This window comes from Leptospira vanthielii serovar Holland str. Waz Holland = ATCC 700522, assembly GCF_000332455.1.
Classification (GTDB): Bacteria; Spirochaetota; Leptospiria; order Leptospirales; family Leptospiraceae; genus Leptospira_A; species Leptospira_A vanthielii.
Map to the genome: position 1 here is coordinate 1 of NZ_AOGY02000012.1, position 48,454 is coordinate 48,454.

32 protein-coding genes and 2 pseudogenes are annotated in these 48,454 nt (G+C 37.8%); 18 read left to right on the forward strand and 16 right to left on the reverse strand.

Annotation, left to right across the window (positions count from 1 at the left end; all coding sequences use genetic code 11):
* Positions 1–46: 46 nt before the first annotated feature.
* Positions 47–1,219, reverse strand: a pseudogene (locus tag LEP1GSC199_RS22240) (DDE-type integrase/transposase/recombinase).
* Between the two features lie 290 nt (positions 1,220–1,509).
* Here LEP1GSC199_RS22240 and LEP1GSC199_RS01790 point away from each other — a divergent pair.
* The gene (locus tag LEP1GSC199_RS01790) at positions 1,510–2,091 is read left to right on the forward strand and encodes a helix-turn-helix domain-containing protein (RefSeq protein WP_002976511.1); all 582 of its coding nucleotides are present in this window, start codon (positions 1,510–1,512) and stop codon (positions 2,089–2,091) included.
* Positions 2,092–2,154: 63 nt separating this feature from the next.
* On the opposite strand, the gene LEP1GSC199_RS01795 is transcribed toward LEP1GSC199_RS01790, so the two are convergent.
* On the reverse strand, positions 2,155–2,601 hold the full coding sequence (locus LEP1GSC199_RS01795) for a hypothetical protein (protein ID WP_002976547.1): 447 nt from the start codon (positions 2,599–2,601) through the stop codon (positions 2,155–2,157).
* Positions 2,602–2,714: 113 nt separating this feature from the next.
* Between LEP1GSC199_RS01795 and LEP1GSC199_RS01800 the strand changes: the two genes are divergently transcribed.
* Complete coding sequence (locus tag LEP1GSC199_RS01800; protein WP_039925773.1) at positions 2,715–3,680, forward strand: YheT family hydrolase; 966 nt, start codon at positions 2,715–2,717, stop codon at positions 3,678–3,680.
* On the opposite strand, the gene mdoH is transcribed toward LEP1GSC199_RS01800, so the two are convergent.
* Genes mdoH through LEP1GSC199_RS01815 form a run of 3 tightly spaced genes read right to left on the reverse strand, consistent with a single transcriptional unit; the run spans position 3,619 to position 7,644 of the window.
* Positions 3,619–5,700, reverse strand: coding sequence for a glucans biosynthesis glucosyltransferase MdoH (mdoH, locus tag LEP1GSC199_RS01805; protein WP_002976553.1), 2,082 nt, complete (start codon positions 5,698–5,700; stop codon positions 3,619–3,621). The two genes, LEP1GSC199_RS01800 and mdoH, sit on opposite strands and share 62 nt — an antisense overlap.
* Positions 5,697–6,086 carry a hypothetical protein gene (locus LEP1GSC199_RS01810; RefSeq protein ID WP_002976521.1) on the reverse strand — a complete coding sequence of 130 codons (390 nt, stop codon included), beginning with the start codon at positions 6,084–6,086 and terminating at the stop codon, positions 5,697–5,699. Before LEP1GSC199_RS01810 ends, mdoH begins: the two co-directional genes overlap by 4 nt.
* Entirely contained in the window at positions 6,070–7,644 is a 1,575-nt protein-coding gene (locus tag LEP1GSC199_RS01815) for an OpgD/OpgG family glucan biosynthesis protein (RefSeq protein ID WP_002976518.1), read from the reverse strand. The genes LEP1GSC199_RS01810 and LEP1GSC199_RS01815 overlap by 17 nt, the downstream gene beginning before the upstream one ends.
* Before the next feature lie 142 nt (positions 7,645–7,786).
* On the opposite strand from LEP1GSC199_RS01815, the gene LEP1GSC199_RS01820 reads away from it, so the two are divergent.
* The 4 genes from LEP1GSC199_RS01820 to LEP1GSC199_RS01835 are packed head-to-tail and all read left to right on the forward strand — an operon-like array spanning position 7,787 to position 13,020.
* Entirely contained in the window at positions 7,787–9,265 is a 1,479-nt protein-coding gene (locus tag LEP1GSC199_RS01820) for a hypothetical protein (RefSeq protein ID WP_039925774.1), read from the forward strand.
* A gap of 8 nt (positions 9,266–9,273) precedes the next feature.
* A complete protein-coding gene (locus LEP1GSC199_RS01825; protein ID WP_232420549.1) occupies positions 9,274–11,055 on the forward strand; it encodes a hypothetical protein in 1,782 nt (593 codons plus the stop codon).
* Between the two features lie 12 nt (positions 11,056–11,067).
* Positions 11,068–11,964: a diguanylate cyclase DgcR gene (dgcR, locus tag LEP1GSC199_RS01830; protein ID WP_002976529.1), complete on the forward strand. Its 897-nt coding sequence runs from the start codon at positions 11,068–11,070 to the stop codon at positions 11,962–11,964.
* Positions 11,965–11,973: 9 nt separating this feature from the next.
* Positions 11,974–13,020 carry a serine/threonine protein kinase gene (locus tag LEP1GSC199_RS01835; protein ID WP_002976537.1) on the forward strand — a complete coding sequence of 349 codons (1,047 nt, stop codon included), beginning with the start codon at positions 11,974–11,976 and terminating at the stop codon, positions 13,018–13,020.
* 5 nt (positions 13,021–13,025) lie between these two features.
* On the opposite strand, the gene LEP1GSC199_RS01840 is transcribed toward LEP1GSC199_RS01835, so the two are convergent.
* On the reverse strand, positions 13,026–13,814 hold the full coding sequence (locus tag LEP1GSC199_RS01840) for a TrmH family RNA methyltransferase (protein WP_002976534.1): 789 nt from the start codon (positions 13,812–13,814) through the stop codon (positions 13,026–13,028).
* A 145-nt stretch (positions 13,815–13,959) separates the two neighbouring features.
* Positions 13,960–14,493, reverse strand: a complete 534-nt coding sequence (locus tag LEP1GSC199_RS01845) for a dihydrofolate reductase family protein (protein WP_002976542.1) — start codon at positions 14,491–14,493, stop codon at positions 13,960–13,962.
* A gap of 62 nt (positions 14,494–14,555) precedes the next feature.
* Between LEP1GSC199_RS01845 and LEP1GSC199_RS01850 the strand changes: the two genes are divergently transcribed.
* Together LEP1GSC199_RS01850 and LEP1GSC199_RS01855 are read left to right on the forward strand one after the other, a co-directional pair.
* Entirely contained in the window at positions 14,556–15,092 is a 537-nt protein-coding gene (locus LEP1GSC199_RS01850) for a TetR/AcrR family transcriptional regulator (protein WP_002976507.1), read from the forward strand.
* A 260-nt stretch (positions 15,093–15,352) separates the two neighbouring features.
* Complete coding sequence (locus LEP1GSC199_RS01855; protein ID WP_002976549.1) at positions 15,353–17,095, forward strand: PAS domain-containing sensor histidine kinase; 1,743 nt, start codon at positions 15,353–15,355, stop codon at positions 17,093–17,095.
* On the opposite strand, the gene LEP1GSC199_RS01860 is transcribed toward LEP1GSC199_RS01855, so the two are convergent.
* The 4 genes from LEP1GSC199_RS01860 to LEP1GSC199_RS01875 form a co-directional block, all read right to left on the reverse strand.
* Positions 17,082–17,957 (reverse strand): efflux RND transporter periplasmic adaptor subunit, encoded by an 876-nt coding sequence (locus LEP1GSC199_RS01860; RefSeq protein WP_002976509.1) that lies wholly within the window; start codon positions 17,955–17,957, stop codon positions 17,082–17,084. The two genes, LEP1GSC199_RS01855 and LEP1GSC199_RS01860, sit on opposite strands and share 14 nt — an antisense overlap.
* A gap of 1 nt (position 17,958) precedes the next feature.
* The gene (locus LEP1GSC199_RS01865; RefSeq protein ID WP_198288752.1) at positions 17,959–20,259 is read right to left on the reverse strand and encodes an ABC transporter permease; all 2,301 of its coding nucleotides are present in this window, start codon (positions 20,257–20,259) and stop codon (positions 17,959–17,961) included.
* 44 nt (positions 20,260–20,303) lie between these two features.
* Positions 20,304–21,017 (reverse strand): ABC transporter ATP-binding protein, encoded by a 714-nt coding sequence (locus LEP1GSC199_RS01870; protein WP_002976499.1) that lies wholly within the window; start codon positions 21,015–21,017, stop codon positions 20,304–20,306.
* 113 nt (positions 21,018–21,130) lie between these two features.
* Positions 21,131–21,358, reverse strand: a complete 228-nt coding sequence (locus tag LEP1GSC199_RS01875; protein ID WP_002976551.1) for a DUF167 domain-containing protein — start codon at positions 21,356–21,358, stop codon at positions 21,131–21,133.
* Positions 21,359–21,439: 81 nt separating this feature from the next.
* On the opposite strand from LEP1GSC199_RS01875, the gene LEP1GSC199_RS01880 reads away from it, so the two are divergent.
* The 4 genes from LEP1GSC199_RS01880 (at position 21,440) to LEP1GSC199_RS01895 (ending at position 26,472) form a co-directional block, all read left to right on the forward strand.
* A complete protein-coding gene (locus LEP1GSC199_RS01880) occupies positions 21,440–22,108 on the forward strand; it encodes a hypothetical protein (RefSeq protein WP_002976514.1) in 669 nt (222 codons plus the stop codon).
* Between the two features lie 329 nt (positions 22,109–22,437).
* On the forward strand, positions 22,438–24,528 hold the full coding sequence (amt, locus tag LEP1GSC199_RS01885; protein ID WP_002976527.1) for an ammonium transporter: 2,091 nt from the start codon (positions 22,438–22,440) through the stop codon (positions 24,526–24,528).
* A 266-nt stretch (positions 24,529–24,794) separates the two neighbouring features.
* A complete protein-coding gene (locus LEP1GSC199_RS01890; protein WP_269746508.1) occupies positions 24,795–25,154 on the forward strand; it encodes a helix-turn-helix domain-containing protein in 360 nt (119 codons plus the stop codon).
* Positions 25,147–26,472: a type II toxin-antitoxin system HipA family toxin gene (locus tag LEP1GSC199_RS01895; RefSeq protein WP_002976498.1), complete on the forward strand. Its 1,326-nt coding sequence runs from the start codon at positions 25,147–25,149 to the stop codon at positions 26,470–26,472. Before LEP1GSC199_RS01890 ends, LEP1GSC199_RS01895 begins: the two co-directional genes overlap by 8 nt.
* A 205-nt stretch (positions 26,473–26,677) precedes the next feature.
* On the opposite strand, the pseudogene LEP1GSC199_RS22245 reads toward LEP1GSC199_RS01895, so the two are convergent.
* A pseudogene (locus LEP1GSC199_RS22245) lies at positions 26,678–27,853 on the reverse strand (integrase core domain-containing protein).
* Positions 27,854–28,356: 503 nt separating this feature from the next.
* On the opposite strand from LEP1GSC199_RS22245, the gene LEP1GSC199_RS01910 reads away from it, so the two are divergent.
* Together LEP1GSC199_RS01910 and LEP1GSC199_RS01915 are read left to right on the forward strand one after the other, a co-directional pair.
* Positions 28,357–29,325 (forward strand): hypothetical protein, encoded by a 969-nt coding sequence (locus tag LEP1GSC199_RS01910; RefSeq protein ID WP_002976530.1) that lies wholly within the window; start codon positions 28,357–28,359, stop codon positions 29,323–29,325.
* Positions 29,322–32,690 carry a hypothetical protein gene (locus tag LEP1GSC199_RS01915; RefSeq protein WP_002976533.1) on the forward strand — a complete coding sequence of 1,123 codons (3,369 nt, stop codon included), beginning with the start codon at positions 29,322–29,324 and terminating at the stop codon, positions 32,688–32,690. Before LEP1GSC199_RS01910 ends, LEP1GSC199_RS01915 begins: the two co-directional genes overlap by 4 nt.
* Before the next feature lie 57 nt (positions 32,691–32,747).
* Here LEP1GSC199_RS01915 and LEP1GSC199_RS01920 read toward each other — a convergent pair whose 3' ends face one another.
* On the reverse strand, positions 32,748–33,842 hold the full coding sequence (locus LEP1GSC199_RS01920; protein ID WP_002976501.1) for a helix-turn-helix domain-containing protein: 1,095 nt from the start codon (positions 33,840–33,842) through the stop codon (positions 32,748–32,750).
* A gap of 169 nt (positions 33,843–34,011) precedes the next feature.
* On the opposite strand from LEP1GSC199_RS01920, the gene LEP1GSC199_RS01925 reads away from it, so the two are divergent.
* From LEP1GSC199_RS01925 to recD, 4 genes are all read left to right on the forward strand, one after another.
* Positions 34,012–35,733 (forward strand): alpha/beta fold hydrolase, encoded by a 1,722-nt coding sequence (locus LEP1GSC199_RS01925; RefSeq protein ID WP_039925775.1) that lies wholly within the window; start codon positions 34,012–34,014, stop codon positions 35,731–35,733.
* A 257-nt stretch (positions 35,734–35,990) separates the two neighbouring features.
* Entirely contained in the window at positions 35,991–39,296 is a 3,306-nt protein-coding gene (locus LEP1GSC199_RS01930; protein ID WP_002976523.1) for an exodeoxyribonuclease V subunit gamma, read from the forward strand.
* Positions 39,297–42,908: a UvrD-helicase domain-containing protein gene (locus LEP1GSC199_RS01935; protein WP_002976525.1), complete on the forward strand. Its 3,612-nt coding sequence runs from the start codon at positions 39,297–39,299 to the stop codon at positions 42,906–42,908.
* Positions 42,905–44,713, forward strand: coding sequence for an exodeoxyribonuclease V subunit alpha (gene recD / locus LEP1GSC199_RS01940; protein WP_002976539.1), 1,809 nt, complete (start codon positions 42,905–42,907; stop codon positions 44,711–44,713). Before LEP1GSC199_RS01935 ends, recD begins: the two co-directional genes overlap by 4 nt.
* Here the strand turns inward: recD and LEP1GSC199_RS01945 are convergent.
* From LEP1GSC199_RS01945 to LEP1GSC199_RS21600, 3 genes are all read right to left on the reverse strand, one after another.
* Positions 44,696–45,217: a nucleoside 2-deoxyribosyltransferase gene (locus tag LEP1GSC199_RS01945; RefSeq protein ID WP_002976516.1), complete on the reverse strand. Its 522-nt coding sequence runs from the start codon at positions 45,215–45,217 to the stop codon at positions 44,696–44,698. The two genes, recD and LEP1GSC199_RS01945, sit on opposite strands and share 18 nt — an antisense overlap.
* A 42-nt stretch (positions 45,218–45,259) precedes the next feature.
* Positions 45,260–47,746, reverse strand: a complete 2,487-nt coding sequence (locus tag LEP1GSC199_RS01950; RefSeq protein WP_002976513.1) for a TonB-dependent receptor plug domain-containing protein — start codon at positions 47,744–47,746, stop codon at positions 45,260–45,262.
* A gap of 239 nt (positions 47,747–47,985) precedes the next feature.
* Positions 47,986–48,345: an HmuY family protein gene (locus tag LEP1GSC199_RS21600; RefSeq protein WP_232420554.1), complete on the reverse strand. Its 360-nt coding sequence runs from the start codon at positions 48,343–48,345 to the stop codon at positions 47,986–47,988.
* Positions 48,346–48,454 lie beyond the last annotated feature (109 nt).

Here is a 48,454-nt window from a genome sequence, read left to right on the forward strand (position 1 = left end):
GGCACATCGGTAACACTTTAGATCACTCACATGGGTTACACTTTTACTAGTCAATTCTATACAATAGCCTCTGGTATTTCAACACTTTACTCGTATACAAATCCAAAATTCCAAGAATTGCATCCGCAAAGTAAAGACGACAATGCCGATCAGATATCTCTTCAAAGCCAACTACCTCTCCAATGAAAGGATTCCCAAAGAACACTCGATGGGGCCCGTACTGCGCAAAAACCACTTTCATGGACTTTATCGGTAACAATATGTGTGGGATAAGCTACCTCTAGAATCTTTTTTGGGAATGTCCTTTTCGAAGATTTATAAACTTTTGCAGGTGTCAGAAAACCCAAATACGTGGCGTCTTACCTTATTAAATTCTTCACGGAATGAATCAAAGGCGGTCTGTTGTGCATCCAAACTAGATCTTGGGGTAATGCAGTTTCTTCTTTGAGTGTTCTGTGCATTCTCTCATGACGACCGTTCTGAGATGGTTTCCCTGGTTCAATGCGTTCCGGTCGGATCCCTATTTCAACCACCATATAGAAAGACTAGTTAAGCCGCCAATGGCCTTACTTGCAAAAGGTATCCATTATCTGATTTGTTGCCTGTGGTAGTCCATATTCTTTAAAAACCCTTTCAAATACCGCTTTTGTTTGCTCTGCATTCGTTTTATTCAGGATTTCACATGCTAGAAGGTAGCGACTATATGCATCTGTAATTGTTAGTGGATCGCAGCGATTGCCATTTCCTACTGTAAAATGGCCTTTAAAATCAACACACCATACATCATTGGGAGCGACTACATTGGAAAAAGGAAATAGAGACTGTGGAACTCTTGGTCTTTTTTTCTTAGGTTGACTAGGCCTTTTTTGCGAAGAATGTTTCCAATTGTAGTTTCACTTGGAATCTGTTTCATGCGATGAAACTTTGCTTTGAGTATGGGACGGAGTTTTTTGGGACCCCAAGATGGATGGTCTTCACGTAAAGATACAATTAGGTGAACGATTTTCTCAGGAGTTTCATTGGACTGAGTGATTCTTTTTCTAGATTTATCTTTGAGTCCGTCGATACCTTCCGACTCATAATTCTTTAGATATTTATAGCCAGTCTTTCTCGATATATTAAAGTCTCGGCAAAGATCGGCAAAACACCACTGACCACTTTTAACAGCTGCTATGAACTTGATTCTTTCTTCTATCACTTTGGTTTCCTTCCAAGGCATCGGATTGTCCTCCGATACACAATGTAGGTGTTACCCATGTGAGTTGTCTCTTTTGTTACCTATCTGACCTCCTCATACCGGAGGTGTCTCCATACTCGAAAGCGGTCTTCCACAAGTTTTACCGCTTATATACATCACCTGGAATTCAAATGAATTCCAAATAGGACGTTCGTAGGAACTTCCCAGTTTTTAGTCGCAGCACCGAAGGTTTATCTTTCTGTTGTTGCGAATTCAAAGAAAGAAAACTTTTTTTGAAAGCCGAAGGCTTGTGTTGGGCACAAGGGGTCGTTATGAATGAATCAAAAAGAACGGGTGTTTGGGTCGCCCAGTGGATGGAAGATTTGGGTCTTACGCCAAATCAGACTAAGTTGTATGCAGAGATAGTTTCTTTGCATACCAAGGGAGGATGTTTTGCTTCGAATGAATATTTGGCTGCTGTATTACGATTAAAACGAGATACAGTATCGCGTTTGGTTTCACAATTAAAAAAGAAAGGGCTTTTGAAACAAACTGGATTTGATGGAAGGAAACGTTATCTAAAACCGGTGGTACCGGCAGTTGAGTCTGGTTCGGATTCCAGTCCTAAAAAGGATTTTTCTTCTGGCGTGCCAGTGACACGCCGAATTGGAATCACATCCAAGTCTGAGTCTTGTGCGAATCCGAAGCCTTCTCTTAAATACGAATTACATACAAATATACAAAAGAATATATTGGAAAAAGATAAGGATGCAGATTGGAAAGAGTTTTTGGCTTGGAGCGAAAGACGGCTCTCTTTTTCGACAAGTTTTGCTCTTTCGCAAATCCGAGGTCCTGAGGTTTTGACCGGTTCACAACTTTCCTATTGGGAACGTTTTAAGGCGAATCCAAGGTAGAGTAACGTTTGGGATTTATAGATCCTTTGTAACGAGAAAAGAGTCCTTGGATTCTTTGTAGATTCATTTAACATGGGTTAGGTCTTGTTGGAATTGGTTTCTACCACCTGGGTATTCGATAATATAGAGGCATTGGCAGGTTTCCCAAGCGGGGCTTGTGAAAAAATAGCCAATATCTTCAGGCTGGCAGGAGTCTTGTTTTGGTTTGATTTTGTGAGCAGAAATAAGCCGACCTAAGTCCTTGGTCTCTACTTCATCTAGTTGGATGGATTCTTGTTCGAGGAGGATGGAGGTCAGTTTTGGGGAAGTGGAGAGGAGATTTGTTGCATTGACGCAAGTGCTCCTTCGCATTGCTAAACTGCCGGATTCAATGGCTTGTACACTTGCTTTTGCGGAAACGGCAGCATAAAAAACTTCGGTGCCATCCTTTGTTTTCCATTCGGACTTCCATGGCATATAACTTTGGCAGGTGATAAGAAGTAAGAGAAGGAAGGGAATTAGATATTTCATAATTGAATCCTAAGTTCTTTTTTTGCTTTGTCAATTGATGTTGTAATTGATTCGAATCGTCCAGGATAATTTATTGAAAATTATCCCAATTCAGTCAACGTTGGGGATAGCTTATGAGCCTCTTTAAACCTTTACCCATTCTTTCTGGTGCCATGGTTCAGTCATTTATGGCTTCGTTTAAATCTAAATCAGACAAACGATACGGACATTCCGTTGTTGGTGAGTGGAAGTCGGTAAAGGCAAAAGACGGCACAACACTGCTTGCACGTGTTCATGAAGTACCTCAACCGAAAGGACTCGTTGTATTGGTGCATGGATGGGAAGGAAGCATTCATTCCAGTTATATTGTTCGAACCACAAGATTTTTTTTGAAAAAAGGATTTTCTGTTTATAGGCTGAATTTGCGAGACCATGGAGATACTCATCATCTTAACGAAGGAATCTTTAACGGTAGTTTACTTCCTGAGACTTATGAAGCCGTGAGAGAACTCGTAAAAACTTTTGGTTCTAAGGGTCCAGTCTATTTGGCGGGATTTTCGTTGGGTGGGAACTTTGTTTTGCGGATGGCAGCTCGCCATTCCCTATCAAAAGTGGCAGACCAAATCCCTGGATTGAAACATTGTTTTGCATTTAGCCCGGCTTTGGATCCGAAAAGAGCCACTATAAAAATGGATGAACACCCTTTTTTGCGGAAGTATTTTTTGAATTCATGGAAAACATCTCTCGTGAAAAAAGCACATTTATTTCCTCATTTATATTCCTTTCATGATTTGGATGATTACCAATCGGTGATGCATTTAACGGAAAAAATGGTGAGAGAGTTCTCTCATTTTGCATCGGTGGATGAATATTTTGATTCTTATACTTTGAACGATTTATTTTTTAAGTCTGTTCGAATTCCAACAACCATTCTAACTTCCATGGATGATCCAGTCATTCCTTGGAAGGAATTTGCAGAGATCCCACCTTCTTCGTATTTAGAAGTTGTGATTGAGTCAAAAGGTGGACACTGCGGGTTTATTGAGGATTTGAATCGTTCTTCTTATTATTGGAAATTGATGGAAAAAAAGATGGGTTGATTTCTTCCCAAATGGTTGTCCAATACTTTGCCCAATCTGTCTTTTTGGAAGTCCAAAATTTCCAATAGAAGGAATCGAGTGACTCTCTGTTTGATAAGATTTTCAGAAGAGATTTTTTTTCTAAATGTTCGGGCCCTTGTTTTAATAAAATATTAAGATCTTCTTCTATGGATTTAGGAAGTTTGGATTGGTATAGTTTGTTTCCTTGGAGTTGTTTGTGCTTATTGTGAAATATTGGGTGCACTAAGGCAAAAAATAATTCGCGACCTTCGAGATAATTATTTTTGTGTGATGTTAACTCCTCTTCTAAGCGACCGATTAGGGTTGTATTTGGTTTCCAAAAAGAAGGGCTTAGTATTTTGTTTAATGGCTTTTGCTCTTTACCCGTTAGGATCACCAAAGGGATTGAAAAAATCCAACCGATCCAAATTGGCATTGTCAGAACAAATAACATTGGGGAGTGAGTGTAACTTATGTAGGCACAGGCGAACCCGAGAATGGTCACTCCAAAAAAGGAAGAGAGTATGTAGGAGATATTGTATCCTGAGTTGGCATCGCGATTTTGTGGACCCCAAGTAATTCGTTTGTTTAGTAGTATGGAAAAAACAAAGATACTATGGTAGATCATGTAGATGGGAGCGATTAGGATCGAAAATGCGGTTTCCAGAAGAAAGGCAGGGAATTTTTTTAGAATTTGTAATATAGGAAGGCTTACAAAACTAAGTACTCTGGGAAGAAATAACAACAATAAAGATAAATATAGAAGTTTTATATAGAGTGGATCATAAATCTGCGATTTGAAGAATTCATATTCTTCAGGCAACATGGAATAATTCAAATATTTGTTATCTTCTAAGTAGTTCCACAAACTTAAAATGATGTAACACATCCAGATAGGTGAATTGAGATAGGATAAAATGCCATTGAGAATATGGATTCGGTTGATAAAAGGGATTTTTTTACCGAATAAAAACCAGAAATGTTGTAAATTTCCTTGGCACCAACGTTGGTCTCGTTTGAGGACATCGATGATGTTAGGTGGGTTTTCTTCGTAACTTCCCTCTAACTCATAAGCACATAAAACATCAAACCCTGCTTTTCGCATCAATGCTGCTTCAACGGTGTCATGGCTTAAAATTTTACCGCCAAGGCCTCCGTATTCGGGAAGGTGTGGTAGTGCACAATGTTCCATAAAGGGTTTCACTCGTAAGATGGCATTGTGTCCCCAATATCCTGAAGAATTGATTTGCCAAAACCCGGCTCCTTTTAAGAAAAAAGGGCTGAATAGATACGAAGAAAATTCTGTTAATTTCTGGAATAAGGTAGTGGTGCGAAAAATTTTGGTGCTGGATTGGATGATGCCAGCCGACGTATTTTTCTCCATATTTGCAATGAGTTGGATGATCAGTTCTCCAGAGACAAGGCTATCGGCATCGAGAATGATCATGTATTTATATTTTTTCCCCCACCTTCTGCAAAAATCTGCGATATTCCCACTCTTTCCGTTGAGGTTACTTTTTCGCCGGCGGTAGTGGAAGGTATGGAAGTTTTTTGTCGATTCACATAATTCTATGTAGGCGGCTTCTTCTTTGATCCATTTTTCTGGTGTTCTTGTGTCACTTAGAATGAAAAAATCTAGTTTTGGCAGTTTGTGAATTTTTTCTACTGACTCGTAAATAACTTTGATTCTAGAAAATATTGAAATTTCGTTTTCTTCATACACTGGCATTACAACAGCGACATGGAGGGATTCGAGTAACGGAAAATCTAAGTTACTTTCTGGAATCTGTTTTGCCTTAAGAAGTGGATCGCCGTTTTTTTTGAAAGATAGTAAAAATCCAAAAAGGGCAGTGTTTGCCCCATAGGACAACATTGGCAAAAGAAAAATCAATGTTATGAATTGGTAGTATTCAGTGATTTCAATCCCACGAAAAGAAATGATTTCAATAAACAAACTAAAACCCCAGATGACGGGTGTGATAAAAGTTAGAAAGAATATACTGCGTTGGATATTGATCATAACAACCTAAAAATAATTAAGTAATAGAGAAGGCTCCAAAGGAAGATAGAGGCAATGATAAATAGTGGTTTTAAAGATCCAATAATGGATTGTTTTTTTCTTTTTGTGTCTCGTTTCCATTCAGCAGACTGTGGAATCATGGATCCGAATTGCCAAGACCTATCGGCAATTGGTAACAGCTGAGCTGGTTCTATTTTTTTGTTTTGTAAATAACTCTGCCAAAGTTTCCAATCAGATGGGAAATTTAGATCCAGATGTGTGGATTTAAAAAAATCATTTAAAATTTCTGCGATTTTATATTCGTTATGGATCCCACTTAAAATTAAATAGGAACGGATCCTCTCGCTAAACTCGTTTAGGTATTCCATGTTATTTGGATAGGCCATCTCGGTAGATCCATGTTTCAGTAATTCTTTGATTTTGATTTTCAAGGAAAATAGACCAATCTGATTCGTTTATAGATGAGGGATACCAGATTTGTAAACGCCACTGGTCTAACTCTGATATTTTTTCAATTTTATAGCGAATTTGTTCGGGAGGGATTGTACTGTTTTTGATGATTGCTTTGAGTATAGTTTTCCGATCCAACGATTTTAGATAATCACCAGTAAAGTATAATGTGAATACTTTTTCCTTTGGAAAGAGTGGATCTACTCCTCTGTAAAACGCAGATGCTTTCCCAAGTGTATGGTGTTTGGGAGACTTTTCTGTATAATGGAGTGTGTATCGGAATTCATAACCTTCATTTAAATTAGGTGGAATGGCTGGTTCCCAAAAAGTAGTAATATTGTCATCAGAGTCTAAATTTGTTGTGAATTCGAGTAAATACAAATTCCCTTTGCCCCAATCACCTTTTGGTTCTACCCAAACACTTGGCCTTAAGTGGTATTTGAGTTTTTCATCTTGGTAACTTTTGAACTTACGATCTCTTTGGATAAGTCCATATCCTAATGGCGAATCTAATGAAATTCTTGTTAGTTGGGTCTTTTTGGGATTGATGAGTGGCCTCCACTCCCAATCCCCAGATTTGTTTTGAGTGAGTAGGCCATCGGAGTCATGAACTTCGGGATGGATGTTTCCTAAAATGGGATTGTCGGATTCTCCATATAAATACATGGAAGTGACGGGAGCAAAACCCAGGCGTTTGATTTTTTTGCGTAGATAGATTTTTGCTTGTACATCAATCGTTGTGACCTCGCCAGGTTTTACAATGAATTCATAGGAACCAACCACAGATTCGCTATTCATGATGGCATAAATGGTAATGGTGGTGTCGGTTTTTTGAGGTCGTTTGATGTAGAAACTTTCAAAGATAGGAAATTCTTCTTTGTCTTTGGGGCCTGTGTTGATAGCAAGTCCTCTTGCTGATAATCCATAGACCTGATCTTTGGAAATAACCCTGAAATAAGAGGATCCTTGAAAGACCAAAAATTCTTCTAGAGCCTCTTTTTGATTGATCGGGTAATGAACGCGGAAGCCAGTATAGTGAAGTTTTTTGGTTAGTTCTGTGAAAGAGTCTGTGAGTGGTAAGTCGCCAAAATTAAAACGAGAGGCATCGTAAGGAATTTCAACAGGTTTTTCATTAATTACTTCGTAAATCTGAATTCCGTTGCTATAGATATGGCCTGGATGAAAGAAGTGAAGTTGGTAGGGAAGGGCCAAATTTTTCCATATTGCTACATCTGGTTTGTATTCTATCTGTCTATAATCGTCATAACTGATTCCATCTAACCCAGGAATTTTAAATTCCGGAGTCGGAGAAAATTTAGACTTTAATTTTTGTTTTGCAATCAAATCGGCACTGTGAAAGTCGAAAACTTCGGTGGGAGTTGATATGGCCATCAAAGTGGCTATTTTGTTTAGGGTCAGATCGTTTTTTCGGATGATGATGATGACACACAATACCAAGGCAATGAGTGCAAGATATATGTTCAGTTTCTTCATAGGTGTAATGATTATTATTGAATCTATAGGGTCACGTAAATAATCTAATGTGGCGTTTTTGCCTCACTAAACATGGATTAAGCAAGATGGTTCAATTTTTATATTGCATATTTCAAACGTTTCTATAGCCTTCCCTCATCTTATGAAACTTGTTTCAACAAAATCCTTTTCCCTGTTAGCCGTCGCCTTATTTCTACAATGTTCTGGTTCAAAAAAAACAGATAAGATCCTTGGTGAATCTGTATTTACTTCGAACAAGCCGCAATCATTCAAAAAAATTGCTCCTCTAACAGCCAATTCCCTTGGATCGAGAAAGAACCTTTTGGAGAATGGGTGGGCAATCATTCCCTCAGGAAAAAAAAGTATGGATTTGGCCTATGAAAATGGCGGAATTAGCGCACGAGTTGCCAAAGCAATGGTACTTGTGCATTTAAAAAAACGTAGTGTTGATTATCCTGGTAAATTAGGCGAAACTATGACTTCGGTTCTTTCCTGGACTGGAAGTGGGATTGCGAATTCTTCGAGAAGAACAGAAGATATCTATGATGCTGGCTGGCAGTTGAGCAAAGCCGAGTGGAAGGTTTCGAAAGAAAGTTTTGAAGAAGCAGGGTCGAGGTTTGTGTTAGGTTACATTTATATGGTTCCGAAAATGGAGTCAGATGTAAAACTTATGCGTTCAACTTTGGACGAAATCGGTGGCGAACGTAGTAAAACAACTGATTCGCTGAATGATTTATTTGTTACAACATTAAACACAAGTTCGAAAAACATAGTTTCTGCATGGAGTGATTCCTTTTCGAAAGCTTCCGATGAGTTTACAAAAAACTACGAAGAATCGGGAGATCGCGGGAATTCGCTTCTTGCACTTGTTGATATATTCCACGGTTATTCCGTTGCACTCAAAGAAGTGATGATCTCTCCCATTGTCAAAACAGGTAAAAACACGGGTGAGATATTGGTGGTCAATGGAGTTTATGTTCCCCTTTCGCAAACAATGAACTTTTCAGCGAATGCATTGATTTCGACGGGTGTTGTTTTTTATTATTCAACTAAGTCTGGTTATCGGGTCATTTCGCCAACTTTGGAAGCGGGTCTTTTTAGCTCCATTGGAATACTTTCTGCATCATCTACGATCCCAACCTACACAGGGGGAACAACACTTGCTGCCTTTAATCAGGTAACATCTGTTGCTGCGACAACTGCTGGTGGGACTATTGGAGCCGTTGGTGGAACGACCTACGATACTGGTGCATACGCTACGGGGATGGTATATGATTTGTCGAAAGGAAGCGCAGAGGCTGGGTTCTATGCGATGAGTTCTGGTATGATTTTAGGATATACTGCCCTCACAGTACTTCCTTCTCAATTAGTGTTAGCGGCAGTGGATGGACCAATATTCATAACCTATGATGGCCCCCGTGTAGTGATTGCCGTTGTAAAAGGTAATTATGCAGGGTTTGACGATGCACCAACGGGAACAGTCATCAATTTAGAAGCCGCAAAAAAAGCAGGAAAAGTAAAGATCCTTACAGACGATCCAAAAATAATAAAGAAAGTATTGGATGCGGAAATAGCAGAACAATCTAAACGTGCGAATGCAAAGGCCTCTGAAAAAAAATGAAATCAAACATGTATCAAATAATTTTCGTTTCTATATTTCTTTCTCTTTTTTTTCAAAACTGCTCGGGCTCTGATAAGAAGACAGAAGATCCGTTAAAGAATACCAAAAAATTAGCAATCGAAGGTCACTCATCGCTTTATTACCAAGGAGCACTTCCCGTAAAAGGGACAAGCATCAAATTCATCCCACCCTTTCATGAGTCTACTGTATTTGTGATGGGGGAAAGGATCGGATTTGCTGGTGATGAATTTTCCCGTTCTGTTTTAAAGGCAAGGGAGTCAGTTGTCATTGTTAAAGATGGAACCAAAATGAGTTGGTCTGCTGCCGGAAAAGTAAACGAAAAGGGCGATGCTGCTGTTCAATACCTTAATGAAAATGCCACCAAACCAGGGTTATTCATTATGTATGTTTCGGTTGCAGAATCCTATGGGATGGTTGGATCTTCCTTGGAACGAGGGATGGATACTCATAAAGCGGTTGTCGCAAACTCAGAAGCCATTCGAAAAGATTGGAATGAATGGGCGGATATGCAACTGAACCATAAAGAAGCGGTGGACAATTCCCCATCGGCAAAAAAAAGATTTAATCAGTATAAGGAAGAATTTCAAAAGGTTTATGAGTCAACTGTTTACGGATATGTAGATTTAGACGAGGTACTTAAGTCCACTTATAATGATACTTATGATGATTTAAAATCTGGGAGTTGGAAACGAAGATTTTCGGAGATTGAAGATCTCCGTTCTTCTGTTTCAGAGAAAATATTTGGAAGTTGGAAAGAAACCATCTTTACTTTTGGACAAGATACTTCGCAAGAGTTGGGTCGGGCCAAAGCGGATTTGGAATCCATTGCGGACGGGGAGGGGGTTCCCTTAGCTCTACTCAAAGCATTTTCAAGAACCACCAAGGCATTGTTTTATGATAGTATCATCAAACCTATTGGGAAAATGACATTACTTTCTGTTGGGTATATTACTTGGAATGGAATCATTTATCCTGCTGCTGTTGTCACTAATTCTGCGGGTACAGGTCTTTATTGTTTAGTAGAGACTTTTGCATTAGCAGGAAAAGGAGTTGTATACATTACTGCTCCGAGCGTTGAACTTGCGCTAGGTGCATTATTGAATAGCACGGAAGTAGTATTGAATGAATCTGTCCAGTCTATGGAAAAAGGGGCAAAGGTAACTTCTGCCGTTGCTAGAAAAACATCTGCGTATTCCGTAAAAACTGCTGCTGTTGTCACTGAATCTTCCGGTAAATATATTTTGGCTCCGATGAGCCTTGTGGGTGTTACTTCTGGACAAACAGTTCTCGGTGGAGGCCTTGCTGTATCAGGAACTGTGACTGGCGCAACATTTGCAGGAGCTTCCGCAACGGCACAAACAGTCACATACACTTCTACAAAAGTTGCTGCGGGAACTGTGGGTGTCGTGGGAACTGCTGCCTCTTTCGGAACGGGAACTACCTATGGTGTGTATCAATTAACAAAAGCAGTTGGGGTTCCTTCTGGTGTGATGATTGGATCAGGGATTGTACTGAGTTATGAATTTGTATCCCATATATCAGCACATTCGGTACTCGCCGTCGCTGATTGTACATACTTAGTGTTATCCCTTGAAGGGGGTAAGTGGGTCGTTTATGGTGTAAAAGATGGTTCGAAAAGGGCATCTCGTCTCTTAACGGGAGCTGTAGTTGATATGGACCAGATTCGCAAAGAAGGAGGAACAGTAGTAAAAGTTCCTTTAGAAGAGGGCGAAGTTGAAAAAATACTAGGTAAAAAAAAGAAAAAATGAAATCCTTGATGAATGGAGAAAGAAGGTAAAAAAATTCTCATCATTGAAGATTCTGAATTACAAAGAAAACTTCTCAATCGATGGATTTCGAATCATGGATACGTTCCTATTGAAGCGGTGTCTCTTTCTGATGCAAGAGCGATCATAATCAAAGACCAAATTGATGTGGTCCTCCTCGATTGGGAATTACCTGACGGATCGGGGATTGAACTCATCTCAGAAATATTCTCTTCCTCTCCCGTGGGTTGGCTTCCTATCATTATGGTTACAGGTCATACGGAACCCGAGAACCTTAAACTAGCAATTGAAGCTGGTGCTACTGATTATATCACAAAACCAGCCAAAGAGATTGAGCTCTTAGCTAGAATTTTTAGTGCTTTGCGAATGAAATCTTTACATGATCAGTTACGTGAAACTTCGATTCGTGATGTAATGACAGGATTATATAACCGTCGCTATATGGAAGAGAGGATTGATCAAGAATTTCAAAGATGTAAACGGCACAAACATAATATTTCTTTGGCCATGATCGATATTGATTTCTTTAAAAAAGTCAATGATACCTATGGACATGAGACCGGTGATATAGTACTAAAACGAATTGCTTTTGAGCTAAAGTCATCTCTTCGAAAGTCAGATATCATTTCGAGATTTGGCGGTGAAGAATTTGTGATTGTTTTCCCGGAAACAGCTGTTGCCGACGCTGCAAGGGTATTGGATAAAATTCGAGAGATGGTCTCCGGTCTAGAATTGCTTTCGGAGTCTGGACAAAAATTCCAAGTTTCTTTTAGTGGAGGGGTTACTGGTGGAGACATCACTCCCATAGAAAATCCTGTGGAACTACTTAGGACTGCCGATAAACTATTATATGAAGCAAAGTCTTCTGGTCGAAATCGGATCGTAAGTTAAATTATCAAATTGGATATCAATCATTCGTTCTACCAGCTAACACCTGATACAATACTAAATGCTTTAGAATCATTGGGTTATGAACCTACGGGACGGTTCTATCCTTTAAATAGTGTTGAAAATCGTGTATACGATATAGAAACCTCAAACTCAGGACGGATCGTTGTTAAGTTCTATCGTCCAGGCAAGTGGACCTATAATGAAATTTTAGAAGAACATACATTTTTGTCAGAGTTAGCTTTGGAAGAAATCCCAGTTCTAACTCCGATTGCCATTGAAGGAAAAACTTTATTTGAGTGGTCTGGAATTTATTTTGCTATTTGGCCACTTCGGAACGGTCGGATTGTAGAAGAAATTGCCGGTGGAGATTTAGAAAGAGTAGGTGCACTCCTCGGGAGGATTCATGCAGTAGGTAAACGATCGAGTTCAATCCATCGCCCTATTTTGGATATTCCTTCATACGGCTTGGAATCATTAAACTTTATATTAGAAAAAAAACTGATACCAAACAATGCTTTGGCGGAGAGGTATAAGGCAACGGCTTTAAGATCTTTTGAAATTTTTGAGTCATTAGTGAAAGAATACCAAATTCCATTCCAGCGAATCCATGGTGATTGCCACAAGGGGAATTTACTCGTTTCACCAGACGGTTACAGTATTTTAGACTTTGACGATTTTTTAACAGGCCCTATTGTTCAAGATTTCTGGATGTTGCTTCCGTTAGGTGAGTCAGATCGAAAAAATGATTTATTTCAGTTTCTTCAAGGTTATACAATGTTTGCTGAGTTTGATGAAAACTGGCTGCAATTGGTAGAACCTCTTCGTATTGTCAGATACATACACTATGCTGCATGGATTGCAAAACGATGGGAAGATCCTTCTTTTCCATCATTGTTTCCTCATTTCGGCACAGAAGAGTATTGGTTGAAAGAAACACTTGATTTGGAATCTGCTAAAAAAGATTTGGAAGAGCAGTCTGTTGACGGAACCATCAACCCGGCAGATACAGAGCCTGAAATGACAAATAAAGATTTTTTTTGGGATTGGGAAAAGTAATAGATCTAACCAAGCAAATGCGATAAAGCAACTGCGAGTGCATGTGATACATTTAAAGAATCGATTTGGTTTTTCATAGGTATATAAACTAATTGGTCCGACAAGTTGAGAACGTCCGACTCTATCCCTGCCGCTTCATTACCAACTACCAATACAAATTTGTTTTGTTTGCCTACTTCATAAACAGACTTCGTTTTAGATGGCAAATCCATTCCATCCCTCGGCAGACTAAGAGATAAAAGTATATTTCCTGATGCTTTCAAAGAGATTAAAGTTTCTATTAGGTTGGGAATGCGAATCAGTCGGATTTGAAATAGCGAACCCATGGAAACTCTTACACTTCTTCGGAGATAGGGTGATGCTGATTTCGAATCAAAAAGAACAGTATGGATTCCAAATGCTGCTGCCGTACGTAAAATGGATCCAATGTTTTCGCTATCAACGATGGAGTTTACTAATAGTATGGGAGATTCAATTTCTGATAAGGAATCCCATTTTTGATAACCTACCGCCATAAATCCTTGGTGGACAGAAAATCCAATGGTTTCTTCAAATACTGACTTTTCAGCAACAAAACACTGGTTAGTGTCAGATAATTTGGATTGGATGAGGTCTTTATGTTTTTCCCAATATTTCGGTGTACAGAACACGGATTCTACTTTGAGCGTTGAATTTAGGAGGCGGATGGCTGTTTTTTCATGGTCGGCAATAAACTTGTCAGAAGGATCCTCCTTTGCTTTGAGGAGTTGGTAGGCAGAAAGCCTCGGGTCCTGTGGGGAGTGTATGATCTGCATTATGTCTCATTACGCCTGGAAAGCCCCCGCCCTGAATGGGTGGTGGAGGCGGGCTTGTGGGTTTGTCCTAAAACCTCTAACACATTTCCCTCTTTCCTTCAACTAAAGATTACATTTTCGGCAATATTCTTTCAGAAAGTTCATGTTACTTAAGATGATACTTCGATTGCACAAATCCATTTGGGTAAATCAGAGTTTGGGAGTGTTTTAGTTTCTGCTCTCGATCTAAATGTCCAAACAGGGGCAATCCAGAACCCAATAAAACAGGGATTCTTGTGATTGTGATTTCATCTAACATCTCTTCTGCGATAAAGGATTGAATCAATTGTCCTCCATCCACATAAGCGGCTTTGATTTGTTTGTTCTCTAAAATTGAGGTTAAATCTCCGAGTTTTCCATTGAATATAGAAACGGGGTGGTGGGATTCGAATTTGTAATCAGGATTGCGAGTTAATACATAAACCGGAACAGTTGCAAATGGGTATGGTTCAAAGTGCAATACTGTCTCAAAAGTAACTCTACCCATAACAATACAATCGATACCCTGCATAAAAGAAGAATATCCTAAATCATTGTTTTCCAATGTATATTCATTCGATGTTAGCCAGTCGAGTGAACCGTCAGATCTTGCTATAAATCCGTCTAAACTGCTTGCAATAAATGCTTTATAGAATATCATAAAAAAAATAATTCTACGGCGTAGAGATTATAATTCTACACCGTAGAATTAATCAAATTAAAATGAAACAAAAAATTATTCAGGCTGCTCTAAAAATTTGTGAAAAAGAAGGATATGAATCCTTTAGTATGCGAAAATTAGCTACAAAATTGGGATTGGATCCAATGGCAATCTACCATTATTTTGATAATAAGGAAGGACTTACGAAGGCAATGGTGGAGCAAATATTTAATCGGTTCCAAGAAGAGACTACATTCGTTGACAAAAATTCTTATGCCAGTATTAAAAAAGTCCTAATAAATTATTGGAATCTATTTATTGAATATCCTGGAATGTCCTTATACCTAATCAAAAATTCTTATGAAGGTTTCCCTTCTGTTGTAGCATTTAATCAAAAGTTGCAACAGTTACTCAAGAAACTCTATCCCGAGTCGGAAACGGAGAAAATTTTAAACATTTTGATCGACTTTATTCATGGCAATGCACTAACTTCCACCTCGTTTTCCAAAGGGAAAATAAAGGAAGTAACAGTGAGATCAAATCGGAAGGAATTTGAAACAACTTTGGTATATCTTCTAAACCAATTCCCAAAACTCTAACTGTTTGGTTTCAATGTAACGGTGCCGGGATATTTAAAGACGTTTGGGAATCAACGTAAGCGTAGATATCAATACCGCCTAATTCTGGTTTTGAGATCACTTCTTTCTTATTTTAGCAAATTTCGTTAATTATTTTTCATTTGTAGTTGATAAAATTACATAGGAAAAAACTATTTATTTGGAATCTCGGATTTCCCCCAACCAAAATGAATATTGATCCCCGCACAGTCGTTTTTATTAACATAATTGGATGTTTGTTAATGTCAGGCGGTCTTTGGTTTGCCGCTAGGGGTTATTTCCAAAAGCTGCGGTTTGTAAAGGATTGGTCGATTGCTACCTTGTTGCAGGCTTTTGGCTGGGTTGTCATGGGTGCCCTAAGAGGCGTTATTCCCGATTGGTTGTCTATCAGTGCTGGGAACTCCCTGATTTTACTATCATTGGTATATTATAATAATATAATACTTTCTATGTTCAATCGGAAGCAAATGTGGAAATCTGGGATCTTTTCTGTGGTTCTAGTTTTTATACTATTAGTTTTCCATCATTTTTCGGATTTTGCACCTAAGTATAGAATCTCTTTGATCTCTTTTGCTGCCGGTTTACAACTATTGCTTTCAGGCAAAACAATTTTAGGTGCAAATCAAAAGGCTCGATTGTCCAGTTGGTTCACAGCTGTTTTCTACCTTGCTTGTGGTATTTTTTTATTCCTTCGTTTTTTGTATTATACTTTTGCCGACGTTTCCGTTTCACAAATTGCATTCGGGAAGGGACCAATTCAAGATATAACTTACCTGTTTTTTTATGTTACTTCAGTAATGATGACATTTGGTTTTCTGATGATGTGTATTGATATATTCATTAAAAGCCAAGAAGAAAGTGAACAAAAGTATAGATTACTTGCGGAAAATACTACAGATGTTATATGGGTATTAAATTTAGATGAAAAAAAATACCTCTATGTTAGTCCATCGGTTGTAAATATCACTGGATACACATCCGAAGAAGCTATCAAATATTCGTTAGAAGACACACTTACTCCAACCTCATTCAAATATATAATGGATGTATTACAAATACGAATCCAAGAATTCAAAGAAACCGGTGAAAGAAAACCGTTTAGTGATGAAGTCGAACAATATTGTAAAAATGGTTCAACAATTTGGATTGAAGCGAACACTGTTTTTCAATGGAACCCGAATGGTTCTATCAATATACTGGGTGTATCAAGAAACATTGATAAAAGGAAAAGAGCTGAAGTTGAAAAAGATAAGTTTTATTCCGAATTGCAACTGTTAAACTATACCAAGGATAGATTTTTCTCTATCATTGCCCATGATTTGAAGGGGCCAATTGGTGGAATGAATACTTTTGCGGGTATGATTTTAGAGGATTTGGACACGAGGCCATTAAAACGTACAAAAAATGATTTGAGTATCCTCTTCCAATCATCTGGAGAAATATATGTTCTACTAGAAAACCTTTTAACTTGGGCGCGGTCTCAAACAGGGGAGATCGCTTTTTTTCCAGAAGATATATCGTTGTATCGTTCCATCGAATCATCTATTGCTTCAGTTTCTTTTTCGATTCAAAATAAATCAATTCTTGTAAAGAATTTTGTAGATTCTAAATCTATGGTATATGCAGACGAAAAAATGATAGAGACCATCCTCAGAAATCTAATATCGAATGCTGTAAAGTATTCTCATCCCGGGGGTGATATCCAAATTTCTGCCAAATCTATAGATGATGATTTTGAAATTTGTATAGCAGACTTTGGAACTGGCATTACAGCTGAAATTCAGAATAAGTTATTCCGTATCGATGCAAAACAAACTAGTATGCCAGGTACTATCGGCGAAAGAGGTACTGCTCTCGGTTTGATCTTATGTAAAGAGTTTGTAGAAAAACATGGAGGGTGTATTCGAGTCGAAAGTGAAGTGGGTAAGGGATCTAAATTTTATTTCACCTTACCTAAAAAATCGAGTGTACTTATTCGGGTATAACTTTGGTTCCATTCACAACTGTATCACCAGGATATAGTATAACGGACTCTCCAACGGAAAGACCACTTTTAATCATACTAACACCTTCGCTTTGATGTTCTACTTCAACAAAACGCAATTTAGCTCTTTTCTTTTCAATGGTAAATACTGCCCATTTTTCATCTTCACGAAATAAAGCAGATGTAGGTATTACGGTTGCACTTGGTTTTTCAAATAAAATGATTTTACATTCTAATTCGTAACCATCCCCGATTCCAGGTGGTGGATCGAACTCAATGGAGATAGGTACACGTTGTTCTTCTACACCTAATGATGAAATTTTTGTTATCGCTGAAGGTTCGATAATGGAAACAGATCCTTCCAAAACGTTCTCGCCGAATCCTGTCAGTAGCACTTTGTCTTTGAGATCCAGGTCAGGCATATCTTCTGATAAAATAAATGCGGATACATCAATTTTCGAAATATCTCCATAGTCCAAAATTCGCTCACCCATGGCCACGGGTCCTGCACTTTCACGGTATACTTTGAGAATTTGGCCATTGGCACTCGCCTTAACTGTTTTAACTATATCCCAATCGACTGTGAGTAGAGTCATACCTTTTAAAACCTTGTCCCCGGCATGTAACTCCACTCGGCGCATAACACCATTTACAGGAGAATATGCCGTATAGAGTTCTTTGATTTTTGTTTTTCCTTGAACAGATAGAATTTGTCTGTAAACTCCTTGGGTGACGATCGATACTTCTACTGGTTTTGGATCCTTCTTTAAAATCAAAAAAGTAAAACCTAAAAACAAAATTATGCCAAATACAATTTTTGCATTTTTTGTTTTCATCAATTCTAAGATATTTTCTTTTGTCATATCATTCCCTCACCTTGAGTACACTTAATAAGTCCATAGTTTTTAATTTTCTATATACGATTATAAAACTGATCCCAGCAGTGGTTAGTGCTAGAAGTATTGAATAGTAATAAGTAGAAGGATATATGACAACAGGAATTTTAAATCCTTCCGTTTCGTTGCTATTTAAAATTAGATTCGCTACTTTGTTCCCGAAAAAACACCCAATGGGGATTGCTATGAATATCTGCCATGTCAATTCCCAGGCTATAATTTCGAATACTTCTTTTAAGCTGAATCCTAAGATGCGCAAACTTCCTAATTCGTAAATACGTTCGGATAAAGTAATCATCGCCGTATTATATATAACTCCGATTGAAATGATAATTGTAAATATTAAAATAACAATAGAGGTGGATTGCAGAGATCTTTGCATCACTGCTTTAAAAGCAGTAAGGATTGCCGACTTTGAAAATAGTCCAATGACAAGTGGGTTGTCTTTAAACTCTTCGATTAAATTTTTATCTGCTAATGGATCAGTTTTTAAGAGAGCAATATTGATCAAACTTCCTTCATCCAACATTCGATTGAGATTGTTTCTATTGATAAAAACACCTTGACCTAAAATTTCATTGGCGAATGCAGAAACTGTGACAGGAATTTTTCTTTTTTCCCCATCAAGTGTTTCGATGACAATGGTCTCTCCTTTTTGAATTCCCATTTTATTTGCAAGATCAGTATTCATCATGATTCCATACACCGGGATATCAATCGGATGCAAATTATGGTTTAAAATTCTTCTTAAGTCGGAACCTTCTGATATCCCTGTTAATACGGTGTCTTTTGATTTTCTGTTCTTGGTAATTTTAATTGGGATGGAACGTTGTCCTTCTGCTAAAAAAACACCTTTTCTCTCTTTAAGTTCAAACAATATGGAATCTTCTACTGGAATTCTGAATACCAATGTGAGAGTTTCCTTTTGGATCGTATTGAATTGTAAATCCAACAAGGTTCCAACTGTATCTTGTATAAAGTTGCCAATGATCATAATCATAATGGATGTAGACAATCCCAAGATAGTGAGCATGGTTCTTGTGGGGCGTTTGAAAAGATTTCTTAAAACCATTCTCTGTATAGTTCTAAGATTTGTAATCCAAGCTTCCCAAAAAGAAATTGTATAAGTTCCGGGTGGGGCAGGGCGCATCGCTTGTGCTGGATCTAACTGAATAATACTTCGCAAAGAAATTATGGTTCCAAGCCCACCGATTAAAATCCCAAAACTTACACTAAATAAGGCGAGTAAAGGTGGGAAGGTAGGAATCAATTGAGGAAATTTATAAAATCGCCCGTACAAACCGGTCATTGCATTGCCTAAAAAATACCCAACAATCACTCCAAGGATACTGCTTATTGCTGTGATAAATGTAATTAGTTTTAAATAATGAACAACAACATCTCTAGAAGTATAACCAAGCGCTCGTAAGGTTGCAATTTGTTCTCGTTCCTTCGAAATGAGCCGATTGGATATAATGTGTAAAAGGAAAGCAGCGATTGCCAAAAAAATTCCAGGTAAAAAAACAGCAGTAGTTCTGAGTTGTCTAAATTCATCACTCAAAAATGAATCAGAAGGTAATAGTTTTCTTTCTTTTGCACCTAAACCTCCAAACTCATCAAGTAATGCATCCAGATCACGCATTGTCCGTAATCTATCTTCCCCTTCCGAGGCAAAATGAAAAATAACCTGGTTAAATGCACCTTCAAAGTTGAAGTTTGCTTCCATCGCCTCTCGTTTCATCCAAATAATACCGTAATGTTTATCATCTGGCATTGGATTTCCCGGTCGGAAAACATATACAAATTCTGGCGACAGTCCAATGCCTGTTACATGAAGATAAACACGTTTCCCGCCGATTATGGATGATAGAACAGATCCAGGTTCTAATTGATTGGCGTTGGCGAAATTTTCACTGATGATTACATCCTGGTTTTGTTTTGGCAAAAACCCTTTTTTTAAATACAAAGTGTTCGTATGTTCTGGTAAAGATATCAATTGGGCGGCAGAAGGATATACTTCACCAGGAAAGTCTAAAACAATTTCTTTAGAGATTCTTGTTTCAAAATCGGATATACCTGGGAGGGCTGCTATTTTTGATTCGAGATACGAAGGTGCACGGTTTAAGTAAACAAATCCTTCACATAGATTTTGTTTGCTATAGAAATTTAATTTCGCATCCATTAGTGAAAAATAGGCTGCCCAAGATGCAGAAAAATAACTGATCCCCGCAGCGATCACAAGTCCTACGGTCAAACCCTGCATCGTCATAGACTTTAAGTCTCGGATTAATTTTAGATTGAGAGTCCTTCCAATCACCAACTAACCTCGGATACAGGCTTTTTATGATGATTCACAGAGTCGGAAACAATGGTGCCATCTTTCACAAGGATAATGCGATCGGCGATTTGTGCGATGGATTCATTGTGAGTAATGACAACTGTGGTCGTACCTAAGTCTTTGTTGATCCCTGTGATGGCTTCTAAAACAATTCTTCCCGTTTTGAAATCAAGTGCACCTGTAGGTTCATCGCAGAGAAGTAACTCCGGCCTTTTGGCTATGGCCCTTGCAATGGCAACTCGTTGTTGTTCTCCGCCGGAAAGTTGGGCAGGGAAATGGTTTTTCCTATCCGCTAGTTTTACCAACGTCAAAGCTTCTAGCGGTGTCATTGACTTGTCGGAGAGATCAGTCACCAAACGCACGTTTTCTTCTGCTGTAAGACTTGGAATTAAATTATAAAATTGAAATACAAAGCCTACGTGGTTCCTTCGATACCTTGTGAGTCCCTCATCATTTTCTAAAGCCAATGTTTTTTCGTGGAATAATACTTCTCCTGTGGTCGCAGTATCTAGTCCTCCTAAAATATTGAGAAGAGTGGACTTACCGGAACCAGAAGCACCTAACATTACCGTTAATTCACCCTCATTGAATTTTAGGTTTACTGAATGAAGGGCAACTAGCGGAACTTCACCTACCTGGTAGGTTTTCCCAAGATTTTTTGTTTCTAAAAGGGTATTGGGTTTCTTCATTTTAAAAATACCACGAGTGCAGAAAGAACTCTTAATTTTACAAATGTATTATTTTGGTTGGAATCTGTGAACTGAAAATTCAAAGAATTCTTGGATGATTTGGTTGATGTTTCTCAAGTTCTTGGAAGAACGGATACGATTTTAGATTTGGAAGAAAGCCCTGAGAGGATCGTAATATTGTTTTTTGGTACACGGTAGTGTTTTGAAAGTAGTGAGATAAGCTCTTCATTTGCTTTCCCGTCAATGGGTGGCGATTTTAAACGTGCAATACATTCCGTTTCTGATATAAATTCTAACCCAGGTTGTTTGTTATTTGGTTTTACCTTTACAGTTAATTTCATAAATTTTTACTATTGAGTTACCTGATCAAAATCAGATTGGTTCTACACTACATAAAGAAAATAAAAACGGAAATAACATCGATGAAATCTTCTAAGTTTTCCCAATCTTTCGCTACTTATTTTTTTCTTTTTCTAATGGTTGTATTTACTGCGACCTTGTCCACTCTTCTTGTGATCAATTCTACTGAAGATTGGGAATATCGTCGTTTCTTTTGTGATGAATCTAATCGAAATACCAAAGGCTCCCACTTTATATCTGGAATTATATCTCAAAGTAGTATACCCGATCCAGTATCTGGTTTTGTTGTATATAACGTTGAATACCAAACCAAACGGAATCACTGGAATTTATACCAAGTATCCGTTGGAAGTTTTTTCTTAGTTTTGAATGATAAAACAGAAGTTTTGGTTTATAATGAATCGGGGCTTGCCAATCATAACTTTGAGAACGAAGAAAGAACATTCAAAAAACATAATAAACCTTCTGAAGCACAACTCCGACTACTTGGAGCCAAAAACGGTGATATCATAACCGTTGTATATAATAAATCACAACTCATCTCAGATAAAAATGGAATCCAAGCGAGTGCCGTTTATGCCGGTTCTCCTTCCGATCTTTGTGCGGAAGAAACTGCCAATGTTCTCTCTGCCTTAGGTGGTGCCTTCGCATTTGCTCTGATCTCATTAGGACTCAGTTATATTCTTTGGAAAGAATGGATTCGCATGCAAAGAAAAACCAAAGGTAAGTGACCAACTTTTTTCTTTGCATCTGGGCGCCTCGGATCTGTTTGGTGATCAGTACTTTTTTGAATCAACGATCCCGTTCTACGCTCCAATCTTTCGCTGGTGCGAAAGGATTTCCGCTACGCCCGGTGGCGCAGGGAATAAAGAACAAGCAAGTTGCTTATATTATGAACAATTCACATGGCTTAGATGCGAGTCGTTTATTCTTTAAAATGATTGTTAGGTGAAAATGCATAGAATTCGACTTGCTGATCTAAAATAAACTGAAATGATCACTTAGGATCCAATCTGTTTAGGTAACTCCACCTAGATAGAATTTGATTTTGGGGGTAGGGATGTCGGTTCAAAAAAATCTATTAGATATTTTATGGGTACTCGTTTGTTCGGGACTTGTGTTAATGATGCAAGGTGGTTTTTTGGTATTAGAGTCTGGTTTGACTCGTGCAAAAAATTCGATCAATGTAGCGATTAAAAACATCGCAGATTTTGGAGTGGCTACACTTTTATTCTATCTGTTTGGATTTGGAATTATGTTCGGTTCCTCCTTTTATGGACTTTTGGGAACAGACTTATTTTTACCTGCCTTTCCTAAAGACAATGCCTGGCCTCCTACATTCTTTTTGTTCCAATTGATGTTTTGTGGAACTGCATCTACCATTGTTTCTGGTGCCGTCGCAGAACGTTTAAAATTTCCATCTTATCTTTTAGCAACAGCTCTTATCTCTGGTATCATTTATCCCATCGTTGGCCATTGGGTTTGGGGAGGAACCTTTATTGAATCCCCTCGAGGTTGGTTAGAACAATTGGGATTTCATGACTTTGCTGGGTCTACTCAAGTACATAGTGTCGGGGGTTGGGTCTCTTTGGCACTTCTTTTGGTTGTAGGTCCAAGACTTGGTAGATTCAAAGAAGGAGAACCTTCCAAATCAGTCACAGGTAGTAACCTCCCATTGGCCATGTTAGGTGGTATTATCCTTTGGTTTGGTTGGATGGGTTTTAATGGTGGAAGTACTTTGGCATTTAATGGATCAGTTCCTATTGTCATTTTAAACACTATTATTGCTTCGGGTTTTTCTATGATGTTTGCTCTATTTTTAACTTGGTTTGTTAAGGGGTATCCAGAAGCAATTTCTCCGTTGAACGGATCTTTGGCGGGACTTGTTGCTATTACTGCCAGTGCCGATTGTGTTGAACCTGCACAAGCTGCCATCATTGGTATGATTGCGGGAGGACTTACGATCCCGGCAGAAAAACTACTAGAAAAATTGAAGATTGACGATGCTGTGGGTGCAGTCCCTGTACATTTAGTCGGAGGTCTTTGGGGGACGTTGGCAGTTGGAATTTTTGGAGAGATTGAAGGGTTGGGTGCAACTGGCGGAAGATGGGACTTTATCCTCATTCAACTTTTAGGTTCTACCGTTGTCGGTTTATTTGCCTTTGGTGTATCCTATATCATTTTTAAAGGGATCAATCGTATCTATCATCTCCGAGTTGACGAAACAGAAGAACGGATGGGTTTAAATATATCTGAACACAAAGCCACAACAGAGCTAATTGATTTATTTTTATCTATGGACTATCAACATAAAACGGGAGATTTAGCTCTTGATGTACCTGTGGAACCATTTACGGAAGTGGGACAAATTGCAGAAAGGTATAACTTAGTATTAGGTAAGGTTCGTTCTACATTAAAAGAAAACGAAGATTCTAGGGTTGAAATTGCCAATGCATACGAAAAAGTACGAAATGAACAAGAAAGAGCAGAAAAACTATTGTTAAACGTTCTTCCTAAAGCCATTGCAGAGGAATTGAAAGAAAAACAAGGATTAATTGCCAATAGTTATCCAGAAGTTTCCGTGTTATTTGCAGACATTGTCGGGTTTACGCAAATTTCCTCTGGTATGAAACCAGAAGCTGTTGTTCGAATCTTAAATGAAATATTTTCTTACTTCGATGTGTTAGCTGAGAAATATAGGCTAGAAAAAATCAAAACAATTGGAGATGCCTATATGGCTGTGGCTGGATTGCCGGCACCTGACCAGTATCATTCGTTACTTGCAACTCATATGGCCTGGGACATGAAGTCTTTGCTCTCTCGGTTGAAACTTGGAAAGAGTGGAACTAAACTCAGTATGCGCATCGGAATCAACACAGGTCCAGTGGTTGCTGGTGTGATAGGAACCAAAAAATTCATTTATGATATTTGGGGAGACGCGGTGAATCTTGCATCACGAATGGAGTCTCAAGGTCTCCCGAATGAAATCCAAATCACAGAATCTACTGCCAGGTTGATTCAGTCTGATTTTGAATTAGAGTCAAGAGGCGAAATCGAAATCAAAGGGAAAGGAAAAATCAAAACCTTTCTCGTCAAACAACGAATACGCGAACCAGAAGTTAGTTTGCCATACTTCCAGTTTGCAACATAAAAGGTAAGGTACGGAAGCCGTGCCAATGGTCATAAGGTTCATTTGTCTTTGGTCAAGTTTGTTTTGAGGAAACACGGCAGCAAGGTTGTGGGGCGACAGAGGAAATATGGGATTTCATATATCCATAAATAGTCATATAATGCGAATTATGCAATATATAGCGTTAAAAAGTCAAATATGGCATATTAATCTTGTTTCAATAAACCATCTCATATGACAAAATATGGCTTGAAAGTTGGTTTATCTATCATATACTACTGTTTAAGATGGATTGGTCAGATGAAAATTTATATACAATTCTTGAAAAAATAGGCACCTCCTTAAAAGGAAGGCGTGTCCAGATGGGCCTTTCTCAAGAGGACTTATCGGAGAGGAGTGGTGTCTCACCTTCTTCCATTGCTCGGTTAGAAACTGGAAAGGGAAATATTTCGCTACTCAATTTACTTTCTCTTTTAAAAGAATTGGACCTACTCAACGAATTACAACTCATCTTTAGAGACCCAAATCTCTCTCTTGCACTCCTTGCGAAATCAAAAACAAAAAAGCCGAGACAAAGAGTAAGAAAACAAAAAAAAATCTCACCTAACGAACATAAGGAATGGATTTGGGGCAAACAGAATGAATGATCCCATAACATTAGCCAAAGTATATCTTTGGGGTAGCCTCGTTGGTTATGTTTCTTGGAATGAGGAAAGTAGATTTGCATCCTTCGAGTATGACAATGAGTTTTTGAATGCACCTGTAGAACCTTCACCACTTTTGATGCCAAAGAGTCGAACACTCTATTCTTTCCGCAATCTCAATAAAGATACTTTCAAGGGACTTCCTGGAATGCTTGCCGATTCCCTACCTGATAAATTTGGGAATGCCTTAATCGATGTTTGGCTTTCAAAAATAGGAAGGGATTCCAAATCATTTAATCCAGTAGAAAGGTTATGTTATATTGGCGAACGTGGGATGGGGGCCTTGGAATTTAAACCGGCAACCTACAGATTAAGAACTAAAAACGTCTCTATTGAAATTGCGGAAATGGTAGAGTTAGCTTCAGAAATTCTAAGTAATCGTAAAAAATTTTCAACAAAAATCGAATTAACAAATCAAAAAAAATTAAACGAATCCTTATCAAGTTTACTCACCATTGGTACTTCCGCAGGCGGTGCCAGAGCCAAATGTATCATTGCGTATAATGAAAAAACAGCGGAAGTTCGTTCTGGGCAAGTCAAAACGACGGAAGATTTTTCTTATTGGATTTTGAAATTAGATGGGATTCGTAATAATAAAGACAAAGAACTAAACGATCCAAAAGGATTTGGTTGTATTGAATATGTTTACTACCGTATGGCTTTAGACTCTGGAATTCAGATGATGGAATCAAAACTAGTCGAAGAAAATGGAAGACAACATTTTATGACCAAACGTTTTGATCGAACTAATGGCGGTGAAAAAAAACACATGCAATCACTCTGCGCTTTGGCTCATTATGATTTTAATATGGCAGGTGCTTACAGTTATGAACAAACGCTCGATGTCATTCGTAAAATCATTTCAGAAAACACTAAAACTGCCCTAGAACAACAATTTCGCAGAGCTGTATTCAACGTAATTTCTCGTAACCAAGATGACCATACTAAAAACATTGCTTTTCTTATGGATCAAAAAGGCAAATGGACTTTGTCTCCTGCTTTTGATATGACTTACAGCTATAATCCAAATGGGCAATGGACCAATCGCCACCAAATGAGTATTAATGGGAAACGAGAAAAAATAGGAATGGAAGATTTTATAGAATTCGGGAAAAAAGCGGACCTAAAAACGATACAAATTAAATCCATTGTTGGACAAATAAAAGAAACAGTCTCCCAATGGGGAAATTATGCGAACCAAACGAACGTACCATCATTATTACGAAAAGAAATTCAAAAGAATTTAAACATATCAATTTAGGGATCGAAATTCCATCGGAGAGTTATTTGGGTTATACTTCGAATACGTTTACTTTTGAAACACTATTTTGATTTGGAATACTATCTATTATGATGCAACTTGCAACGTGCGATAATGTATATTATGTCGCATAACAGGCGATAGTATGTTGTATGAAAAGGCACATCGGTAACACTTTAGATCACTCACATGGGTTACACTTTTACTAGTCAATTCTATACAATAGCCTCTGGTATTTCAACACTTTACTCGTATACAAATCCAAAATTCCAAGAATTGCATCCGCAAAGTAAAGACGACAATGCCGATCAGATATCTCTTCAAAGCCAACTACCTCTCCAATGAAAGGATTCCCAAAGAACACTCGATGGGGCCCGTACTGCGCAAAACCACTTTCATGGACTTTATCGGTAACAATATGTGTGGGATAAGCTACCTCTAGAATCTTTTTTGGGAATGTCCTTTTCGAAGATTTATAAACTTTTGCAGGTGTCAGAAAACCCAAGCTTCATGTGGTCTTACCTTATTAAATTCTTCACGGAATGAATCAAAGGCGGTCTGTTGTGCATCCAAACTAGATCTTGGAGGTAATGCAGTTTCTTCTTTGAGTGTTCTGTGCATTCTCTCATGACGACCGTTCTGAGATGGTTTCCCTGGTTCAATGCGATCCGGGCGGATCCCTAATTTCAACCACCATATAGAAAGACTAGTTAAGCCGCCAATGGCCTTACTTGCAAAAGGTGATCCATTATCTGATTTGTTGCCTGTGGTAGTCCATATTCTTTAAAAACCCTTTCAAATACCGCTTTTGTTTGCTCTGCATTCGTTTTATTCAGGATTTCACATGCTAGAAGGTAGCGACTATATGCATCTGTAATTGTTAGTGGATCGCAGCGATTGCCATTTCCTACTGTAAAATGGCCTTTAAAATCAACACGCCACGTATATTGGGAGCGACTACATTGGAAAAGGAAATAGAGACTGTGGAACTCTTGGTCTTTTTTTCTTAGGTTTGACTAGGCCTTTTTTTGTCGAAGAATGTTTCCAATTGTAGTTTCACTTGGAATCTGTTTCATGCGATGAAACTTTGCTTGAGTATGGGACGGAGTTTTTTGGGACCCCAAGATGGATGGTCTTCACGTAAAGATACAATTAGGTGAACGATTTTCTCAGGAGTTTCATTGGACTGAGTGATTCTTTTTCTAGATTTATCTTTGAGTCCGTCGATACCTTCCGACTCATAATTCTTTAGATATTTATAGCCAGTCTTTCTCGATATATTAAAGTCTCGGCAAAGATCGGCAAAACACCACTGACCACTTTTAACAGCTGCTATGAACTTGATTCTTTCTTCTATCACTTTGGTTTCCTTCCAAGGCATCGGATTGTCCTCCGATACACAATGTAGGTGTTACCCATGTGAGTTGTCTCTTTTGTTACCTATCTGACCTCCTCATACCATGTTGAGTGTACTCATACATCCTTTACAGTTTTGTCCTGGTACATACTTTACAAAAAGTATGGTTACTGAACCTTTTCATTTCCCCAATGAGAGGCCAGTTTCAGTAAACTTATTGCGGATATCCCTGAAAGTATAGAGGAACAAGTTTATATCAAACTTCTCTTCATTCACCGAACGCCATAACAACTGTTGTCGTTTTATTTCCCACCAAATACTATTTTAAATTTCAGAATCTGTCTCAAAGAATTCTTTGATACGAGGTAGTTTTTATATACATAGTATCCACGATATGAATTTCAAGACGAATATTTAAGCTTGTAGTGATATTCATGGTTTTCATATTCAAAAACACTAAAATAAAAAATAAATTGCCTAATCAAAGATAGTTTTCATTTTGCATTCAAAGTTTTTTAGAAATTAAAATGCAAGAAATAAAAACCAATATAACCTACGACATAAAAAAAGACTCAATCATCACAGGATTCGAAAGGATATTATTCGAAAGGGATCACTCCGGAAATATTTGGATTGGTTCTTGGAGTCAGAGCCCTATTCTTTATAAAAATGATGGGAATCAAATCACACGCTATGAATTTCCAATAGGTTATTACCTTGCGAGTGACAATCCATTTGATTCTAATCCCGACAGTGTTCTATTTGGATCTTCGAATTCTCTAATATTTTTTAGAGATGATAAATTTTACAGTATACCTTCTCCCAAATTAGCAAACCCAGCACCATACCAGATTTTAAATATTGGTCAATACACTTATGTTATTTTTGCAAATACAAGCGGACGAAAGCAGATCCAAAGATGGAGTGGATCCAACTGGGAAACGTTAAACTGCAATCTGGAATTTGAAAACATTGGCAATTTAAGACAGGTAAACAAAAATAGAATTTTAGTCACAGAGGGCAATTCAGAAATTGCCTATATTCTTGATTTGGAGGGAAAGTTTGTCTCTGAATTTACGACAAGTGGTGCACCCATGAAGGTTAAAGTAAGTTCGAAAAAAGTATTCCTATATTCTGATTCAAAATTAGAAGTAAGAAACGTAGATGGTGAATTGACGAACCTTCTCGACTTATATGATGAAACAATGAAAGCCTATTTTGGTTCTTATTTAGAATTCATTGATTTAGCGATTGAAGATGAATCCAATCTAGTGTTACTTTTAAAAGAGAGAAACAAAAAACCTTCAAAAAAATATTTGTTAAATTTCAATTTAGATACATTAACTTTAACACCTCACCCTTTGTCCGATAAACTAACGACAGACTTGAACTTACTTCGATTTGAGAAAGATAATTCTGGAGATTATTGGTTCAAAATTTACGGCAACCATTACTCAGAATCTTTTTTGACATTTAATACGGAACTAACAACATGAAACAAACAACAAAACTAAATCTACAAAAATCTGATTTATACTCTGGAAATCTAAAAGAAATTATCATTGATCGAATGTTAGTATTCCAATCACAAAAAGATAAGTTTCAAAATGTATTGGCAAAAAATAAAGCCAAACTTGATCAAAGTTTTTTAAAGGAATTTGATTCCATGTATGGATTCAAACCTGGAAAGGAAATCTTAGAGTGGGAGAACATAAAGAAGGCATACAAATCTATTATGTACGAAGTTTCTGATGTTTGGAACATGATTGATCATCATTCCGCCGAAGAAGAGGAAATGGAAGAAGATGAAGATGGTGGATTTGATTATGCCATTTCTTCCACAGAAAAATTGGTAAAAATTAAAGACCCAGAAGAAATACTTGGATGGTTAGTTGGTTCCTACAGTGGTCTTATGTTTTTGTTTAATGGTTCCTATGCTTTTGCATCCGATGGAGGTGGTGATACATGTTGGATCAATCTTTTGCCAAATGAAAACGGTTCCGTCGAAGTAAATCACTACAACCACGAAATAGGAGAATTAGAAAACCTTCCCTACTTTTCCATTTCTCATTTTATAGCCGACAATTGGAACAATGACTCTAACGAAGTTTATGAAGATGAGGAAGAAGAGTTCGAAGAGGAAAATCCAAATAAAAAAGAAAAGGAACCGATTTTAACATCTCAAATCAAAGAAAGTATAATTAAGGCCTTCGAAAAAGAAGCTACGAAATTTTACGAAAAAAAACCTATCTATAACAATTCATTAGATATGTTTGAAAGATCTGCATGGTTACTCGGACATAGTTATGGTGACCCTGCCTATGCTTTTACTGAAAAACTTGCCGATGCTCCTTCCTATTCCATCTGGGAAGAGGAGAAAGCAGAGATTAAAAATTATCCCAACTTAGCCGCTTATTGGATACTTCATCACTTCTATTTAAAAAATGAGGATGCATGTAGAGAAACAATCAAACTTGCGAGTAAATCGAAAGGAAAAATTTTATCTACAATCAGCGAACATATACTTAGTTATTTGGATGGGAAGTCTAAATCTTTATTCAACATACCATCGGAAAAAGTAGAAAAGATTCGAACCCTAACATTTAGTAACGCTGATCCAAAACAAATCGAACCAAATAATATTAAATTATATAACGAAAGTTTAGGACTATCCAATCTCAATACCATTTCCAAAAAGGAATTAGAAACGAGACTAAAAAAAGAAGAAAATCTTTTTCAACTAATGGAAGAATTTCCTGATGATGTGAATGCTCACGATACAATTCTCAAAGAAATTGCAAAAAAAGATTCCACTTTAAAGAGACTCATTGAAGATTATTTTAGAGAGCGAGTCGACAGCGCTTACAATACTTGGCCATACAATCCTGAAAAGTTAGACAAAAGACTGTCTGTTGCCATCAATGCTGCTTTCCGACAAGGTTTGAAGTATGATTCTGAAAATAAAAAAGCTTATTGTGGGATTACAAAAACCGTTGGAATGTTAGATGATGATAGGGCCATGGTCTCACTGAGAGAAGCAGTCCAAAAACTAAAACAAGATGACCCAAGACTAGAATATGTTGTGGAAGCTTTGATTAAAAGTGAACATACAGAAGCCAATTCCATTTTAGCAGATGCAGCTTGGCGTACTTTTGAGACATTAGACAATGTAAAAGAAATCCAAAAAAAGGTTAAAAAAGAGGGTCCCACTTTAAACAATATGTTCACAGTGTATACGCACTTGAACGAAGCCTTACAAGAAAGAATTTTAACTTTAGATGAAGTCTCCGTACAACTGATAAACAAACTTTTTACCTACAAAGACCATTTTGGTTTTTTTGGGATTAGTGTTGGGAATGCTTTTTCAGTTTGTGCCCATTTAGATTTAAAAGAACATACCGAAATCATAGCCGACTATGTGAGAAAAAGTTTCCAAGCAAAAGGGAGTAAACGTGATTATTTAGATTTAAACTTAATCATCAATATATCCGAAGCAGCTTTAGCATGGGCCAAAATGGAACCGGAAAAAGCCAAACAAGAATTACATGAATACTTTTTCAAAATTGACGAGACCGCTTTTCCTGGAATTGCCATCGACTTAAAGGCCTGTTATGTGGCAGGATTATTGTTGTTAGACCCAGATAACAGCGATTACTTAGCTTTTGCAGAACGGATTCTTGGAAACAAAGGGGATCAAGTCCGAGTGTATGGAATCATTCGATGGATTAGAAAATTAAAAATTCAAAAGTTCAAAGACCATCTTTGGTATCATATTTATGCAGATCCAGACCCCATGGTTGATTATTCTTGGAGTTACATCGAGGTGGAGGCAAGGCGCGCTTGGATTACACTCACCGGCGAGGATGCTCCCGAATTTGACTCTTCCGATAAATATGCATCAGCTCTTTCTAAAAACAAAGCTTTGTTACCCGAGGCAATCCTCCATCCAGAAAAGTATAGCACCCAACATGTATTTGAAAAAATTCGAGAGACCAAATACAAACATGAAGATGTAATTCGTTATGGCGGGCCTTGGCTTGTGGAATCCTTGCGGTATTCCTTGGATGAATACAAATATTCAGGGTCGTATGACAGGTGGGAAGCCATCAAAGCCTTGTTTTTCCAAGGGCGGGGAGTGTATCCTTACTTTTTGGAAATTTTCAAATTACCTTATGCTGCACCATCTTGGAAAACTTATTTATTACAATTTATGCGAGTGATGGAACCCGAATCTCTCCACTGGAAGAAAGTTCTTACGATGGACGCAGCTGAAATTACATCCCTACTAAAAGAACCAAGTCCCGATTGGTATGTTTGGACTGATTTACTCGCAGCCAAGTTGTTTTTGTTAGAGGGAGATTCCTCTTTTGAAACCATATCCCAAGTGATCGAAAAACGACTTGAGATGACAAACAATGAAGATTATGATTCCAGTGTTTACGAAGAGACACTTGGGCTTCGGTTACCACTCCTTTGGAGATGGTTTGGCAAAAAAGGAGATGATGCCATCCAGTCACATTGGAAAAAATCCAAAGAAGATTCGGAAACTCAGGCAATGCTCGATATGGCAGCCGCACGAAAGTTAGACGATAAAATTCCGAATGCACCAGAAATTAAAGAACCGGGGATCCTTCTCACCTTCTATCCAGAACAAAGGGAATACGGTTGGCATACTTGGATCCATTTGACACCAGAAACCATCCGTTTCGGAACAAACGAATTTCATCTTCACTCCGTACTACCTGATTCCAAAACGGAATCGAGTATTCCTGCAACCAAGGAATATTTAGAAACCGTTTGGAAAATGGCGCATATTTTAGGTTATACGGTATCAAAGAAAAAACCGAAAGGAAAAAAATAACGAGAGGGCAGTTTGTCCATTCCTGTTACCCTTTGTGAGCTTAGGCAGTGGGGATGGCTAAACTGTCTCCCCCTTTCCTACAGACTTTGCATACTCACTTGGTGACATTTTTTTTAGAGACTTAAAAGCTAAATTGAAGTTTGCTTTGGAGTTAAACCCAACTTGGTAAGCAAGGGAAAGTAAATTTGCTTTTGGTTCTTTTTCTATCAACCGACAAACTTCTGATATGCGATATTCGTTGATCAGCCGATTGAAGTTCATTCCTAAAAATGCGTTAGTGTATTCGCTGAGTTGGTAGTCTTTGATTCCCAATCTTTCGGAAAAAGATGCCAAACTCAAATCTTCTTCTCGATAAACACATTTTACTTTCAATAAGTAGTCGAGTTCTTTTTGTAACTTTTCCAAATCCAGGTTGAGGATACGAGAAGTACGGTAGGATTGGCGAAGGCCCGGCAAAATATCTTTAAACAATTCATGATTGATTTCCGTACCAATGAAAGCGACAACAGCCATGAGAGTCGCAAGTCCTGCAGTAAAATAAATTCCTGAATGCCATCGCAAAATTGTGCTAATTAAAATAAAACCAGCAAAGATGATGTTTCCTTTGAGGATCATTCCCAATATTTGCACTCCTAGTTTTGCTTCTTTGTTTGGATTGTTGTAAAGGATATTTCTATATTGATAAATCATCCAAACAAAGGTACCCATCCAATAGAGACACCCCAAAATAGAGGTGAGTTCCGGAAGAGAGATGGGAGCTCCCGCAAAACTTTGGTTCATGGACCTAGAAAGAGTATCCGGTGCCAGCCATTGCAAAAGGAGGAGAAATAAAACCACACCAAAAGTCGGATACAAACGATAGAGTTTTCGCAAAGGAACAGGTTCCAAACTTAAAAACTGTTCGATTGTGTACTGCATACTCCCAGGGATTAAATAAATCACAGGAACATAGAGGTGATTCCAAAGAGAAGTTTCAAATTCCAGACCAGCATACAAACGATAGGCGTATAAAACCAAGGTTCCGCCGGAAAAGGCAGCGATCATGGCAAAGGGGAAACCTTTGGAACCTTTCTCTTTGACAAGGATTCCAATGCCTAAAACGAAATGATACCAAGCCCCAAATTGAAGCCAAGAACCGATGAATTCGAACATGATCCAAAAATCGGACGAAATGCACGCATCCGTCAACCTTTTGGAGGACTTTCGTACGAAGAATTAGTACAAAATCATGATATTAGACCTAAAAATTCGTCCAGAATCGCCATCTTGGACGCCAAATAAACTTATTCATGGTAATTTAAAGGCAATTCAGAGGCGAATTATGAAAAAGCAAAAAATATACCGTCTTCTCCTGCCACTCGGGGTCTTCCTTCTCGTGGCTTGCGGACAAAATGGAAACCAAAACTCAAACGATAACACAGCCGTACTCGGTGTGTTAAATGGAACGACTTCTCAGGCTTCGGCATCACCGGAAACACTACGACAAAGTAACACAAACCTATCTCGGGACATCCAATCAGCGTTTGCAATAGAAAACGATGGAAGTTTCACCTTCAACGATAACATCTCCTATGTCAGTGAAGATGGGGTGAAAATTACAGGAAACCTCTTCATTCCAAAATCAGGAACAGGCCCCTTCCCTGCTGTGATATTTGTCAACAGTTGGGCTCTTAACGAATACGAATACATTGTGCCAGCGGCGAAACTTGCAAAAAAAGGTTACGTTGTTTTCAGTTATAACACAAGAGGATTTGGAACCTCAGGTGGACTCATTAATGTTGCAGGCCCGAAAGATATGACAGATCTTTCCAGAGGAATTGACTTTCTACTTGCGAATGCTCCCGTCAATCCAGCAAACATTGGTATTGCGGGAATTTCTTATGGTGCAGGAATTTCTCTTCTGGGTCTTAGCAAAGAACCTAGAATTAAAACAGCAGTAGCGATGAGTGGATGGGGAAGTTTACCAGATTCACTTTATGGAAACCAAACCCCAAGACTCGTTTGGGGATTGCTGCTTGTCACTGCGGGTTATATTACCGGTAGAATGGATCCTATCATTGCGGAAAACTTCCAAAAACTATTGGATACCAGAGATGTTGGCGCAGTACTTACTTGGGCTAGTGAACGTTCCCCTAACAGCATGGTCAGTGCTCTCAATGCATCTGGAAAACCGGTTTATATTTCCAATAACTCCCAAGACAATCTTTTCCAACCAAACCAAATCCTCCCTTACTTTGAACAACTGACTGTTCCTAAAAAATTAGATTTAAATAATGGAATTCACGCCACAGCAGAAATTGGTGGAGTCCTTGGAATCAACAACTACGTATGGACCAATGCTTATGACTGGTTTGATTATTGGTTAAAAGGTGTTCAAAATGGAATTATGTCGAAACCAAAGGTCTCTATCCAAAAAAGATTTTCTGATGCGAGAGTTACCTACTCTGCTTGGCCCAATCCAAACAAAGTGGAACGCACTTACCACCTAAGACCTATGGGACTCCTTAACCCGGGAAAAATCACACCAACCACGAACACAACGAACGGAACTGATACCATCCTTTCTGGCGGAACGAATGCCACTACAGGTGTTCCCCTTCTATCCGAAATTTTAGATGGAGCTGTCTCTGTACCCGTTACCACCAATGTCAATTTTATCGATCGTACCAATGCTATGGTTTATATCTCTGACAAACTAACTAGCGTTTTAAAACTCAGAGGACGCACCTTCTACAAAGGTCGCATCAATAGTTCTGACAATGCTCCTCATGTTGTGGTGTATTTGTATGAAGTGGATATTTGGGGAACGGGAAAACTGATTTCTCATGGAACGGCAACGCTTTTCGGAGTGAAGGGAAAAGACACAGACCTCAATGTTGATTTACAGGCTGTGGCACATGATTTTTCTATCGGAAGCCGCCTAGCGCTTGCCATCGACAATATTGATCCCATGTATGCAGTGCCTAAACCAATCTCTCTGTATACAACGGCTTTCAAACATAGCACTTCGAATGTATCAACTCTTCGTTTTGAAAGTGAATAAGTGAATCAATTTTCACCTATACTTAGTTAGCTTATCTATCGGGAGAGGGTGTCCTCTCCCCTTCTTTTCCAAAGAACAATCAAATACAAGCGCCCCGGATAGTAGCGAAAATCCTTTCGCTAGTGCGAAAGATTGCAGCGGATAGCCGGAAATGGCGCCCCACCTTACTTATTTTTCCTTATCTAAGATCAGATTAGAATGGACTTAGTTGGTTCAAACGTCAGACTTTGTACGATTCATCAATAAAGGGAACCCCGTTGTCGATACATTATTATGCTGGCCTTCATCTAGGTGAGATCACCACCGAACTTGGAAAACAAATTACCGAAGACCAAAGAGTAAGTCCTCTCAAACGACCTCTTGTTGTGGTTCCCAATCAAAATCTAATCCCATGGTTACGACTCAACTTACCAAAGTTTGATCCTTCGCACCTTTCTATAAACATCGAATTTACGTTTTTAGAAAAAGCCATTTTGAAAATTATATTCCAATCTCTGAATATACAAAATTACGAAGAACAGACGGCTCTCTATCAATACGAAACATTAAAACGAGATTGTTTTGCGCTACTTTATCAAAAACAAAACACATTACTGAAAAATTTTCCTGAGATGGAAAAATATTTAGAAGAGATACCTAAATTATACTATCTCTCTGATGTACTCACCAAATATTTTAAAGACTATGAGCTCAACCGTGAAGAGTGGATCAAAGATTGGCTTGGCCTAGAAGCCAAAACGATCCCGAATGAACTGAAAAAAGATCCCTATTGGGATTTAGAAAAACAAATTTATACGGAGATTTACAAAGATAAGTCAAAACCTAAAAACCTATTTCGTTATTTGGAGGAAGGGAAACAATTACCTTTAAGTGGCGACTTACACTTGTTCTGTTTATCAAATCTTTCCGGAACCTACATTGATTTTTTAAAAGAAACGGCTCTTGCAGAAGATTCTAAACTAAAAGTACATATCTACCAGTTTCACAATGGGAAAACCATTGGTAAAAATTCAGAAAAAACAAAAAACTATTTATCCAAGTTCTCCAAACCACAATCCTATTTGGCGAAAGAATTTGCAGAAGACCAGTATAACAAACAAAAGTCGAAGTTTATAAGTGGTGGGATGCTTTCCAAGTTAAAAGCGTTTTTATTGGAAGAATCTCCGAAAGCAGAAAACTATTTAGATGACCAAACTGTACGAGTTTGGAACGCTCCTTCAGTTTATCGTGAAGTAGAATCAATTGCGCATGATATATTACATAAAATAAGTATAAACAAAGGGAAACTTAATTTATTAGATTTTGCCATCTTAGTGCCAAACATGAACGAATATCGATCTGCCGTGGAATGGGTGTTTGATGGCGGAATTTACGCCACACAAAATATAGAAAATTTGCCAAAGTTAGTAAGGATACCCTACTCAATCACAGATTTAGTGGCAAAAGATACATCGCAGTTGTATTTGGCTCTGTCTACTTTGTTTCGTTGTATAACAAACGATCGATTTGAAAAAGAAGACATTCATAACTTGTTCAAAAATCCACTGATTGTAAGTGCAAATGAAAATGATGAGGAAACACAACTCAAAGTTTTGGATTTAATTGATTCCTTAGGTTCCATTTACGAAGAAGAAAAAGAAAACAATCCTTATACTATTTCCTTCGGTCTCAAACGCGCTGTTGTATCTATGGTAGCTTGGGAAGAAGAAGCATGGAAAGAATTACAAATTGTCACAAAGCCAATTTCTTCCAACAAAACCATCATACAATTTGTAGAAATTTGGAATCGGATCAAAAAAATCCAGCAGGGATTAAAAGATAAAATCTTAAACGCACCAAAGGAAGAACGATATCCTATCCTTGAAAATTTGTTTCAAAATTTGTTTTCTTTTGAAGGAGAATGGGAAAGAGAACGAATTTATTTCAACCAATGGCTTCGATCCGTAGGATCTTGGTGTGACTCTGACTGGAACAAAACAAAGGACTTTTTAGAAATGATTTCTTTGATCACGGAAGAAGTTTTTTCTGACATACCAATGCATCGGGGAAACTATTTAACTGAAGGTGTAACGGTTTCTCTTTTACAACCGATGCGACCCATTCCTTTTTTACATGTATACATTGCTGGACTTGGGGAAGGAAAATTTCCAGGTTCGGTTGATAGATCTAGGTTTAATTTGCGAAGGTTTGATTCTAAACCTTGGGATCTCAATCGAAGAGAAATTCAAGAGTCCTTATTTTGGGAGTCAATTCTTTCTGCAGAAGAAAGCATTACATTTTCTTATGTTGGTAAAAACACATTGGAAGACAAAGAATTCGAACCATGTTCCACTCTATTTGAAGTTATGACAGCGATGGAACTTAAAGAAGCAATCGAATTGCCACTAACATCGTACAGTCGATTTTTTGCCGAAAACTCATTCCCATCCTTTGATTATGTTCGTAATTTAGAACGGTTTCGAAACGCAGATACTATATTACCAAATCCAAATTTTACTGATCCTAAGCAGTTGGTGCCAATAGAAATTTTTGATAAAAGGTCCAATGAAATTACTGTCCAACAACTAACCAATGGAATGAAAAATCCGATGTTAGGACCTTTATTAGAAAACCTTGGAAGGATTTGGGAGGATGAAGAAAACGAAACAGAAGAACCCTTCCGACTGAATCATTTAGAAATCTATACGATTAAATCAATTTTTATTCCTATTTTTACTGAGTCCTTGGTTGTCGACAGACAATGGATTTGGGACAGGAATCAAATTCAATCATATCTAAAAGAATTAACACACAAAGCAGAACAAAATGCAGAGTTTCCTTATGGTGCCTTTCACATAGTATCTTCTGAAGTTTTATTGGAAGAATTGGAAACTGTATCTGAACGATTTCGTATCTTGAAAGAATCACTCTTCCATCCAGAAGATAGGTTATCCTTTTTTAAAGCAGTATCCATTGGAGATACGGGACTTCGAGATTGCAAAAAAATGGAACCTTACCAGATAACAGACGTATACGCACTGGTTGGGGAATGGGAAAACCTCATTGAAAAAGATGGGATATACTACTGGTTTTACACTGGTAGTTTATACGAAAAGCCAACAAAACCAAACGAGTATTTAAAGGATTATCTTGGAAAGATGGCTTATGTTTTGATTAGCGCCTGTTTGTTTAGAATTACAGGAAATCGTTTAATTATCATTCCTGCCAATGCAAAGGACTTCAAAAATGAAAGTTGGCTTGATCTCTCCAATCTTTTGGTGGAGGATTGCCAATCCTATTTAGATTCCGTTTTTCAACTAGTAATGGAAGAAAATCCAAAATACATTCCCAATGCAGGTCTGAATCTTTTCTTTTCGAAACATTCTTTGGAGGAAATTGAAGGAAATTTAGAGAGTGTTGATCTTTTATGGAATGAGTTTTTATTGGAAGAATCTGATACTATTATGCAATTTGAAAATAAGTTGATGAAACTTTCTCCTTACACAAAGGTTTTATTAGAAAATTTTTCCATCCTTTCGGTTTTAGGGATTTTTTTGCCACTTCTGAAAAAAGGATTTCGATAGATGGAACATCCCCTACTCCACAAACCGAAGTTCATCGAAGCCTCAGCAGGCACGGGGAAAACCTACCTCATCATGGAAATGTTAGGTGACATCATGAAACATGATGTAGAAAATAATATTCCTGAAAACAGAATTCTAAATACACTGATCCTTACCTTTACTGAAAAAGCTGCGGGAGAACTAAAGGGGCGACTCAAAACAAAAATATTAGAACTTTCGGAAAATGGAAACAAACCTGGTTTTTATCGTTATTTGCGCGATTTAGACCAAGTTACCATATCTACTATCCACGGGTTTTGTAATATGGTTTTAAAAGAATATCCGATTGAAACTCAAAACAATCCTAATGTTCGATTAACAAGCGCAGATGAAATTATCAAAAAAAGTTTTTATCTACTGAAACGAAACCATTGGGGAGGAAGAAACTTTGATGATCTAGCAAAGGATTTAATTGAGTCGAAAACCTTAGAAAAAGAATCTTCCATTACCTTTGCTGTATCCAAACTTCTTTCCAATACAAAGAACTACCATTTTCCGGAAATTTTGACTTTGGAAAATGCCATCACCTCACCCAATATAGAAACAATTGTTTCTTCTCTAACCCAAGTGATCCAATCACTCAAGGGACCTGTCGGGACTTCCATTCACGAACAAGGAGACAAAAGAACAATTCAGAAATGGATAGAAAGTTGGCTGTCTATGGATACGTTTTTAGCAGCAATTCTTTCAAGAGACATGGCAGTCCTCAGAACTGAATTACAAAGGATCGGGAGTTTTCAAAGGACAGCCGATAAGGTTTCTTACCAAAACTTCGCATATCTTTTGTTAACAGGAAAAACAATCACAAAGAATCTAACTAAAGAAGCTGTCGATGTACAATCATTAATAGCAGTCCTCATATCCTTACTCGAAGAGACTTTTCCTAAAGATAGAATAGACTTGGATGGGGAATGGTTTTTGCAAGAGACAACACTTCGACTTGTAGAAGATACAAAATTACAATTAAAAACTGGGGATTCACTGACTTACGATCAAATGATTCTCAAAGTCCATGAAACGGTGGTTACTTCACCCAATCCATCACTAATCCAATCTCTAAAGGAACGATACCAAATTTGTATTTTGGATGAGTTCCAAGACACAGACAAAAACCAATACCAAATCTTTCGTTCCCTCTTTGTGGATCCAAAAGATAAAACCCGAATGTTATTTTGTATTGGAGACCCCAAACAAAGTATCTACGGATTTAGAGGAGCTGACATTGGAATTTATCTAGATGCAGCAAGTGACTTTGCCGACTCCAAAGATAGTTTATCGATAAACTACCGTTCCACAAAAGAAATTATCAATGGCTTAAACCTCCTCTTTCATAACGAAGAAAGAGAGTTGGGTGAAACTAATTTTTTCCCCATAGAAGAACCAGGCTCCCAAAAAGAAAACTACCAATACCATCCTGTTTCCTTCCCAAACGCATCTGAAATCAAATATACTTACACAGATCCAAATGAATATGGGATTCATGTCATTCAATATGCAGACCACTTTCAAAATGTAAGTCAAGCGAGAAGTATTTGGGCAGAGTCCATAAAAAAAGAAATTTTCTCCTTTCAACAAAAAGAACAATCACTGTCGTTTTTAAAAAAAGATGAAAAAAAGGTTCAATCTGTAAAACTCAGAGATATTGCAGTGTTATGCGGAAGTAAGAAGGAAACGGAACTGATTGAAAAAACTTTATCAAAAGCAGGAATTCCCTGTTCCATCTACAAACAAAGAGGAATTTTCCAATCAAGAGAAGCAGATCAAATTGAAAACTTATTAGAATGTTTAATTCAATCGAACAGTTCTCGCTCTTACAAACGAATTCTTTTTTCTGATCTTTTCGGTGTCCGTCCAGAAGATCTATCAAAATACAATGAACATTCTATTGATTCCTATGAGAAGTCACTCATTGATGTATGGTTAAAACTCATTCGAGACAATCGTTATGCGGCATTTTTCCGATCTGTTATGGATGAAACAAAAATCCTTTGGAACCAGGAACTCAAAAATTTAGAGTGGGAAAGAAAACGAACCAACTATAGACAAATCTTTCAGAGGTTACTGGAATTCCAAATTCGATCCAATGCAAACCTCACTGAGTTATTGGTAGAATTAAGAGAACTCAAACAAGCGAAAACTTCTCCAGAAGAAGAACCACTTTTTGACCGGGAAACAGAGGATGATGCTGTTCAAATTCTAACTATCCATGCGTCCAAAGGTTTAGAATGGCCCATTGTATTTTTGTATTATTTTGGAACACGACCTCAAAACCTTACTAATTATGAATACCCGACCATCATCGAAGAAAATCGCAAAACAGAAAGAAGGTGGATCCTCAGTCTCTGGGATTCAAAAAACGGAAAACAAAATGAATACAAACATTTTTTAAATGAACAAAAACGTTTGTTATACGTAGCCCTAACAAGACCGAATTTGAGACTGTATCTACCTCAATTATCTTGGGGGAAAGACTCTACTCAAAAATCTGGATATGGGAACATTCTATTAACCGAACTGGAACGAATCCAAGAATATCTAAAAACTCATTTAGATTCAAAAAATTGTTTCCTTTTCCGAAATGAAAACAACGCACAAACCATAGAAAAAACAAATAACGCCAAAAATTTAATCCAACCAAAAAATTTAAACTCTGCTGCTAGTTTTCTACCCACAGAGATCAAAACAGGAAGAATACTATTACAACATAGTTATACTAGCCTACAAACTTCACAAAGTCTTTTGACAAAGATTAATGAAGATACTTATAAAGAAATTGAAGAGGCCCTTGAGCCAGAATCTTCTAAAATCAAATCGAACCTTCCTTCTAGTTCTAGAACTGGAAATTTCCTGCACCGCATACTAGAATTATGCGATTTCTCTATTTTTGAACTCTCAATAGATAAAATTCTAAAACATCCGTCTTGGATTTGGGCATATAGCGAATCCATTCGCCAATACCCGATCAAACTGCCATTCGACTCAGAAGAACCTTTAGATTTGATTGTGGCCACTCTTTTGAAACGAGCCATGAAAGCAGAAATCACTCTAGCGGATGGAGATTGTTTTTCTTTGAGTGAATTAAAACCGGATGAAAAATCTTCAGAATTAAAATTCCATTTATATGTTCAAAAGATGTTAGAAAAGACAAATGCCCGGTTATCACCCGGGTTCGAAAACTATTTAAAAGGAGCTATCGATTTAGTTTTTTATAAAAATGGGAAATATTATATCGCCGATTACAAATCAAACCTTTTGCCAAATGATCTCTATGATAAAAACTCTGTAACCTCTTCCGTAATCGAAAAGGGATATATGATTCAAAAATCAGTTTATGCTTTGATTCTTTACGATTACCTCTCGTCTCTTTATGGAGAACAACCAGCTTTAGAACGTTTTGGAGGAGTATATTATCTTTTCCTGCGCGGTATGGGTACTACTAAAGACTCAGGAATCTACTCTGATCTTAAATCATCCCAAGAAGTCTGGACTTCAGAAACTTTCCTAGAGATCCGTAAGGAAGTTTTGGCTTATATTCAAGAAGCAGCTCTGAGTTTGGAGAAGATATATTTATGAAACGAACAGAATCATCTTACATAGAAATGGCGAAAGAAATTATTACCTACTTCCCTCACATCCTAAAAAAACACGAACAGTTGATTGCAGACCTGGTTGAAGCAAATCAAAATGGAGACCTCTATTTGTCTGTAAAAGATGGATATTCTATAGAAAGTTTTGAAAATCAATTTCCTTTTTATGTAGATGTGGTAGAGAACGAAAGAAGGCTTTATTTCCAAAAAACATATAAAGAAAAAATTCATTTTGAAAACAAGGTTAAAACCTTACTCACAAACCACAAGGACAACAAACAAAATACCAAACCAGAGATTCATAAAATCGAATCCATTATCTCCCAATTAGAAACTCAGTTCCGAAACCCACTGGCGGTGGAGCAAAAACAAGCAGTGGTAGAATCCATTACCTCATCCTTGCGAATTATTGCCGGAGGTCCGGGGACCGGCAAAACAACTGTCGTTTCTTTTATTTTAAAGGTGTTAGGTGAGCTGCACAGGCTACCAACTCCCAGTCGCATTGCACTAGTTGCACCAACCGGTCGTGCTGCACAAAGACTTACTGAATCCATTCAAAAGAATTTAAGTTACTTCACAGATACAAAAGACCTAGTTTCCTCTTTACGTGGACAAACCATTCACAATTTATTAAAATATTTCCCCGACGCAAAAAAACCCTACTATGGGGATAAAAGATACCTGCCCTTTGACCTAATCATCATGGATGAATCTTCAATGGTAGATATGACACTCATGAATTTATTTTTGGATTCTATTAGCTACAATACTCATTTAATATTGTTAGGTGACAAAAACCAGCTACCATCTGTTGGACAAGGGGAAGTTCTAGCAGATCTCCTTACAGAATTCAAAAAACGGGGAGAATTCATTTCAGAATTGAAAACAAACCATAGATCCTCTGCTTCTTCTGAATTTAGCAAATTTGCCGAACTAGTAAAAGATTCTTTTGACTCACCGAACATGAGCCCTTCCTTTCCCCATCCAAAAATTCTGGAATCCACCAAACACAACGAAGATGGCAATGATTTTATTTGGCTTCAAAAAGAAAAAACAAAACCGACCGATACCATTACCTTCAAAGATTGGAAGGGTGAAGATTTCATCCAATTTTTATGGAAAGAATTCTTTTTACCTACGGCAGTACTATCCACTGCACTCAATTGGAAAAAAGAAGACCTAACTGCAAATAATAACAGAGAAACATTAGAAGGAATGATTTCGGAATATCGATGTTTGACGATTTTACGGAATGGATATTATGGAATCGAAGCCTTACAAAATCGAATTCTTGAACTAGCAAAAAAACAACTCACATCTTTTAATGCCAATCCTAAAAACATAGAATACCGACATTTGGCAAAATCGTTTTACTTTGAAGGAATGCCCATCATTGTCAAAAGAAATGATCAAATCAGAAAACTATTCAACGGAGATATTGGCCTTGTTTTAAAAATCGATTCCGAACTAAGAGCCGTATTTTCAATCGAAAATCGATTGTATTCTTTTGCTTTGGATACTTTGCCCGAACACGAACCTGCTTTTTTTCTAACAATCCATAAAAGCCAAGGATCCGAATATAACACAATTTTACTCTATCTACCTCCCATCACCTCTTTCGATTCTCTTGAAACAAAAGAAATCCCCATCCTCAATCGGAGGATCTTATACACTGCGGTAACACGAGCAAAAAAAAAAGTCATCCTTATGGGAAACTACGATACGTGGAACCTTGGTCTCTCGACATTCAGAAAACGAAACACAGGTTTCCAATTAACCTCGACTCTTTAAATGTTGCAACACAGTCTCTAAATTCCCAAGAACTAAACCCCCGCCTGAATCTAAAATTGAAAACTCTAACATTAAATTTATGCTATTCCCAAAATCTTCGTTCACCAAATACCCATCATTATCTATCGCATAACCAGATACATGTGACTTTGTTTGAATTTTTGATTTGACAATCTCAGGAAGAATCCGTTTGTCATTTGAATATCCAAAAACACATTTGCCCTGACTGTAGGCGTAACCAACTTCGAAGGCAGTTCCATCATCAATACAGGCTCCTCGGAATGGATTACAATTTGCAATGACAATATCACACTGACGAATGAGCGAAACATTCTCTTTGAATATTTGATTTGCTCTTTCCATCTGTATTTGGTTCGTCACTTCACCATCAAAAGGACTCAAAGCCCGGTATCCAAATGTTTCACAAAGATTTTTAGCATTGGATAAAACTTCCATAGCATTTGGTAAAAAAACTTCCGGGCCCGCAAGATAGATTGTTTGCATACTTAATTCTAACTGAAGCCGGGAAAAGATTTAAAGAATTTTTTAATTTACGCGAGGTTCCACTGGAGTTAGTTTTACTTCACTGAAAGCGAATTTGCCATCCAAACCAAAGTAGTAAAAACGCGGTCTTTGTGGATTGTATTGTAAATCCCAAGCATCCAACACATTATCCACACCCACAAACCATTGGAAGTGTCCAAAAAATCTTTGAGACAAACGCAAATTTAAATTTGTGTGAGGGTTAACCATTCGATAGCCGTAGGTTGGACTGGTTGTGCAATAAGACAAGTTATTCTCGGAACAATAATCAGAGATCCCAGCAGGAAGAGTACCTAGCGCATTGGTTAAGTTAGTTTGTGCTTGAGTATTGATGATAGATTCTAAACCATCGAAGTTTGGTGGAAGATCTGGGTTACACCAAAATGGATTTTTTACACAATAATATGGTTGTTTCCCAAAAACCACTGCAAATACAGATAAGGAAACCCCGCTAGATTTTTCATCCAGCCGAACACTAAAATTCCAACGATGTGGACCCCTCCCCTCTAGAGGAAGCCGTGTAAGTTCATCCCTAGTGTCAGTATATGTATAACCAACACTAGTAGTTACAATATCAGTAAGCCGAACATTAACTGAAGATTCAATACCTTGTGTTGTTGCTTTCTGATAATTTGACGTCTGGTATACCATGAGGCCTGATGAGTCTCTAGCAGGATTGGTTCTGAATCCAATTAAATTGTCTACGTTGTTGTGGAATAAATTTGTACTATACCAAATTCTTTTTGTGATGTCCCATTCCCAACCAAAATTATAACTCCTTGAAAGTTCCGGCTTAAGATTTGAACTCCCTACAACTCGATATCCAACCCCTGGATTCAAAAAGTTGAAATATAAATCTTGGAAACTAGGAGCCCTATAACCAAGGCCATTAGCTGCTCTAAAACGAAACTGATCTGTTACATCGTAACGAATCGCTAATTTTGGAAGCCATTCACCACCATATATGGAATCATGATCGTATCGAACTCCTGGTACAATTTGTATCCTTGGTTTATCAGAAATTCTCCACTCATCTTGAACGTAAAATGCATTTCGAAAGCGACTTGCATTGCCGTTAATCGTTTGTCCTTTTGTCAATTCAGGGTTAAAATCGTCATAACAAACATTAGGAAAAGTTCTTCGACAATCTGGAGCAATCCGCGCTGAAGAAATTTTATCCTGCAAGTTTTCTGCACCAACAGATGTTACATGGTTGGATGAGAATTTGTAATCCACTCTTGATCTAAACTCCGTAACTGCATTGTCTGTCCTTTGTTGAGAGTCTAAATCATCGGCTTTTCTTTGATCTGTTGTGTATAAATCCTGAAATCTAGAATAATTGGCATTTAGGTTTACATTCACTTTCTGACTTGCGATCCAATCCATATTGAAGGCCCCCATAAAGTCATGTGTTTTGTTTCTTCTATCGTAGACAGTTCTTGGGGGTGAGGCATCTACTGCACTTTGATCCAAGTGCCTATAATAAAATTGACCGGTAAGAGTAAGATCATCTGCAACATGATATACTGTTTTGTTGGAAAGATTCATATCGTTAAATGCACTTCCAGACGTAGACTCTAATGGCGAAGAATAATTTGGAAGTCTAGTCGCATATAAATATGAATTTGCAAAAGGAAGATTCGAAGGATACGGATTATAAGACGGCGCTAAGGATGCATATCTCCCATTTCTAGGACCTGGGGTTGCATCCGGTGTTAGATCATAACCTTCACCTTTGTGCCAACCAACAGTAAATAGAGTAGATAACTTATCACTTTTAGCTCCAACCGTTGCATAATTTCGAAACTCAGTATAAGGCCCATAATACTTTTCACTTCCAGATCCACCAAGGGTTCGAAACTCAGCATATAACGGATCTTGTGCTTCTTTAGTAATAATGTTGATCACACCAGCAATGGCATCCGATCCATAAATCGCCGAAGAGGCTCCTTTCACAATTTCAATGCGCTCAATATCTTCTGCTTTAAACCGAGTTAAATCAATAGAGCCACTGAACCGGCCTGTAGTTCTCTGTCCATCCACAAGGATAAGAACATTTTGTGCAGATAGCCCTTGCAAACGAACTGTCTGTCCTCGTTCTCCTGTTTGTGCAGGCCTCACTTCAATTCCAGGAACATTCCCCAATGTTTGCGAAAGGTCTCTTGCACCCATGGCATCAATATCTTTTCTTGTGATCACTTCCGTAGTGATCGTAGAGTCCTTAAGAAGATTCCGTCTTCTAGTTCCAGTAACAGTGATTATATTTGACCTATCACCATTCACTTCATTTGTCTGAGCACCAGAGTCCCCATGTTTTGGTTGTTTTACGGCCTCCTGGGGAGTTGAACTCTGGGAAGAATCATCTTCTTTTTTGGGAGTAATCGATTGAGCAAAAATATCACCAAACATTTGAATTGCACCAAAAGAGACTACTAACCAAAAAGTTAATAATGGAATTCGCCGATTAAATTTATAATTAAATAAACTCATTAATCAAACCGCAACCATACCAATTACAACTTCCGCCATCGGAATCTCGGATATCCAGAAGTTCCCGCAGCATTATAATAATCTAACATTTGCAAAACATATTACGCCACGTATCTCCGGTGATGATGTAAACGGTGGCTTTTGCAGTTAGAATTGTATTTGAATAACTATACCAAGTGCCGTACCCTGCTGGCATTGGATCCAAATCCAAAGGGGCTGAGATTACAGGATTGATACTTTCAGTTGAGCCAGAGATTGGCCCACCACCACTCGAAGACAATTGCATATCCACCACTTTCGTACACTCGGAACGCCACGTATGTTGCAGAAAAATCTGTTGAACCAGTACTACATGCTCCCCCATTCCCAGTCCCACTCGTTCCGCTGTTTGTTCCTATATTATATCTTTTGAATCTTAAATCCCAAACATCCCCAGCACCAACAATTGCTGCATTTGCTTTTAAGTTCACATAAACCCAGGTTGTAGTGGAAGAGGCATTGATTGTTGTTCCTTCGGAAGCAGAAACTGCCTCTGTCACCAAAATCAACATTGCAGCCGCAGAACCGTCGTCAGATGCCTTTTCCGGAATACAGTTCATAAATACAAAGGTAGAATCAAATTTTTAACGCAACACCGATAATCTAATGAATAAGGTGTTAATAAATGAATCATTATACAAGAATTAATTTGAAAGAAAGGGAAGTAAT

Coding starts and splice junctions, on each gene's coding strand:
- LEP1GSC199_RS01790 (WP_002976511.1), top strand. CDS start 1,510: ATGAATGAATCAAAAAGAACGGGTGTTTGGGTCGCCCAGTGGATGGAA.
- LEP1GSC199_RS01795 (WP_002976547.1), bottom strand. CDS start 2,601: ATGAAATATCTAATTCCCTTCCTTCTCTTACTTCTTATCACCTGCCAA.
- LEP1GSC199_RS01800 (WP_039925773.1), top strand. CDS start 2,715: ATGAGCCTCTTTAAACCTTTACCCATTCTTTCTGGTGCCATGGTTCAG.
- mdoH (WP_002976553.1), bottom strand. CDS start 5,700: ATGATCAATATCCAACGCAGTATATTCTTTCTAACTTTTATCACACCC.
- LEP1GSC199_RS01810 (WP_002976521.1), bottom strand. CDS start 6,086: ATGGCCTATCCAAATAACATGGAATACCTAAACGAGTTTAGCGAGAGG.
- LEP1GSC199_RS01815 (WP_002976518.1), bottom strand. CDS start 7,644: ATGAAGAAACTGAACATATATCTTGCACTCATTGCCTTGGTATTGTGT.
- LEP1GSC199_RS01820 (WP_039925774.1), top strand. CDS start 7,787: ATGAAACTTGTTTCAACAAAATCCTTTTCCCTGTTAGCCGTCGCCTTA.
- LEP1GSC199_RS01825 (WP_232420549.1), top strand. CDS start 9,274: ATGTATCAAATAATTTTCGTTTCTATATTTCTTTCTCTTTTTTTTCAA.
- dgcR (WP_002976529.1), top strand. CDS start 11,068: ATGGAGAAAGAAGGTAAAAAAATTCTCATCATTGAAGATTCTGAATTA.
- LEP1GSC199_RS01840 (WP_002976534.1), bottom strand. CDS start 13,814: ATGCAGATCATACACTCCCCACAGGACCCGAGGCTTTCTGCCTACCAA.
- LEP1GSC199_RS01845 (WP_002976542.1), bottom strand. CDS start 14,493: ATGATATTCTATAAAGCATTTATTGCAAGCAGTTTAGACGGATTTATA.
- LEP1GSC199_RS01850 (WP_002976507.1), top strand. CDS start 14,556: ATGAAACAAAAAATTATTCAGGCTGCTCTAAAAATTTGTGAAAAAGAA.
- LEP1GSC199_RS01855 (WP_002976549.1), top strand. CDS start 15,353: ATGTCAGGCGGTCTTTGGTTTGCCGCTAGGGGTTATTTCCAAAAGCTG.
- LEP1GSC199_RS01860 (WP_002976509.1), bottom strand. CDS start 17,957: ATGACAAAAGAAAATATCTTAGAATTGATGAAAACAAAAAATGCAAAA.
- LEP1GSC199_RS01865 (WP_198288752.1), bottom strand. CDS start 20,259: ATGACGATGCAGGGTTTGACCGTAGGACTTGTGATCGCTGCGGGGATC.
- LEP1GSC199_RS01870 (WP_002976499.1), bottom strand. CDS start 21,017: ATGAAGAAACCCAATACCCTTTTAGAAACAAAAAATCTTGGGAAAACC.
- LEP1GSC199_RS01875 (WP_002976551.1), bottom strand. CDS start 21,358: ATGAAATTAACTGTAAAGGTAAAACCAAATAACAAACAACCTGGGTTA.
- LEP1GSC199_RS01880 (WP_002976514.1), top strand. CDS start 21,440: ATGAAATCTTCTAAGTTTTCCCAATCTTTCGCTACTTATTTTTTTCTT.
- amt (WP_002976527.1), top strand. CDS start 22,438: ATGTCGGTTCAAAAAAATCTATTAGATATTTTATGGGTACTCGTTTGT.
- LEP1GSC199_RS01890 (WP_269746508.1), top strand. CDS start 24,795: ATGGATTGGTCAGATGAAAATTTATATACAATTCTTGAAAAAATAGGC.
- LEP1GSC199_RS01895 (WP_002976498.1), top strand. CDS start 25,147: ATGAATGATCCCATAACATTAGCCAAAGTATATCTTTGGGGTAGCCTC.
- LEP1GSC199_RS01910 (WP_002976530.1), top strand. CDS start 28,357: ATGCAAGAAATAAAAACCAATATAACCTACGACATAAAAAAAGACTCA.
- LEP1GSC199_RS01915 (WP_002976533.1), top strand. CDS start 29,322: ATGAAACAAACAACAAAACTAAATCTACAAAAATCTGATTTATACTCT.
- LEP1GSC199_RS01920 (WP_002976501.1), bottom strand. CDS start 33,842: ATGTTCGAATTCATCGGTTCTTGGCTTCAATTTGGGGCTTGGTATCAT.
- LEP1GSC199_RS01925 (WP_039925775.1), top strand. CDS start 34,012: ATGAAAAAGCAAAAAATATACCGTCTTCTCCTGCCACTCGGGGTCTTC.
- LEP1GSC199_RS01935 (WP_002976525.1), top strand. CDS start 39,297: ATGGAACATCCCCTACTCCACAAACCGAAGTTCATCGAAGCCTCAGCA.
- recD (WP_002976539.1), top strand. CDS start 42,905: ATGAAACGAACAGAATCATCTTACATAGAAATGGCGAAAGAAATTATT.
- LEP1GSC199_RS01945 (WP_002976516.1), bottom strand. CDS start 45,217: ATGCAAACAATCTATCTTGCGGGCCCGGAAGTTTTTTTACCAAATGCT.
- LEP1GSC199_RS01950 (WP_002976513.1), bottom strand. CDS start 47,746: ATGAGTTTATTTAATTATAAATTTAATCGGCGAATTCCATTATTAACT.
- LEP1GSC199_RS21600 (WP_232420554.1), bottom strand. CDS start 48,345: ATGAACTGTATTCCGGAAAAGGCATCTGACGACGGTTCTGCGGCTGCA.